The organism is Pseudomonas sp. NPDC089547, assembly GCF_050280665.1.
Classification (GTDB): Bacteria; Pseudomonadota; Gammaproteobacteria; order Pseudomonadales; family Pseudomonadaceae; genus Aquipseudomonas.
Window position 1 is genome coordinate 54,852 of sequence record NZ_JBNNVS010000002.1, and the last position, 57,671, is coordinate 112,522.

Here is a 57,671-nt window from a genome sequence, read left to right on the forward strand (position 1 = left end):
CGAACCACTCCACCTTGATGGTGCCCAGCAGCACGCCGGCAAAGCGGCCGTCGGCATACTCCAGGCGCCTGGAAATGGGGATGATCAGGTCGCCGGTGGAGCGGCTGCGCACCACCGAGCCGATATGGACGTTACGGTCGGCATGGGTGCGGTGGTAAACGAAGTAGTCGCGGTCGGCGTTGTTGGCATTGGGCGGGATGGCCGCCCGGTCTGTAACGATCCAGCGGCCATCCGGGCCATACACGAACAGCCCGTGCAATTGCGGCATGATGCTTTTCTGCTGGGCCAGCAAAGCGTGCAGGCGTGGTCGATCGATGTGCTCAAAGCCATCGCCTTCAAGGCGCTCGGCCAAGGCAGCGGTAATGGCGTCGACCTGGCGGATAGCGTCTTCGGCATGCTGCGCCGTGGCCCGGGCCAGGTTGGTGACCATGTTTTCGGCATTGCTGAAGGCATGCCGATAGTCGCGCCAGATACGCCAGCCCTCGACCAGCACGAAGGCCAGCATCACCACCAGCATGAATGCCAGCACCAGGCGGAACAACGCCACGGCGCGGCCCTCGCCGGTTACCGCGATGAGCCCGTCATCATCCTGTTTCCTGGCTGCACACATTGAAATCCCTGGTCATACCGCATTCACCGCCTTTCACTATAGTTCAGCGCCACCTGCAACTACGGGCAATTGCGCCCTGCATTGTGCCAACGCGTCGTCACGGTTTTTCAGCTGTTCCTCAAGCCGCTGCAACTGGCGAGCTTGTTCGGCGCACAGATCGCGCCGTTGCTCCAGGCTTTGCGCTTGCACATCCAGCTGCCGGCGCATTTCCTCGCTGGCGCCCTGGGCCTGGGCCAGGATCGTACGCAGGCCCTGGATCTGCGCATCGCGTTGTTCCAGCAACTCGTCCTGTGCCCGGCATTCGCTGGCGGCCTGGCGATGCTCACCCAGCAAGCGCTCGTTATCACGGTGCAGGCGGGTCAGTTCGTCCTGTTTGACGATCATGCCCTGCTGCAGTTGGCGCACCTCCACCTGCATCTGCTGCAACTGCGCTTCGTGGCGGCGCTGTTCCTGCTCGCGCTGTTCACGGCTGGCCGTGCGGTAGTGCTCCAGCGCATCGCGAGCATGGCGATGCTTGTCTTCCAGCGACTTGACCTGCTCGTCCTTGTCAGCCAGGCGCACCTGCAATTCACCCAGCGACTGGTTGAGGCTGGCACTGCGAAGCTGTTCGGCCTGCAGGGTGCTTTGCGTGGACAACAGCTTTTCTGTCTCGGCGGCCAATGCCGCTGCATCGATCTTGTGTTGCTGATGCGCAGCAGCCAGTGCCTGTTGTGCGATTTCCAGCTGCGCCTCAAGCGTTTCCCGCTGTTGAGTGAAGGTGCTTTCGGCCTGCTCGATATGCAGGTCAGCCTCATCCTGCAACTGGGTTGCCAATTGCCCGACCAGGCGGCTCAACACATCGCTCAGCGCGGCGCCACCTTCAGAAGCCACTGGCTGCTGGCCGTTCAGCTCTTTCAGGTAGCGGTGAATCGTGGTCTTGGAGCCGGTATTGCCCAGCTCGATACGTATGGCATCGATGCTGGGGTTCTCGCCACGGGCAATCAGCGCCTGACGCGCCTGTTGCACTACAACCTTGTTTATACCGCCCCGGGCCATGCTTGCTCCTACGATTTTGTACTGTGTTATGTACCATGTAATTACGTACCAATTATGGCGATAACAAAATGCACCTGCAAATATTTCCTCACATGGAATAATCACGGCTTATCGCATGTTAAAGCGCATTTTGGCCGGAACAGGCGCTAGGCAGGCGTACCAGTGCTGCTTGCGCCCCGCCTTGTTTAAGCTGCGCTTTGCCGCCACCATGTACGTCCGGCATTCGATCACCGACTGAAAATGACCCTGGAAAACTACAAGGCAATCGCCGACAGCATCGCGCTGCTGCTTTATCCGCACGCTGAAGTCATCGTTCACGAGCTGAGCAGCCAGACAGTGGTGCACATCGCCAACAATTTTTCCCAGCGCAAGCTGGGCGATGATTCGGCTATCGATGAGGAATTGGGGGGGCTGCTCAGCGGCGCCAATCTCGGCCCTTATGAAAAGCTGAACTGGAACGGCCAGAAAATCCGCTCGATCAGTAGTGTGCTGCGTAACCAGGACGGAGAAGCAGAGCACCTGATGTGCATCAACCTGAACGTGTCCGTGCTGGAGCAGGCTCGCGTGGCGCTGGATGCGTTCTTCCAGATGAGCCGCCTGGTGCCACAGCCGGATGCACTGTTCCGTAACGACTGGCAGGAACGTATCAATACCTTCCTGCATGGCTGGCTACAGGCGCACAACCTGTCATTGCAGACGCTGCGGATGAAGGACAAGCGCACCCTTGTGCAGGCTTTGCATGCAGAGGGTGCCTTCGATGGACGGAGTGGCGCCGACTACGTTGCCAATGTGCTCAACATGGGCCGCGCCACTGTCTACAAATACCTGAAGGAGCTCAGGGCCTAGTCAGCCCATGCGCTGCACCTGCGCTGGCGTACGCTGCATCAGTACCTTGCCATTGCGCACCGACACCAGTGCATGCCCCTGGCTGCGCACCATCTCGTAATCGTCCGGCGCCGACAGCAGCAACAGGTTCGCCGGCCGCCCCACTTCGATGCCGTAGCGCTCGCCAAGGTTCAGGGTACGGGCGCTGTTGTCGGTGATCAGGTCCAGGCAACGCTGCAGGTCTTCATAACCGAGCATGTGGCAGATGTGCAGGCCCGCTTCGAGTATGCGCAGGATGTTGCCATTGCCCAGCGGGTACCATGGGTCGACGATGGAGTCCTGGCCAAAGCAGATATTCATCCCTGCGCGATCAATTTCGGCCACGCGGGTCAGCCCGCGGCGCTTGGGATAGCTGTCGAAGCGCCCTTGCAAGTGAATGCTCTCGGTCGGGCACGAGATGAAGTTGATGCCTGACAGCTTGAGCAGGCGGAACAGCTTGTAGCAGTACGCATTGTCGTAGGAGCCCATGGCCGTGGTATGGCTGGCCGTTACCCGGGCGCCCATGCCGCGAACCCGGGCTTCTTCGGCCAGCACCTCCAGAAAGCGCGACTGCGGGTCGTCGGTCTCGTCGCAATGCACGTCCACCAGGCAGCCGGTACGCTCGGCCAGGTCCATCAGGAACTTCACCGATGACACGCCCTGATCGCGGGTGTTCTCGAAGTGTGGAATGCCGCCGACCACATCGGCGCCAATCGCCACCGCTTCAGTCATCAGTGCCCGCCCGTTGGCATAAGACTCGATCCCCTCCTGGGGGAAGGCGACAATCTGCAGGTCGACCAGTGCACGCACTTCGTCGCGCACCTCGACCATTGCCTTTAAAGCGGTGAGGTTCGAGTCGGTTACATCGACATGCGTGCGCACATGCTGGATACCGTGGTCCACCAGCATGCCAATGGTCTTTTTCGCACGTGTCTTGATGTCTTCGTGGGTGGTAATTTCCTTGCGTTCCGCCCAGCGCTCGATGCCTTCGAACAGCGTGCCGCTCATGTTCCATTTCGGCTCGCCAGCCGTCAGGGTGGCGTCAAGGTGGATATGCGGTTCGACAAAAGGCGCCACCACCAGGTTCTGCCCAGCGTCAAGGTCATCGCCAGTGCCGGCTGCCAGCACCTCTGCCTGGGGGGTGATGGCGGCGATGCGCTCGCCGTTCAGTTCGATGCGGAACAGCCCGGGCTTGCCGCGCAGGCGTGCGTTGATGATGTTCATGTTGTTACTCCTTGCCGTGGGCTTCGCTCATGCGCCATACCAGCATGGCGACTGAAGCATTCATGCGAAAAAGCGGGTCATCCAGGGACTGACCGCTCAGTTGTTCGATGCGCTGGATGCGCTGATTGATGGTGTTGCGGTGCAGCCCCAGGCGCTGCGCAGCTTTAAGCCCATTGCCATTTTCCATGAGCAGCGCGTCGAGCGTGTGCACCAGGGCATTTGCCTGCTTGCGCCCGGGGGCGATCAGCGGGCCGAGGGTTCGGCTGACAAAGTCATCGATCAGCGAGCGGTCGACAATACCTTGCAAAAGGCGCAGCACGCCCAGCTCGCTGTAGTTGCAGTATCCGTTGGCCGGGCGCAGGTGCTGCGCCACCTCCAACGCCTGGCGCGCCTCGTTGAGCGCCTGCCGGTAATGCGCGCAATCATCCGCCAGGCACGATAGGCCCATGAACAGGCTCAGCTCACCCATCACAACCTGCAACTGCCGATACAGGGTGGTCAATGCCTCGGGCAGGTCGTGTGCTTCGGCCAGCAGCACCACGAACAGGTCACCCGGCAATTGCGCTGTTACGCTCCCCGGCCGCTGACGGCACCAGGCGTCAAGGTGGTCTTCCAGGGCTTGGCGGGTAAGCTGCCAGCTACGCTCGCCCAGGGCCAGCCCGTGGCGCTCGAACAGTCCATCCACACCCGACAGGCGCAAGGCCAGCAGGCGCCGCGGCTCATCCAGCGTCAATTGCAAATGCGCCGCCCGCTGCCGGGCAATCGCCAGGCTCGGGTAGTCGCCGGTGAACAACTGGCCGAGGATATCGTTGCGTGAGCGTCGCACCTGGCTCATCTGCACCAGCGCCGTGCCGATCAGGTGGGTAACTACCACCATTTTCAATGCATAGGGTTGCTCGATCAGCGGCAGGCCGAGTTGCTCGGCGCGGGCAATCACGGCGGGCGGGATGGCCTGGATGAAACTGCCGCCCGTGAGGATGACCATACCGGCGATGCCCACCGCGTCGCCGTCCTCCACCAGGCCCAGCAGGTTGGCCTCGCCACGCGGGTGGTTGATGCCGGTGACGAACACCAGCTCGCCGCCCATTACCCATTCAGCAATGCCCTCGTTTTCCGCCACATACGGCCAACGCACCCGTCGCTGCAGGTTGCGCGCGCCGGCCCGCACGCGCATTTCGTGCAGGCCGGGCAAATGCAGGATCTCATCCAGCGCCAGGCTCACGGCTCGATGCCCGCCTGGCCCGGCGCCCGGCGCCGCTCGCCCAGCTCAAGCATTACGATGTAGCACAGCGCCGAGGCTCCAATACCCACCAGCGGCGCGACCCAAGGCGAGGCATACGCCAGCAGCGCGCCCACGGCATAGGCAAAAAGCCCGTTCAGGTTGTAGCGTGGCAGGCTTACCGACGCCAGCGCCGGGTACTTGCCCCGGTGGCGATACCAGAAATCGGCCATGATCACCCCGCCCACCGGCGGAATGATCGAGCCCAGCAGCACCAGGAACGGGATCAGCATTTCGTACATGCCGCCGATCGCCAGCACAATGCCGACCCCGGCGGCCACCAGGGTTGCCGTGCGCCTGCGCTCGCTGCGCAACAAGTGGCAGGCGGCGGCCGACACGTTGTAGATGGTCGGCCCCTGAATGGTCCAAAGGTTCAGGCACAGCATCACCACTGCGGCAAACGACAGGCCCTGCAGCATCATCACTTCGACAATATCGGCCTGCTGGTAAACCATCGCGCACCAGGCGCCTGCCACCACCATCAGGCCGTTACCCAGCAAGAACGCCACGACGCTGGCGATTACCGCTACCCGGCCACTGCGCGCCAGCCGTGTCCAGTTGGTAGCCTGGGTAGCACCACTGGCGAAGGTGCCGAAGACCATGGTCACTGCTGCCGAAAAGGTCAGGGTTTCATGCGGCACCACTGCCGCCAGCCCGGCAAATCCACCGACATCGCGGGTGGCGATGTACATCGAAGCCACCAGCAACACGAACATCAACGGCACCGACACGCGAGACAATACATCCAGGCCTTTGAAGCCGATGATGGCGGTGATGCTGAAGCCCAGGCCAAAGAACACCATCAACGGGACACTGAAGCCTTCCGCCAGCCCCAGCAGTTTGACCAGCACGATGGCCACGGTGGCCGTGCCCCAGGCGTACCAGCCAAGCTCGGCAAACCCCAGCAGAAAGTCCGAAAGCCGGCTGCCGGCTTCGCCAAAACAGAAGCGCCCCATCAACACCGTGTTCAGGCCACTGCGCGAGGCGATGAATGCCAGGGCCGCGGCATACAGGGCCAGCAGGCTGTTGCCGATGGTAGCCACCCACAACATGTCGACAAAATTGAAGGCCATGCCCAGCTTGCCGCCGGCGAACATCGTGCCGGTGAAGAAGGTGAAGCTGAACAGGACCATGGCAATCGGCAGCAGGCCCTTGCGGGCAGACTGCGGGGCTTCGCTGAGGGGGAATTCGCTGGGTGAGCTCATTGCACGGGGCTCCGGGTTGTAGTTGGGAGCTGGAAGAGCAATATGCGGGCCGCTTTCTACAGGGCCTGGGAGCACGTCAGGAACAGGCGCATGGCACTGCGCGTCATGTGCACAGTGAACATTAAAGCGCTGAATTGGCGAATTGAAAGTGTGGCCTGTGACTCGATTTGAGGCGCAAGTGCACCAAAGCGGATCCGGATTGGGTAGTTGACACTCAGGGAGCAGAAGAAGTTGTGGGTGCTTGCCACGGCACCTTCAGCGCCTGTGAGATCGAGCGCCGCGCGGGCGGCGCTCGATCTCACAGGCGCTGCATATCTTGTGACCAACACCTGTCGACCCTGATGCGTTCCCAAAGGGACACTGCTCAATCCATCATGTCGGGTTTCATGGGGGCAGCAGATTACGCCCCATCCAACCCCATCTGCCAGAAGTCCGCCTCCAGGCTGGAAGCCTGCCCGAAAATCCCCACCAGCTCGGCGAAACGCTGCTCGGTCATGCTCCGTGCCGCCAACTCGTCCAGGTGCTTGCGCGCAGCCGCCGCCACGCCCTGGTAGCCTTCCCCGGCATACTCGCCAATCCACTCGCGGTAAGGGTGGTTGCTCAAGTCGCCAATCCGTTGCGCCAGTGCCTTGCCGATCTCGGCATAGCCGATCACGCAAGGCGCCAGTGCCACCTGCAACTCCAGCAGGTCGCCGGCTGCACCGCAGTCCAGCACATAGCGGGTATAGGCGACAGTGGCCTGGTGCTCGGGCGCGGCCTCGATATCCGCTTGGGTCAACCCCCAGCGTGCACACAGGCGCAAGTGCAGCTCGGTTTCATCCAGAATCGCCGCCAGCGTGGTCTGAGCGGCACGGATATCAGCCGTGCGACGGCTCTTGTAGGCTGCCAGCGCCCAGGCACGGGCGAACTGGACAAGGAACAGGTAATCCTGCACCAGGTAAGTCCGGAAGGCGTCCTCACTCAGCGTGCCCTCACCCATCTGGCGCACGAAGTCATGGTCGACGTAACTGTTCCACTGTTGCGTGGCAGCGGTCTTCAGGCGCTCGAAGATATCCATGCTCAATTGCCCTCCGGGTAGACGGCGTCGAAGAAGGCCAGCTCCAGCGCGACGGTGCGCTGGTAGAAGTCACTGGCCAGTGCAGCTTGCTGCGGGCCAACGCGGTCCAGTTCGGCTTGAAGGAAGGCGACGAAAGCCTGGAAGGCCGGGTTGTCGTGCAGGGTGATCCACTCGGCATGGACGAAATTGTCCGGCATGGGTTTGGGCGCCTTCAGCGCCCAGTCCAGGTACAGGCCTTCGGCAACATTGAGTACTGCCAGCGCCGCCGCGTAGGAGCGGGTGGCTGCTGCTTCGCGCATGATCGCCTTGAAACCTGCGGTTGGCGCAGTATCAGCCGGCTCACTGCGTTGCAGAGGGCTTACATCCAACGCCTCGAAGGCGCGGAGGAAATAGGTGTTCTCGTCACTGCTGATCATGCCGGCAAAACGCCCAAAGCGCAGGCGCGCCTCGAAGGTGTCGGCCGTAGCAATCGCTGCACCCAGCAAAGTCAGGAAGCTGTCGAGGAAGCGGTGGTCCTGCACCAGGTAGTTGACCATGATCGGGTCCGGCAGGCTGCCGTCGCACAATTGGGTCACGAAGCGGTGGCCAACGGCCGCCGACCAGGTCGGTTCGCTTTGGCGGCGCAGGGACTGGCTGAAACGTTCGGTCATGTTGCTGTCCTTGATGAGGGTGACAGCGAGACCTTGGCAGTTGGCATGAACGGGCCTCGCAGTGAGGCCGGCAAAAAGGCAGGTAACAAGTCCCATCCCTTCGCCGGCATGATCCGGATCAGGTTCGAAGGGTCACCGCGCTGCAGCCCACAGCGGTTTCTCAGCCCGTTGCCGGGCTCCCCTTGGTGGCGCTCAGGTATACCCCAGGGCGCGGGTGCTGTCACTACCCACTGCACCCAATCTGTGGGTAATGGGGGCCCGCATGTGGGGAATCAGCCCCATTTTTGACGCCCCGTTATTTAGCGCGCATCAGGCGCCACAAGGATTTGTTTAACAAAGCATTACTGAAATATCTGTTGGCACAGCCGTTGCTCAAGGCCTTTTACCGGGCAAAACGCCATTGATGGCTTAGCGCCATAACGCCGCGAGCGAGGCATAAGGCAATGAAAACACCTGCCGTGATCCACCCAACCAGGCACGTATTCCAGCTGTCCTCCGTCACTGCGCTGATGCTCAGCCTCGGGCTGATCACGGTCGTGGCCGCCCCCCTCGACGACAACAGCCCGCCGCCGCCCACCGACCCGTCGGCCTATACCGACCAGCCTGCCGACCCAACGCCGGCGCTGCTCAACCTCAATACATTGCCGGAAGCCAACCAGGGCTCGCTGGAGCTGACCAATGGCGTGTACGGTGACCGCAACACGGTGCGCACCGACAACGTGCTGCCGCCGGCCCTGCAAACCTCGGACCGATACCCCACCAATGGCAAGCCCAGCCCGCTGTTCGGTGCGCAGCCTTTTACCCAGCAACTGCTGCTGTTCGAAGAGTTCGGCACAGAAAAGCTAGACCCTACCCTGCCACCGCCCAGCCTGACCTTCCCGGTCCCCACCTTGGGTGCGGCCCCGGCGCAGGACCCCAACGTCGTGGCCCGCAGCGGCCCGAGCGGCAACGCCCTGGAAGCATTCCTCAAGCAACCGGGCCTGTACCCGTTCCCCACCCAGTATTCCAACGTACTGGACCGCAACCCGTGGAAGGCGCAGATCGAGATGTTCCTCAACCGCCAACCTGTCGGTTCCCCGGCTGAAGGCCGCCCACCAGGAAAGGGCTGGTCTCATCAGCGCTGGAACGAGTTTTACCCACAGACCGCGTTCAAGACCGCGCAGGCCGGCGCGCGCATCAACCAGGGCCTGCGCGACCGTAAACAATTGCACAACTATGCGGTCGGTGAATTCGCCCCGGGCGGGCTGTACTACCAGACCTCCGACATCCCAACCACACTGGGCACCACCAAGGGCATCGACACCCGCTTCCACCCGAACATGCCCCTGCAGAACCACAAGTCACTGTGGACCTTCGACGGCACCTTCCCGACGAAGTTGCTGATGGTGCGTTATGGCCAGCCCGTGTTGATGCGGCACTACAACGCCCTGCCAATCGACCCTTCGGCCAATGGCGGCTTTGGCCTGCATACCATCTCGACCCACGAGCACAACGGCCATTCCCCGGCTGAGAGCGATGGCTTTGCCAACGCCTACTTCTTCCCTGGGCAGTACTATGACTACCGTTGGCCGGTACAGCTGGCAGGCTATGACACCATCAACACCCGCGCCCAGGACCCCCGGGCCGCGTTCCCCTGCGCCCCGGGTGAAACCCTGTTCGTCAACGACGGTTCGCCAGGCCTGAAAACCTGCCAGAACGGCAGCATCAAGATCCGCGGTGACTGGCGTGAAACCATGAGTACCCACTGGTTCCACGACCACATGATGGATTTCACGGCGCAGAACGTCTACAAGGGCAACGCCGTGATGATGAACTACTACAGCGCCCTGGACCGCGGCAACGAAGCCCTTCAGGATGGCGTCAACCTGCGCTTCCCCAGCGGTTCGGGTATGCCGTGGGGTAACCGCGACTATGACGTCAACCTGGTGATGGCCGACAAGGCCTGGGATGCCAACGGCCAACTGTGGTTCAACCCGTTCAACACCGATGGCTTCCTTGGCGACCAGATGCTGGTCAACTGGCAGTACCAGCCCAAGCTCAAGGTGCGTGCGCGTAGTTACCGCTTCCGCCTGCTCAACGGCTCGGTATCGCGCTACTTCAAATTTGCAGTCGTGCGTGAAATTGCCGGGACCAGCGGGGAATTCAAGGGGCCATCCGGCTCCAACGTGTCGTATGCGCGGGTGCCGTTCCACATGATTGCCAACGACGGCAACATCATGGAGCACGCCGTGCCATTCGACGGCACCATGGACCTCAACGGTGACGGCAACCTGCAGGACAACAACGGCATCCTGCCGCTGCAAGGCATCGCCGAGCGCTACGACATCATCATCAACTTCGCCAAGAACGGCATCAAGGTGGGCGACAAGCTGTACTTCGTCAACATTGAGGAACACCGCACCGGCAAGGGCCCGGAAGGTGCCATCTCGCTGGCCGACGTGCTGTCGGAAAAGTACAAGGCAGTGATCAAGCAGACCAGCAAAGGCCCGCAATGGGATAATGGCGACCCGCTGGTGGGCAAGTTCCTGCAATTGATCGTGCAGCCCTACAGCGGCCAGGATGTGAGCATGGACCCGGTCGCCTACGAGCCGGCCAAGCCGGGCAAGGCCGCGGGCCTGAAAATGCTGCCGCTGCCCATTGACCGCAACTCGGCCGCCGACCAAGCCAAGATCAAGGATGCCCGCCACCGCGAGTTCATCTTCGGCCGCTCCGACGGCACCGACACCACGCCTTGGACGATCAAGACCGATGGCGGCTTTGGCTACAGCATGGACCCGCGGCGCATCAGTGCGGCGCCGCAACTGGCCAACCAGTCCACCGATGCCGGCTTCAGCGGCGACGGCACCCTGGAAGTATGGAAGATCGTGAACGGTGGCAACGGCTGGAGCCACCCGGTGCATGTGCACTTCGAGGAAGGCGTGATCCTTAGCCGTGACGGCAAGGCGCCGCCAGAGTGGGAAAAATGGGCACGGAAGGACGTGTACCGCATCGGGCCGGATGCCGACTCGTCGGAAGAAGTTGAAATGGCCATCCGCTTCCGCGAGTTCGCCGGTACCTACATGGAGCACTGCCACAACACCCAGCATGAGGACACTTCGATGCTGCTGCGCTGGGACATTGAGCACCCAGGGCAGTTCCAGGTGATGCCGACCCCGCTGCCAGGTTGGGATGGCGTGCAGTACATGGCCTCGGTGGGTTTGCCAACCTTCCGCACCAAAGCCAAGGACGACAACGATGACGCGGCCAACAAGCCTCCGGTGGCGGCCAACGACAGTGCGGCAACCACCGCTGGCAAACCGGTCACCTTGAACGTGCTGGCCAACGACACCGACCCGGAAGGCAACCTGCCGTTGACGGTCGTCGGCTTGACCCAGCCGGACTCTGGCCAGGGTAGCGCCAGCAGCAACGGCACTACGGTGACCTACACCCCACCGGCCACGGTCGCCACGCCGTTCACCGCCAGCTTCAACTACACGGCGCGCGATGCCAAAGGTGCCGAGTCGGTGAACCCGGCCACGGTCAGCATCGCGGTGAGCCAGGCGGCAGCGGTCGACCAGATCCAGGTCACCAGTGCCACGGTACAGGTGCGCAGCGGCAACCGCTTCACCTGGGACATACAGGGGACGACCACGGTGGCCACGGGTAACAGCATCAGTGCGACCGTCGCAACCACCGGTGGCCCGGTAAGCCTGGGTAATGCCACGCTGACCCCTACTACCACCGGAGCCCGCTGGCGGGTGACTGTAACCACCACCGGCTTCGGCCCGGCCACACCGGCGACGGTCACCGTGAAATCGACGCTGGGGCAAACGGTGACAGCGCCAGTCAAATACCAGTGAGCGTAAAGAGGGGGTCGCCTGGCGGCCCCCTCTGCCAATCAACGAGGACTGCATCATGCCCGGCTCATGGCGTTTCCTTCTGGTGCTTGCTCTGTTTGCCGCCAGCATCCCGCTCTGGCCACTCCAGCGGCAACAACCGGTGGCTGAAGAAGCTGAAACACCCTGGGGTGCCGAGTACTTCCCGAACATCCCCCTGCTCACCCAGGACGGCAACAAAGTGCATTTCTTCGACGACCTGATCAAGGACAAGGTGGTCGCCATCAATTTCATCTTCACCGGCTGCACGGACTCCTGCCCAGTGGAAACCGCGCGCCTGCGCCAGGTGCAGAAAATACTTGGCGACCGGATCGGCAAGGACATATTCCTCTACTCCATCAGCATCGACCCCTACAACGACACGCCTGCCACACTGAAGCGTTACGCTGAAAAATTCGGCATCGGCCCAGGCTGGACGCTGCTCACCGGCGAACCTGACGACATCGAACGTTTACGCCGTAGCCTGGGGCTGTGGATCGACGGTCTGGAAAACGGCCGCTCCAAAGATCACAACCTGAGCCTGATCATCGGCAACCAGGCCACCGGCCGCTGGATGAAGGCATCGCCCTTCGAAAGCCCCTATATCCTGGCCGACCGCCTGGGCAACAGCCTGCACAACTGGAAGCAGGCCAGCGCCATGAACAATGACTACGCCCAGGCCCCCGAAGTCCGCCCGCCAAGCAGTGGCGAGCAGATCTTCCGCACCCGCTGCTCATCCTGCCACACCCTGGGCAACATGGAGCCGGGGCAACCCGCCATCGGCCCTGACCTGCTGGGTGTCACCCGCCAGCGTGATGCCAACTGGCTGACCCGTTGGTTGAAGGAACCCGACCGCATGCTGGCAGAAAAAGACCCCTTGGCCATGCTGCTGTACGAGCAATACAACCGCCTGGCCATGCCCAACATGCGCCTGGGCGATGCCGAGGTCAGCGCATTGATGAGCTACATAGAGGAGGAAACCGCGCGCGTGCAAGCCCCCTTGGCGGATACGGGAAATCCTTAAAGGCAATTTGATATCAGTCATCAGCCTGTCATCTGCTTGTCGTATTTTTCGACCATCGCCCAGGGTCGGGAACCAACAGAAGTGATTCGCCGTTCGCTTTCATCCGCCAGCCTACTGCGGCTGCTGATCCTGATGCTGTGTGCAGCCACCCTGGCCTTTCTCTGGGGGCTGCACATTACCCAGAAAAGCGCCGCCCGCCAGGATGCGCTGTCGGCCAAGGCCACCGAGCACCTGAACCTGGCCAGCATCGTCGGTGAAAGCCTGCGCCAACTGGTCGACCGCGCCCAGGCCGTGGGACGCGTTACCCAGGACGACATGAAGGTATTGCGCCAGGGCAACTTCAGCCTGGCGCGGATACTGGCCGAAGACCCAGTGTTCAAGCGCATGAGCCTGTACGACCGGCAAGGCCGGTTGCTGTCGGCCAGCCATTCGGACGAGGCCAAGGTACTGCCCGAAGACTGGCTACACCAGTTGCAAAAGCACGTTGCCCACTACGGTTTCAAGCCCTTTCTGCCCCGTGTGCTACCGCCCGACCAGCCGGCCACCCTGCCCAACTGGCGCCTGCCCTTTCTGCTGCCATTGACCGACCTGCCCGGCCGCGATATCGACAATATCCTCGTGGTGCAGTTGGACATCGGTTACCTGGCGGTGCTGTTCCAGCATATCGACCTGGGCAGCAGCGGACTGGTACGCCTGCTGCAGGATGATGGCCTGGAGCGACTGCGCATAGACACCAGCGGTGTGGTGGTGGCCGGCGATGCATTGCTCCCCGGGCTGCCGGATACCGGCAACGATGCCGGCATACTGACCCAGTACGCAGCCGGTGATGCTTACCAGAGCCTGTACCGCCATGTTCCAGAGCGTGGGTTCAGCGTGGTGGTCAGCCAGCGCCAGGATGAAATCCTCGCGCCCTCGACGCTGGCCTATTCCCGGCAGTTCTGGCTGAACCTGAGCATGACGCTGATGATTCTCGCCAGCCTGGTGTGGACGTTGCGCCTGCTGCGCAAGCGCCAGGAAGCGTTCAGCGCACTGGAGCAGGCCCAGCAGGTAAATCAGCAGCTTATCGGCCGCCTTGAAGACGAGCACCGACGCAGCAGCCATGCCGCCGCCACCGACCACCTCAGTGGGCTGCACAACCGTCGCCAGTTTGTCGAGGTTGCAAGCCAGGCGCTCACCCGCCAGCGGGGCAAGCGCCGGTTGATGGCCATCCTGTTCATCGACATGGACCGCTTCAAGTCAATCAACGACTCGCTCGGGCACAAGATCGGCGACTTGCTGCTGCAGGCCGTGGCTGGGCGCATCCAGCGTTTGCTGGAGCCCGGTGACGAAGCCTCGCGCTTTGGCGGCGACGAGTTCGTCGTGCTGCTGGCCGGCGAGCGCAGCGAAGAACAAATAAACGCCTGGGTGCGGGAGCTGGTGCAGCGGCTGTCCGCCACCTATGCCCTGGACGGCCAGGAGGTCAACACCAGCCCCAGCGTGGGTGTGAGCATCTGCCCACGTGACGGCCAGGACATCGACAGCCTGATACGCAGTGCCGATGCCGCGATGTATTCGGCCAAACAGGCCGGGCGGGCGCAGTACCGCTTTTTCGACCCCTCGCTCAACCTGGCCGACATCCAGGCGTTCACCCTTGAACAGGCTTTTGGCGGCGCGCTGGCCGAGCGCCAGTTCGTGCTGCATTACCAACCGCAGATCCGCCTGGACACCCAGCAGGTGCTGGGCTACGAGGCGCTGGTGCGCTGGGACCACCCCGAATTCGGCCTGCTGTACCCGGACCGCTTCATCGACCTGGCCGAGCGCAGCGGCTTCATTGTCGACCTGGGTTGGGAGGTGCTACGCCTGGCCTGTGAGGCCTTGTCGGGCTGGGATAGCCAAGGCCGGGAAACGCGCTTGGCGGTCAATGTCTCCGCCCTGCAACTACGCCAGGGCGACTTCGCTACCCGCCTGCTGGGTGAACTGCAACGGTATGCAATAGCCCCGCAGCGGCTTGAGCTGGAAATTACCGAAACCACCATCCTCGACCCCGAAGGTACGGCGGTCGAGCACCTGCACACCCTGCGCCGCGCTGGCCTGGGTATCAGCCTGGATGACTTCGGCCGTGGCTACGCGGGCTTTGCGCACCTGCATTCGCTGCCACTGAGCAAGCTGAAGATCGACCGCTCGCTGATCGCGCCGCTGTCCAACAGCCACGACGACAGCCCGATCGTGTCGTCCACCATCATCCTGGCCAAACGCCTGGGCCTGGAAGTGGTCGCCGAAGGGGTGGAAACACGCGAGCAGGTGGTGTGCCTGAAGCTCGCCGGCTGCGATATCGCCCAGGGCTACCACTTCAGCCGGCCGCTGTCGCCCGCACAGCTAAGCGCTTACCCGCCCTTCAACGGCATCGAGGAAAAGTCATGCGTGTATTGAAAACACTGGCATGGCTGCTGCTGGCCAACACGTCGGCCACTGCCGCTCTGGCCGATTGCACACCCCACAGCTTGCGCCTGGCTGTCATACCGATCAAAAGCCCCGAAGACATGGCGCGTGAGCACCAACCTTTGCTGCAACGGCTGAGCCAGGCCGCTGGCGTACCCGTAGAGCTGGTGATTGCCGCATCGTACGAAAGCGTGGTGGATGCGATTGTTTCCGGTGGCGCGGACATCGCTCGCCTTGGCCCGGCCTCGTACGTGCTGGCCCACCGTCGCGCCCCCCGGGTCGAGCCGTTTGCCACCTTCACCTTGAGTGCCGGCCCCTATACCCCGGCTGGCAGCCATTACCAGGCACTGCTGCTGACACGGGGTGACAGCCCTGACAGTATCGAGGCGCTGCGCGGCCGGCGCGTAGCCCTGAGCGATCCGGCAAGCACTTCGGGTAGCCTGGTACCCAATGTCGAATTTGCCGCCAGGGTGGGCATGCCGTTGTCGCAGTTCTTTGGTGCGCTGGTGTATGCCGGGAATCACGACAAGGCACTGGAAGCGCTACTGGAGGGTCGGGTCGATGCTGCATTCGTCGCCAGCGAGCGCACCGATGCCTATCTGGCCCGGCATGCCATCGGGCCGACCCGGCTAAAGGCGCAGTGGCGATCGCAGCCAATCTACTATGACCCGTATGTGTTCAGTGCCAGCCTGTGCCCGGCGCTGAAAAACCGTATTCGCAAAGCCATGCTCGATGAGCCGCAGGCCCTTGCGGCGTTTGTCACTTCGCAGGATGCCAGTGGGCTGGTACCGGTAAGTGCGGCCGAATATGCGCCGTTGAAAAAAATGATGGATGATTCATTACCGGTACGCTAACCCGTAGGAGCGGCCGTGCAGGCATGCATTACCGGTCATTTCGGTTTATCGTGTGCACATCACCCGCCGGCACCCGCACCATGACCGATATCGAGCGCTACCTTCGCGCCGCCACCCGTGACAACACCCGGCGCAGTTACCAGGCCGCCATCGAGCACTTCGAAACCCATTGGGGCGGGTTTCTCCCGGCCACCGCCGAGAGTATTGCCCGCTACCTGGCCGACCACGCAGACCAACACGCCGTCAGCACCTTGCGCCAGCGCCTCGCTGCGCTCAGCCAATGGCACGTTGCCCAAGGCTTCCCTGACCCGACCAAGGCGCCGCTGGTGCGCCAGGTGCTACGGGGTATCCGCACCCTGCACCCGACGCCGCCCAAGCAGGCTGCTCCGCTGTTGTTGCAACACGTGCAAACCGCCGTGGCGTGTTTTGAAGAGGAAGCCCGCCAGGCCCGTGAACATCATGACCTGGCCGCGCTGCGCCGGGCTCGGCGCGACTGTGCGTTGTTATTGCTGGGGTTCTGGCGTGGTTTTCGCGGTGATGAACTGGCGCGCCTGCGCATCGAGCATATCCAGGCTGAAGCCGGTGTTGGCATTACCTTGTTCCTGCCGCGCAGCAAGGGCGACCGTGAAGCCCTGGGGGTGCAACACCGCACCCCTGCCCTCAAGGCCCTGTGCCCGGTCACTGCCTACCTGCAATGGCTCGAAGTTGCCGGTATTGCCCACGGGCCGGTGTTCCGCAAACTCGACCGCTGGGGCAACCTCGGTGACGCGGCACTGAACAGCAACAGCCTGGTCGGCCTGCTGCGGCGCATGCTGGAGCGCGCCAGTGTGCCGGCGGCCTTGTATACCGGTCATTCGCTGCGGCGCGGGTTCGCCACCTGGGCCACGGCCAACGGCTGGGAACTGAAGTCGCTGATGAGCTATGTGGGCTGGAAAGATGCCAAATCTGCCTTGCGCTACATCGACTCGGCTCAGCGTTTTGGCGAGCTGGCGGTGTTGCCCGCCAGCAAGGCCCCGCTGCTCATTCCTTGAAACAGTGCCGTGCGACACCGCCAAATTCCGGGCGTATGGCATACACGTCGCCGGCATCCGGGTAGTGGTGCAGGTCTTCAGCACTCATGCCGAAGCGCGCGGTGCTGATGTACAAGGTGTTCATCCCGGCCCCGCCAAAACAGCAACTGGTGGGGCTGGGTACCGGCATCAGCACCTGATCTGTCAGTTGGCCGTGGCGGTCAAAGCGCAACAGGCAGCTGCCGTTGTACTGGCATACCCACAGCCCGCCCTCGCGATCCAGTGCCAGGCCATCCGGGCGCCCGAGCTCGGCGGGGGTTTCGGCGAACAGCGTGACCGCACCAAGGCGGCCTTCGAGCAGGTACTCGGCACGGTAGATCGAGCGCGCTGCTGAATCCACGAAGTACACCGTGTGCCCATCCTGCGACCAGGCAATGCCGGTGGGTAGCGCCAGGTCGTCATGGATCACCTGGTCGCTCAACTGCCCGTCAAAGCGGAACAGCGCGCCGCTCTTGCCGCTTGGAGTCTCGTCCATCAACCCTGTGACGAAGCGGCCTTGAGGGTCGCAGGCGCCGTCATTGAACCGGTAGGTTGCCCGAGGGTGCACTGATGCCGAGTGCTGGCGTACCTTGCGAGCCTGCGTGTCGAATACGCCCACGCTGGCATCCTCGGTGAAAATCAGGTTGCCCTGGTTGGTCAACGCCAATGCGCCGATCCGCGCAGCGGACTCGTACAGGGTCTGCACTTCGCCGCCAGGCGTCAGGCAGTTGATGCGCCCGCCGGAGATATCGACAAAGTACAGCACACCACTGCGTTCATCCCAGACCAGGCTCTCACCCAGGTCGGCCCGCGTGCTGGCGACTTTGACGGGCACGTAGCTGCATGCCTTCAGGCAGCTCCAGCGTTCGGTCAGCGGCGCGGCATCAGGCAAGCCCAGGCCCTGTGCGGCACCAGCGGTGGCCGCAACGTTGGTGTGGAACGGGTCTGTAACGGGCATTTCAGGCTACCTTCAATTCTCCTTTTTACGATAACAACAAAAATTTCAATGACTTAATATTAAAAGCATGCAACTTTGATATCTCATGGATATCACCGGCGATTGCCGTGCTTAAGGAATGCTGGATGGTCGAGACACGTTTGCTCCGGCAATTCATTGCCGTGGCCGAAGAACTGCACTTTCACAAGGCCGCCGAACGCCTGCACATGGCGCAACCGCCGCTTAGCCAGGCCATCAACCGCCTTGAAGAGAAGCTCGGTTTCAGCTTGTTCCTGCGCAACAAGCGCGGGGTGCGGCTGACGGCGGCAGGCTCGGCCTTTCTCGATACGGCTTACCGCACGCTGGCCGAGCTGGAAAAGGGCATCGAGTACGCGCGCAGTGTGTCCGCAGGCGTCAGCGGCAAGCTGACCATCACGGCGATTTCCATCGCCTACTACGACTCGCTGCTCAACAGCCTGCGGCGCTTTCGCGAGACGTACCCCAACGTGCAGTTGAGCATTCGCGAAATGCCGTCGGCTACCCAGGCCAAGGCGTTACTGGCCGGTGAGGCGGATGTCGGGTTCATGCGCAGGTTACCGCTGCCGGCTGGCACGCTTGAGTCCCGACGGCTGCTTGATGAGCCGATTGTCATGGCCCTGCCTGCCGGGCATGTGAAAGGCAAGCAGGGGGAAGTCGACCTGCGCGACTTTGCCGATGAAGATTTCGTCTTCACGCCGCAAGCATTGGGTGGTGGCTACCATGCGCAATTGATCGCCCTGTGCGAGTCGGCCGGTTTCTACCCCAAAGTGGTCCAGGAAGCCGCGCAGATCCATACCTTGCTGGGCCTGGTGGCCTGCGGTTTTGGCGTGGCCCTGGTGCCGGCTTCGTTTGCCGGTTCCGCCCCGCACGAACGTGTGCAGTTCTGTGCGATCCGGCCGCTGGATGAACAACCGGTGCCTGGCATCGGCTTGTACATGAAATGGAGCGCCCAGAATGCTTCCCCGGCATTGGCCAATTTCATCGCCATGTTTGAAATGGCCCATGATTGACAGGGTTCGGCGATCAACCTGCCGGGATCTGCGCCGCACTGCGCCATAACCGACCAATGTCACACGCCCGAGCCTGCAGCAACTTGGCAGCGTCGGAGCACGCCTGTTCCAGGCTCATCGGCCCGCTGGCCAGTGCAAAGGCGGCGTCAACCCCATGAGCGTACAGTTGCTGGTAACCCTCACCCAAGGTCCCGGCCAGCACCACCACCGGTACCCCATGGCGTTTGGCAACCCGGGCCACGCCCATCGGCGTCTTGCCCCGCAGTGTCTGGGCATCGAAGCGCCCTTCGCCGGTCACCACAAGACCCGCGCCCTGCACCAAGGCATCAAGGCCAGCCAGTTCTGCCACCACTTCCACACCTGGGCGGAACTGCGCGCCCATGAATGCCCGGGCGGCGAAGCCCATTCCACCGGCAGCACCGCTACCCGGGTAGTCGCGCACATCCTCCCCCAGCAGTTGCGCACAATGGTCGGCAAACTGCCCCAGCGCCTGGTCCAGCGCCTGCACCTGCTGTGGGTTGGCCCCCTTCTGCGGGCCAAAGATTGCCGATGCGCCGTTAGCGCCGCACAGCGGGTTGTCGACGTCGGCTGCCACTTCGAACTGCACTTCGGCAAGCCGCGGGTCGAGGTTGCTGGCGTCGATGTGGGCCAGCCTGGCCAGGGCCAGGCCCCCTTCTTCCAGCGCTTGCCCGTCAGCGTCCAGCAGGCGCAGGCCCAGCGCCCGCAACATGCCGCTGCCAGCATCGTTGGTGGCACTGCCGCCAATGGCCAGCACTACCCGCTGCGCGCCGGCAGCCAGGGCAGCGGCAATCAGTTCGCCGGTTCCCCAGGTGCTGCTGCGGCAGGCGTCGCGCTGGCCGGCCGGCACCAGTTGCAGGCCACTGGCCTGGGCCATTTCGATGATTGCCGTGCGACTTTGCGGCAACCAGCCCCAGCCGGCCTCGACACCATGCCCCAGCGGCCCACGTACGGTCTGGCGGCGCAGTTCGCCGTGGCTGGCTGCCAGGATCGCCTCCATGGTGCCTTCGCCACCGTCGGCCATCGGGCACTCCACCAGCTCCGCGTCCGGCCATGCCTCGCCCAGGCCCGCAGCGATGGCGCGTGCGACCCCCGCAGCGTCGAGGCTGTCCTTGAACGAGTCGGGGGCGATGACGATCTTCATGGGGATTCTCCTGTCCTGATGAGCAGCATGCTGACAGTTGTTTGCCAAGGGAGCCTCGGTCAAATGCACAAAACCCTGGGTGGGTTGTTTGGGCGGATGCCTTCGAGGGCCGATGCAATCATCTGTAGGAGCGGCCTTGTGTCGCGATCGGGCCGCAAAGCGGCCCCCGCAGTATTTGCCTTGATGCCGGAAATTGGGGCCGCTCTGCGGCCCGATCGCGACACAAGGCCGCTCCTACAATTACCGCCACAGGCTTCAATCTGCTGGAAGTAGCTGCAACCCCAGGTACAAGCTAAGCATGCCTTCCATACGCAGCGGGTCGACCTCGCCCAGTTCGGCGATCCGCTCCAGCCGGTAGCGCAGGCTGTTACGGTGGATGCCCAAGGCATCGGCACACGCCTGGCTCTGGCCGTCATGGGCACACCACGCACGCAGGGTGGTGAGTAACTGGCCGCTGTTGTCCTTGGCGCGAATGCGCTGCAAGGGCTCCAGCAACTCATCAAGTGCATCATCGTTGCGATGACGCCACAACAGCGCCGGCAGCCGGTAGCGCTGCAGGCTGAGCAAACGTTCGCCAGGCAACACCTCGCGCCCATAGGCCAGCAAGTCACGAACACGGCGGTAGCCACGGCGCAACTGTTCAAGGCTTTGTGCAGCACTGCCCAGGGCCAGCCGCTCCACGTCCCAGCCGTGACGATGCAGGCGTTCCAGCAGGCGTGGCTCGTCCAGCGCCACACTGGCCGGGCGGCACCACAGCAACGACTGGCGGGCCGGGCTGACACACCAGCTGTCCGGGTAGCGGCTCATCAACCACGCCGACAGTGCCTCGGCCGCTGGCCCCGAAGCCAGCTCGAACAAGCACGGTATTCGCGGCAGCTGCGGCTTGAGGCCCAGTTGCCGGGCTTCATCAAGCAGGCGCGGGGAATCGCCGCTGCCACCCAGCAACAGGGCCAGCAGGTCATCACAACGCTGCCGTCGCCATTGCTGGTCAGCCTGCAAATGGCGCTGGGCCAGCAGCATCTCGGCGGTCATGCGTACCAGTTCGCCGTACGTACGCACCTGCTGCGGGTCTCCGGTCAGGCCAAGCACGCCCATCAGCCGGCCATCGAGCATCAGGGGCAGGTTCACCCCGGGCTGCACGCCCTTCAGGCATTTGGCCGCGTCCACGTCCAGCTCGACAATGCGCCCGTTGGCCAGTACCAGTTGCGCGCCCTCGTGGCGGGTGTTGATGCGTTCCGGCTCACCGCTGCCCAGGATCAACCCCTGGCTGTCCATGACGTTGACGTTGCACGGCAAAATGGCCATTGCCCGGTCAACGATATCCTGTGCCAGGTCATGGTCGAGTTCGAACATTGCAGGGTCCTTAGGGTGTTAGGCTATTGGGCCCGAGCACAGCAGCCCGGCCCAGGCACTGTGCAAAAGCACAAAGACAGGCACGCCGCAGTCCCCGAGACTCGTCAGGGCGAGCGCCGGCACAGGCGACGCGGAGACAACCATAACAAAAGAGAACCCGATCATGGCACACAGCCCCGCCCTTGACCAAGGCACGGACACCACCCGCAACGCGCTCTACCGGCGCATTACACTGCGGCTGATTCCGTTCATTTTCATCTGCTACCTGTTCAACTACCTGGACCGCGTCAACGTCGGCTTTGCCAAGCTGCAGATGCTCGACGCCCTCAAATTCAGCGAAACGGTGTACGGCCTGGGTGCCGGCATCTTCTTCATTGGCTACGTACTTTGCGGCCTGCCGAGCAACCTGGCGCTCAACCGCTTTGGCCCGCGTCGCTGGATCGCGCTGATGATGATCGCCTGGGGCAGTTTGTCCACCTGCCTGCTGTTCGTCACCACTCCTACCGAGTTCTACACCCTGCGCCTGCTGACCGGCGCCGCCGAAGCCGGCTTTTTCCCGGGTGTGGTGCTGTACCTTTCGCGCTGGTTCCCGGCCGCCCGTCGCGGGCGCATCATGGCCCTGTTCATGTCGGCGATCCCGGTGTCAGGCCTGCTTGGCGGGCCGTTCTCCGGCTGGATCCTCCAGCACTTCGCTGCCGGGCAGCATGGCCTGGCCGGCTGGCAATGGATGTTCCTGATCCAGGGCCTGCCCACGGTGGCCCTGGGCGTACTGGCGGTGTTCCTGCTGAGCGATGGCTACCAGAAAGCTGCATGGCTGAGCCCGGCGGAACGCCAGGTGATCGCTAGCGACCTTGAAGCCGACGCTGCAAGCAAGCCGAACACCACCGGCGACGGGCTGCTCGCGGTACTGACCAACCCGCTGATCTGGACGTTCGGCTTCGTCTACTTCTGCATCCAGAGCGGCGTGTATGCGATCAACTTCTGGCTGCCGTCGATCATCAAGAACATGGGCTTCGACAACCCGCTGCTGATCGGCTGGCTCAGCGCCATTCCGTACCTGCTGGCCGGTGTGTTCATGATCATCTGCGGCCGCTCGGCCGACCTGCGCAACGAGCGCCGCTGGCACCTTGTAGTGCCGATGCTGATGGGCGCCATCGGCCTGCTGATCGCGGTCAACTTTGCCGGCAACCCTGCCATTGCCATTCTCGGCCTGTCGATTGCAACCATGGGCGCCCTCACCGGCCTGCCGATGTTCTGGCCGATGCCCACCGCACTGCTCAGTGCCGGTGCGGCTGTCGCAGGCCTTGCGATCATCAACTCGGTTGGCCAGATGGCCGGCTTCCTCAGCCCGTACCTGGTCGGGTTCATCAAGGACCAGACCGGTTCGACCGATGCTGCGTTGTACTCGCTGGCGGTGTTGATTGTGTTGGGTAGCCTGGTGGCCTTGCGTGTGACGCGGGCTGCGGCGCTGGGTACTGCACGGGCCAGTTGAGCCCATTTACGGGGCGCCTTTCAATGCGCCCCGGTTGTGTGTAAAACGGGTAGATCAGCCGACTGCAAAAGGACACGCGCATGATCTACCGCCCCCTCGGCCACAGTGGCCTGCAGGTTTCCGCCCTTACCCTGGGCAGCATGATGTTTGGCGAGCAGACCAGCACCGAAGACGCCTTGCGCATCATCGACAAAGCCTGGGACCAAGGCATCAACTTCATCGACACTGCCGACGTGTACAACGCTGGCCGCTCGGAAGAAATCGTCGGTGAAGCGGTGGCCCGCCATCGTCAGGACTGGGTCGTTGCCAGCAAGGTCGGCTTTGGCCCGGCCGATGGGCTGCCCAACCGCAGCGGGTTGTCGCGCAAGCATATCTTCAATGCCCTGGAAGCCACGCTGACACGCATGGGCATGGACTATCTGGACATCTACTACCTTCACCGCGAAGACCACAAGGTGCCGCTGGAGGAGACCGTGCAGGCCATTGGCGACCTGCTGCGCCAAGGTAAGATCCGTTACTGGGGCGTGTCCAACTTCCGCGGCTGGCGCATTGCCCAGGTGTGCCACATTGCCGAGCGCCTGGGCGTGCCCAGGCCGGTGGTAAGCCAGCCGTTGTACAACATCGTCAACCGCCAGGCCGAGCCGGAGCAGCTCACTGCTGCCGCCGCACACGGGCTTGGCGTGGTGCCCTTCAGCCCACTGGCCCGTGGCGTGCTCAGTGGCAAGTATGCGCCGGGGGCCCTGCCCGATGCCGCCAGCCGTGCAGGGCGCCAGGACAAGCGCATCATGGAGGTGGAGTGGCGCCAGGAGTCGTTGGCCATCGCCCGGCAGATCCAGGCCTATGTGGAGGCCAAGGGTGTGGGCATCGTCGAATTTGCCATTGCCTGGGTGCTGAACAACCATCTGGTCACTTCGGCGATCGTTGGGCCGCGGACCGAGGAGCAGTGGGACACCTATGGTGGCGCATTGGCAGTGAAGATCACCGCGGAAGATGAGGCTTTCATCGACTCCTTGGTTACGCCGGGACATGCGTCAACACCAGGGTTCAATGATGTGGCGCACTATGTGAGCGGGCGAGCGGCCCGCAGCTAAGCGTTTCCTGATCCGGCCCTTTCGCGGGCGTGCCCGCGAAAGGGCCGGCACAGGAAACCACCATTGGGGAGCCCGGCGCCGGGCTCCCGGTCCCCCCTTTCCCCAATCATGTCGGTATCGTGCGCACCATTGGTTTTCCACCTCTGGAGCTGCAATGAAACTCTTCCAACCCCTGCAAGTCGGTCCGCTCACCCTGCCCAACCGCGTGTTCATGGCCCCCCTCACCCGTCTGCGCAGCCTGGAGCCGGGCGACGTGCCGACGACGATGATGGCCGAGTACTACCGCCAACGTGCCAGCGCTGGCCTGATCATCACCGAAGCCACGCAGATCTCCTTCCAGGCCAAGGGCTACTCCGGCTCGCCCGGCATTCACAGCCCCGAGCAGATCGCCGCCTGGAAGCACATCAACGAAGGCATCCACGCCGAAGGTGGCCACAGTGCCGTGCAGGTGTGGCACACCGGTCGCGTTTCTCACACCACCTTGCAACCTGGTGGAGACGCACCCGTTGCGCCCTCGGCGCTGCCAGCGGGTGCCCGTACTACCCTGCGTGACGAGGGCGGCAACCTGGTACGTGTAGAAACCTCCACACCACGTGCACTGAGCGAAGCGGAAATCGCCGGTATCGTTGCCGATTTCGGCCAGGCAGCTGTCAACGCCCGTGAAGCCGGTTTCGACTTCATCGAGCTGCACGCCGCCCACGGCTACTTGCTGCACCAGTTCCTGACCCCGAGCGCCAACGTGCGTGAAGACCGCTACGGCGGCAGCATCGAGAACCGGGCGCGCATCGTGCTTGAAGCCGTGGACGCAGCGATTGCCAACTGGAGTGCCGAACGCGTGGGTATCCGTGTATTCCCGTTAGGCGGCTTCAACGGCGTGGATAATGGCGAGGACCAGGAAGCTGCCGGCTTGTACCTGATCCGCGAACTGGCCAAGCGCAACCTGGCCTACCTGCACCTGTCCGAGCCGGACTGGGCCGGTGGCAAGCCGCTGCGTGATGAGTTCCGCGAAGCCATCCGCGCCGCGTATCCGGGTGTGATCATCGCGGCCGGTGCTTACACCGCCGAGAAGGGCGAAGACCTGATCGGGCGTGGGCTGATCGACGCCGTGGCGTTCGGGCGCAGCTTCATTGCCAACCCGGACCTGGTGGAGCGGCTGCGGTTGCAGGCGCCGTTGAACGAGCACCGGGCGCAGTTCGATTATGCCAATGGGCCTGAGGGGTATACGGATTACCCGTTCCTCAAGCGCGCTTGATGCAAAAACGGGAGCTCTGAGGGCTCCCGTTTTTTTATGCCTGTACCACCCGTTCGCCACAGCGGCAGTGCTTACCGCCAGGCATGCGCAATACGTGTGGGAGCGGCTTCAGCCGCGAAGAGGCCAGTAGCGTTAACCCAGTTCAGCCAAGGCCTGCGCCGCATAGGCATGCGACCGCTGCCGCGCCAGCGGGTCATGGATGCGGCAGTCGATCATCAGCTCATCCGCCCCTGTTTGCTCGATCAACGAGCGCAGGCCTTCCCTGACCCGGTGCGGCCCACCCGCAACCGTGCAGGCCATTACCTGTTCAAGCACTGCCCGCTCATGCGATGGGAGGCTGTCCACATAACCTTCCTGCGGCTTTGGCAACAAGCCGAAACGCCCGACATGCAGGTCCAGCATCCACTTGCGATGGGAACTGGCCAGGTAATCCGCCTCGGCATCGCTGGCGGCGGCGAACAGGTTCATGCCCACCATCACGTAAGGCTTGGCCAGTTGCGCCGAAGGCTGGAAATTGGCCCGGTAATGGGCAATGGCCTGCAGCAGGTAACGCGGGGCAAAGTGCGAGGCAAAGGCATAGGGCAGCCCCAGCTTCGCCGCCAGGTCGGCGCCGAACAGGCTGGAACCGAGTATCCACACCGGTACATCGTGCGCGCCCGGCACACCCCGCACTCGACGGTTGCCGTTGTCGGCCAGGTAATCGCGCAGTTCAGCAATGTCCTGGCTGAAGTCGCGCTCCGGGGCAGCCCCTCGCAAGGCACGCACGGTCGGGCCGGAGGTACCGGGTGCACGGCCCAGGCCCAGGTCGATGCGGCCCGGGTGCAGGGTATCGAGGGTACCGAACTGTTCGGCCACCACCAGCGGCGCATGGTTGGGCAGCATGATGCCGCCGGCACCCACGCGGATATGCCGGGTGGCGTTGGCGATTTCGTTGATGACCAGCGCGGTAGCCGCCGAGCCGATGCCCGGCATGTCGTGATGCTCGGCAATCCAGTAGCGGCTGTAGTGCTGTTGCTCGACGTGGCGCGCGAGTTGGCGAGATTCTTCGATCGCGTCGGCGAAGGTCTTGCCTTCACCGATCATGACCAGATCCAGTACGGACAGTGCAGTCATGGGGTCTCCAGAGGGATTATCAGTGGCTGCCAGTTTCCCTGCTGCGCCGCCAGTGATAAACCCGGTTTCAGGCCCGGCATAGGGGCCTGACAGTCCCCAATCAGGATTCCCAGGGCACGCCCGATTCCCAACTGTCCACCAGCAGGTCGATGAACCCACGCACCCGTGGGGACAGGTGGCGTTTGCTCGGGTATACGATGCGGATCGGGTCTGCCGGTGGCCGGTAGGCTTGCAGCACTTCCACCAGGGTGCCGGCGCGCAGGTCGTCACCGGTGATGTAGGTGGGCAGGTGAATCAGCCCGAAACCGGCCCGGGCACCGTCAAGCATGGCCTCGGAACTGTCGATGTTCAGCCGCCCGGGGTCTTCGCACAGGTGCAGGCCGGCTTCGCTGTGAAAGCGCCAGGGCATGGCCTTCTCGCCGGCGAGGAAGGCGATTTTGTCGTGGCCGTAGAGGTCACCTGGTACCTGCGGCACGCCACGCGCTGCGAGGTACGCGGGTGAAGCACAGGTGACGAACTGCTGCCAGGCCACGGTGCGGGTCAGCAGCTGTGAATCCTCTTTGGGTGCACCGATGCGCACGGCAACGTCGACGCCCTCCTCGACCAGGTCGACGAAGCGGTCGGTGAAGCGGATGTCTGCGCGCAGGTCCGGCCACTGCTTGAGGTAGCAGTCCAGGATCGGCAGTACATGGCGCTGGCCGAATGAAAGCGGCGCGGTCAGGCGCAGGGTGCCGGTGGGTTTGCCCCGGCGCTGGGCCATGGTGCTTTCCACCTCGTCCAGGTCATCCAGAATCTGCCGCCAGCGCTCGTAAGCTACCAAACCTTCGTCGGTCAGGCTCAGCTTGCGCGTGGTGCGGTTAAGCAGGCGTACGGCCATGCGCGCTTCCAGGCGGGCGATGCTTTTGCCCACCGCCGAACGCGTCAGGCCCAGGCTGGCGGCGGCAGCAGTGAAACTGCCGGCCTTGACGGCACTGACGAAGGCGGCGATGTCGCCGAAGCGGTTGGGTTCCATGGCTCGGTTCCTGGGTGCAAGGTGACCGCTGTAGATGGGTATGAAATTGGCGATTGCAAGCGGGGCTGCTGTGCAGCCCCATACCAGCCCTGTTGCCTGTTTCAGTGCTGGCGGGCACCCATGTACCGGTCGGTCCAGGCAGCCAGTGGCAAGGGCGGCTGTTGCTCGACGATGCGCCGCCAGATCAACAGCAGGTCATCCCCATTGAACATCGACCCGGGCCCACTCCCTTGCCATCGCGAAGGCACATCGGTAATCCAGTGCCCCTGGCTGTCGCGATGGGCCATGTTGAAACGGAACGTGTAGTTGCCGGGGATGCCCATGCGCAGGTCGGTGACCACCAGCGCATCGCCCACTTGGTCATAGCGCAGCCAGTCATCGGTAAACCAGCGCAGGCGCTGGTGCAAAGGGTCACCTTCCAGCACCTTTGCCAACGCCAGATTACGCGGCAAGCGCTGCATTTCTGGCGCTTGCCGGTCAAAGCCGCTGCTGATGCCTTCGTAGTAATCGCCATCCGGGGTCTTGGCCAATACCCGCCAGACCAGGCTGTTGAACGCAAGCGGCACCGCACGGACCTCGCTGGCGACGATGCCTTGCTGGTCGAGCGCCGCCTGGAACCGTTGCTCCGCCGCCATGCGCCCGGCCAGCCCGAAACCCAGGTAGCAGGTGCTGAACGCCAAGGCCAGGGTCAGCAGCCGCGTAGCCCTGCCAGTTACGCCCTTGATGCTCGTGTAGGCCACCGCTGCAAGCAGCGGCAAGGTGTAGACCGGGTCGATGATGAACACCGCTGCCCAGCTTTGCGGAATGCCCTGCAAAGGCCAGAACAACTGCGTGCCATAGACCGTGAACGCATCGAGCAAAGGGTGGGTAACCAGCACCAGCCAGAACGCCATGAACAGCCTCGGCAAGGTGTAACCCTTGCCAGGCCAGCATTTGTTGACCAACCAGGCCAGCAGCAAGGCCAGCCCGGTGAGCACGAACAGCGAGTGGGAGAACCCGCGATGGTAGGTCATCTGCGACACCGGGTCGGCGTAGCGGATGATCACATCCAGGTCGGGCAACGTGCCCAGTGCCGCGCCATACACCAAGGCGCGACGGCCCTGAATGCGACCAAGCACGGTACCTTGCAGGGCTGCGCCGAGTACGGCCTGAGTGATGGAGTCCAAGGGTGGCATTCCTGAAAATGTGGTTTCCGGAAGCTACCTTCATACGGCCCTGAAGTGCAATTGCTGTGCAAGCGTCAGAACAGCTGCCAGGTGTACACCAGCGTCAAACGGTTCTCGTCGATGTCGCTGCGGTAGTTGGACCTCGCCATCGCATTCCGTACCCGAATCCCCAGTCCCTTCAGCACCCCGCCCTGCACCGCGTAACCAATATCCAGGTCACGTTCCCGGTCGCGCCCTTCGTAACCCAGCCCGGTATCGACATTGTTACCCGTTATGTAGCGCACAGTCGCAGTCAGCCCCGGTACGCCCATGGCGGCGAAGTTGTAGTCGTAACGCACCTGGTACGAGCGCTCGTCGGTGTAGGCGAACTCATAAGTTGGCACCTCGTTGCCGAGCGGCGAGATGTTGGCAAACACCCGCGGGAACGGGCTGTCGCCATAGATGCCCTGGTAGCCGACATGGAAGCTGTGCCCGCCATGACGCGCAGTGAACATCGAGAAGAACGCCTGGTTGTCGATGTTGCCCAGCAACGCATCGCCATCTTCACGCGCGGTGAAATAGCCAAGGTTGGCACTGAGCACCCAGTCACCCAACGGTTTGCTGTGTTTGAAGCCGACAAAGCCCTGCTCGTAGATATCCTCCAACTGCCCGTACCAGAGGCTGACGCTGCTGAGGTTGGCATTGAACGCATAGTCCCCGCCCACATAGTTGAAGGCATCGCTCTCGGCCTGACGCATCGGCACATGGCCGAGCATGGCGTTCATCTTGCCCTCGCCGCCTTCGTTACGCAGGTGGGTACTTTTCAAATGCCCGGCCTGCACGGTCAGCCCGTCAATTTCCGACGAGCTCAGGCTCGCGCCCTGATAGGTCGGCGGCAGCAGGCGGATGTCACTGAAGGTCAGCACCGGCAGGTTCGGTTGCAGCTCACCGACGCGCAGTTCGGTTTTCGAGATCCTGGCTTTGAAGGTGGGCGCCAGGCGGCTGTACTCATCGGCAGCCCGGCCGTCGCCATGCACCGGCAGCAGGCCCGTATTGGCGCGGTCGGGGCTGCTGTCCAGCTTGATCCCCAGCAGGCCCAGGGCATCGACACCAAAGCCGACCGTACCCGGGGTGTAGCCGCTCTTGAAGTCGAGGATGAAACCCTGGGCCCACTCCTCGGCCTTGGACTGCTTGTTAGCCCCGACAATGTCGGAGAAATCGCGGCTGAAGTAGTAGTTGCGGGCACTCAGGGTAGCCTTCGAATCCTCGAAGAAGCCACCTTCGGCGGCCAGTAAAGGTTGGCTGAGCAAAGTCAGCCCCAGGGCGACGCAAGGGGTGTGGTTCATTCCGAAGCTCTCTTGATCTTGTTTTTATGGGTAAAGCGTTGGGAACACGACAGCTCATGGGGTACGGCGCAGCACCTCCCGGGCACGTGGCTGGCGCAGCCTGAGCAACGCATGGGCCAGCAGGCCGAACAACAGCCCCCAGAACGCCGCCGACAGGCCCAGGAAGGCCACCCCCGAAGCGGTGACCAGGAAGGTGAACAGGCCTGCATCACGCTCGGCCGGTTCGGCCAGGCTGCGCGCCAGGGCTTCGCTGATGGCGCCATACAGGGCCAGCCCGGCCAGGGCAGCAACCAGCGCGGCCGGAAACGCCGCGAACAGCGACATCAACGTGGCACCAGCAATCCCCAGCAGCAGGTAAAGCGCGCTGCCAGCCACTGCTGCTACATAGCGCCGCCGTGGGTTTTCATGGGCCTCGGGGCCCGTGCACAGGCTGGCGGTGACTGCCGCCAGGTTCAGCCCGTGGCAGCCAAACGGCGCCAAAAGCGCACCAGCCAGGGCGCTGGCACTGATCAGCGGGCTCGCTGGCGTGGGGTAGCCCGCATTACGCAGCACCGCCATGCCCGGCATGAATTGCCCGGTCAGCGCCACCAGCACCATCGGCAGCGCCAGGCTGAACACCGCCTGCAGGCTGAACTGCGGAGTGACCCACTGTGGTGAAGCCAGTTCCAGCACCGGCTGCACTGGCAGGGCGCGAAACACCTCGATACCGAAGCTGAACAGGATGCCGGCCTGCATGCCGGCAGCGATGGACCCCGGCAAGCGCGCGATAATGCGGTCGAAGGCGCCGCTGATGCCGATCATCAGCAGCAACAGATTGGCCACCAGGTAAGCCCCCACGGCCTGCTCCAGGCCGAGCTGCGGCAAGGCGCTGACCAGCAGCGCGGAACCTGGGATCGACCAGGCGATCACCACAGGCACCCGGTAGCGCAAGCTCAGCAGCGCGCCGAGCACGGCACTGCCCATGGACACGGCCCAGACCCAGGATGACAACTGCTGGTGCGACAAGCCGGCGGCCTCGGCCGCGTGGAAGATGATCACCAGCGGGCCGGCGTAGGAGATCATCGTGGCAATGCAGCCGGCGACGATGGCGGACAGCGAACTGTCCTTGATCAGGGTTTTCATGGCACCTCTGGCAAGGCATTGGCCGGGCTGGGTGCCCGGCTCTGGTTCTTTTCGGGTCAGGCCTGCGCCGCCACGGCCTGGGCTTGCCTACGGCCGCTGGCCAGGTGCACAGCCATGGCCAGCGCAGCAATTGCGCCAGGTATGGCGAAGGCGATGAAGTTGAGTTGCAGCGGCAGGTTGATGCCCATCAGCGCACCGCCCAGCAAGGGGCCGACGATGGCGCCGTTGCGGCCGATACCAGAGGCCCAGCCAAGCCCGGTGGAGCGCACCGACAGCCCGTACAACTGGGCGGCGCCGGCATACAGCAGGATCTGCGTGCCGATGGTGGTAGCCCCGGCGATGAAGATCAGCAGGTACAGCACCGGCATCGGGCTGTTGACGCCCAGCAGGCTGATCGACAACGCGGCAGCGATGAAAAACGCGACCTTGACCTTGACCAGGTTGTAACGGTCGCCCAGCCAGCCGCCGAGAATCGCCCCGGCCATGCCGCCAAAGTTCAACGCAAGCAGGAACGACAGGCTGGAACCCAGGCTGTAGCCAGCATTGGCCATCAATTTCGGCAGCCACGAGCTAAGCGCATAAACCATCAGCAGGCAGCAGAAGAACGCCAGCCACAGCGCCAGTGTGCGAATGGCCAGGCCGTTGCGGAACAGCTCCAGCACCGACGCCCCGCCGCCCTTGCGATCAGTCGCTTGCAACACGTCATCGGCCTGCACATCGCAGCCCGGATCCAGGCGCTTCAGCAGTTTGCGCGCCTCTTCGCTACGGCCTTGGCGCACCAGAAAACCGATGGATTCCGGCAGGTAGTAGAGAATCACCGGCAACAGCAGCAGCGGCACGGCTGCCGCGAAGAACATCGACTCCCAGCCGAAGCGTGGCAGCATGAAGATGCCGACGCCTGCCGACAGCATGCCGCCCAGTGAATAGCCACTGAACATGATCGCCACCAGCGTGCTGCGCAGGCGCTTGGGCGCGTATTCGTTCATCAGCGCCACGGCGTTGGGCATCAGCCCGCCGCAGCCCAGGCCGGCGATGAAGCGGTAGATGCCGAACTCGCTGGGGCTGCTGGCAAAGCCATTGAGAATGGTCGCCCCCGAGAACAAGGCGAAACAGATGGCGATGCCCTTCTTGCGCCCGATACGGTCGGCCAGGCTGCCGAATGCCAGGGCACCGAACATCATGCCGAACAACGCATAGCTGCCCAGCGCACCGGCCTGCAACGGGGTCAGGCCCCACTCTTTCATGATGACCGGCAGTACCACGCCGTAGATGAACAGGTCGTAGCCGTCGAAGATCAACAGCAGGCCGCACCAGGCCATGACCATCCAGTGGAACGAGGTGAAGCGCGCATTATCGATGATCGGGTGTACGTCAAGGGTTCGCATGGCATCTGTCGCTCTTGTTTTTGTTGTGAGTGAAAGCTGTTGCCTTGAGGTTGCTGCTCAGCCGAGGTCGCCGCCCCCTACCGGCAGGGTCACGCCAGTGATGTACGAGGCTTCGTCCGAGGCAAGGAACAGAATCGCGCCCACCTGCTCATCGATGCTGCCGTAGCGGTGCATCAGGCTGCTGTCGAGGGTCTGGTCGACGATCTGCTGGTACCAGTGTTTCTCCTGCTCACTCTGCTCGGCACTGTTGCGCGGTACGCGGCGGGGTGGCGCTTCGGTGCCGCCGGGCGCGGTGGCGTTGACGCGGATGCCACGGCCAGCGGTTTCAAACGCCAGGCAGGCGGTGAGCGCATTCACACCACCTTTGGCCGCACCGTAGGGCACCCGATTCACGCCGCGCGTGGCGATGGACGAAACGTTGACGATGGCACCGCTGCCCCGTTCGAGCATGTACGGCAGCGCGGCGTGGCAGCACCACAGGGTGGGGAACAGCGAGCGGCGCACTTCGGCTTCGATCTGCTCCACTTCGTAGTGCTCGAAGGGTTTGGCCCAGATGGTGCCGCCGACGTTGTTGACCAGGATGTCGAGGCGGCCGAAGGTTTCTACGGCACTGGCCATTACCCGGGCGCAGTCGGCGTGTTGTTCCAGGTCGGCGGTGAGGGTGAGCATGCCCTCGCCTGCCAGTTCGTGAACCAGTTCGGAACGGTCTACCGCCACCACTTGCGCGCCTTCAGCCTTCAGCCGCCAGCACACGCCCCGGCCGATGCCTTGGGCGGCACCGGTGACCAGGGCGACCTTGCCTTGGAATCGGTTGTTCATATCCATCTCTCCGGTTCGCCACAATCCCTGTGGGAGCGGGCATGCCCGCGAATGCGTCCGACCAGACAAAGTTGTTGAAACCTGCTGGCCTCTTCGCGGGCATGCCCGCTCCCACAGGGTCGGCGTAATGCTTGGACTAAAAGGAGGCTGTCAGGCCGCTGCCGCAAACTTCTCGTAGTAGAAGTTGGCCGGGGTAATGCCCTGTTCGCGCACGTACTGGCTCACCGCCTCGACCATCGGCGGCGGCCCGCACAGGTACACATCCACATCGCCGTCGTTGAGGTGGCGTGGCTCGATGTGCTGGGTCACGTAACCCTTCTGCGGATACTCGCTATCCGGGTTGGCCACGCAGGCGCTGTAGGTGAAGTTGGGAATGCGTGCAGCCAGCGCCTGCAGGCGATCCAGTTCAACCAGGTCGAAGTCGTTGGTCACGCCATAGATCAGGTGCAGCGGGTGTTCACTGCCCTGCTCGGCGATCTTTTCCAGCATTGCGGTGAACGGTGCCAGACCGGTACCGCCAGCCAGCAGCAACAGCGGGCGCTGAATCGGCCGCAGGTAGAAGCTGCCCAACGGCCCGGCCAGGCTCATGCTGTCCCCGGCCTTGGCCAGGTTGGTCAGGAAGCTGCTCATTAGCCCGCCCGGCACGTTACGGATCAGGAAGCTGACTTCGCCGTCCTTCTGCAACGAACTGAACGAATAGGCACGGCTCTGCTCGCTGCCCGGTACCTTGAGGTTCACGTACTGCCCCGGCAGGAAGGCCAGGCGGCTGAGGGCTTCGCCCTTGATCGACAGGGCAATGGTGCTGGCAGACAGCTGGCGAACATCGCTGATGGCAGCCTCGAAACTGGCCTGTTCGGTTTTGCACAGCTGCGACGACGCCGGAATGCGGATGACACAGTCGCTTTCGGCGCGCATCTGGCAGGTCAGGACGTAGCCTTCGGCAATTTCGTCTTCGTTCAGGGCGTCTTCGATGAAGTTGTCACCCAGGTCGTAACGCCCGGATTCGGCCTTGCACTTGCAGGTACCGCAGGCGCCATCGCGGCAGTCCAGCGGGATGTTGATGCCTTGGCGATAGGCTGCGTCGGCCACGGTTTCGTGGCCGGTGGCTTCAATGAAGCGGGTAACCCCGTCTTCGAAATTCAGTGCGATCTGGTAGCTCATGTTGCACCTCGCGGGCGAGCCGGCCCACGGCGCGTCGCAGGACGCACCGGGCAATGCTCGCAAAACCCTGTATCAGATGTGGTAGATGTCGATGACCTGGCGCACGTAGTCGTTCTTCAACACCACCTTCTTGGCCTTGATCAGCGGCTGCCCGCCGCGCAGGTCGAGGGTGTAGAAACTGGTGCCGAAGTAGCTGTCGGTGGTCTTGTAGCGAAAGCTCAGGGTGTGCCAGTTGAAGCGCACCTGGCAGCTGCCCTCGCCCTGCTCGACGATCTCGATGTTGCTGATGTTGTGCGAGGTGCGGGTATCCGGCACGGTCGCACTGGAGCGCTCGGTCTTGATGCGGAATATGCGGTCTTCCAGGCCACCACGGTTGCCGTACCAGATCAGCGAGATTTCGCTTTGTGGGTCTTCGGTGAGGGTGTCGTCATCGTCCCAGCTCGGCATCCAGAAGCTGGCGTCGCTGGCGTACAGCTCCAGCCACTGGTCCCACTGGGCATCGTCCAGGTAGCGCGCTTCGCGGTAGAGGAAGTCGCGCACGGTTTCATACAGGCTCATTGCACGGCCTCCACTGGGATCAGTTGCTGCTCGTCCTTGAGAGCCTGGATCATGGTGTCCTGCCAGTACTTGTGCTGCAGCACGAACAGGCCTTCGTCCTCGGTGCGCACGCCAGACAACAGCGGGTGCAGCTCGATCTCTTTGGCCGCTTCATCGGCGCCTTCAACCCAGTGCTTCGCGCCACGGGACATGTCGTTCCAGCCAGTGCCGCCGCCGTAGCCGGTCTGGCACGAGCGGAACTCTTCCAGGTCGTCGGGGGTGGCCATGCCGCTGACGTTGAAGAAGTCTTCATACTGGCGGATGCGCTTGGCGCGGGCATCGGGGCTCTCGCCTTTCGGCGCGATGCAGTAGATGGTGATCTCGGTCTTGTTCACCGAAATCGGCCGGGCAACGCGGATCTGCGAGCTGAACTGGTCCATCAGGTACACGTTCGGGTACAGGCACAGGTTGCGCGAGTTCTCGATCATCCAGTCGGCACGGGCCTGGCCGAAGTCGGCGGCCAGCTGGTCACGGCGCTCGTAGGCCGGGCGGTCTTCGGGGTTGGCCCAGCGGGTCCACAGCAGCAGGTGGCCGTGGTCGAAGGAGTAGAAGCCACCGCCCTGCTTGGCCCAGGAGCCAGCGCTCATGGTCTTGATCTCGTCACCGGCCTCACGCTGTTTGCGCTGGTTCTGGGTGGCGGCGTAGTTCCAGTGCACGGAGCTGACGTGGTAGCCATCGGCACCGTTTTCGGCGGTGAGCTTCCAGTTGCCTTCGTAGATGTACGAGCTGGCACCGCGCAGCACTTCCAGGCCTTCTGGCGACTGGTCGACGATCATGTCGATGATCTTGGCCGACTCGCCCAGGTGCTCGACCAACGGCTTGACGTCGGCGTTCAGGCTGCCGAACAGGAAGCCACGGTACGACTCGAAGCGTGCGACCTTGGTCAGGTCGTGGGAGCCATCGCAATTGAAGCTGTCGGGGTAGCCGGCGTTGCTTGGGTCTTTCACTTTCAGCAGCTTGCCGCTGTTGTTGAAGGTCCAGCCGTGGAACGGGCAGGTGTAGCTGGAGCGGTTGCCGCGCTTGTGCCGGCACAGCATGGCGCCGCGGTGGCTGCAGGCGTTGAGGAAGGCATTGAGTTCACCGTCCTTGTTGCGCGCGATGAAAATCGGCTGGCGCCCCATGGTCAGGGTGAGGAAGTCGTTTTTCTCGGGGATCTGGCTTTCGTGAGCCAGGTAGATCCAGTTGCCCTCGAAGATGTGTTTCATCTCCAGGTCGAACAGGCGTGGGTCGGTGAACATCTCGCGCTTGCAGCGGTAGATGCCCTTTTCACGGTCGTCCTCGAGCATGGCATTGAGGTAGTCGAATCCCAGGGACATGGCCAGGGTCTCCATTGTTATTGTTCAGACCAGGTCAGGTTAGGGATTGGTAGGGGGCGGGAATATCCGGTTTGTGCGGGGTGCTATCCGTTTTGTGCAGGTGGATGTGAAAGGTTCAAGGGCCTCTTCGCGGGCACGCCCGCTCCCACAGGTACTGTGTATCCCTCAAAGGTCAGGAATTCCTGTGGGAGCGGGCGCGCCCGCGAAGAGGCCAGTGCGGTTCAGCGCCGTTTACGCAACGTTTCCGAAGGCAACTCGCCAAACTGCTGCCGATACACCTCGGAGAACCTTCCGAGGTGCAGGAAGCCATAGTCCATCGCCAGCTCGGTCACGCTGCGTACCGAACAACTGGCATCGCTCAGGCAGGCATGCACCTGCTCCAGCTTGCGCTGGCGAACATAGTGCTTCGGCGTGGTCTGCAAGTGCCGATCAAACAACGCATACAACGAACGCAGGCTCATGCACGCCTGCTCTGCCAATGCTTCTGCGGTCAGTTCAACTTTCAGGTTGCGGTCGATGTGGTCGATGATTCGCTCAAGGCTGGCGCCTGGCGAGCCCAGGCTTTCGCGGCGGATATTGGTGCTCATCAGGGTCAGCAACTTGCTGGCCACGATCTGGCTGTAGTGCCCCTGCACCCGCGGCAACGAATCGCTCACTTCCGCTTCGTGGCAAACCATGGCCAGCAGGTTCACGAACCCGTCCAGTTCATCCAGGCGGTAATGGTTGCGCAAGAACCGCACGCCGCCTTCTGGCCGGTGCCAGCGTTGCTCGTCGCAGATCGAATCCAGCAGCCGGGTGGGTACCTTGAGGATGAATTTTTCGCAGTCTTCCGAATACGTCAGGTCAACCGGGTCGTCCGGGTTGATCAGCAACAGCTCGCCCGGCACCAGGTGTTGCTCGCGCTTGTGCCCGCGCCACAGGCAGTTGCCGTTGAGCAGTACTTGCAGGTGGTAGATGGTTTCCAGCGCCGGCGAGGTAACGCGCACGCTGCCGCCATAGCTGATGCGGCACAGATCGAGTTCGGCGAATTTGCGATGGCTGAGGCTGGCCTGGGGGTGGGTGGTGCGGGACAGACCGATGCAATGCTGGCCTACGTGCTGGTTCACATAATCGGACACAGCATAAGGGTCGGCGTGATGAAACACGCTACTGCGCTCGCTCAGCAGGCGGCTTTCCATAGGCAAGGCACTCGGTATCGTTATTGTTCTGGTCGCCGCTTCCTACGGCCTTGGGGCTGTGGTTGCGGTCGTCACGGTCATTTTATCGGGCCGGTTGCGGGTCGCGGGGGCAGGCGACAACCGGTGGATAGGCACACTACAGCAAAAAGGCGGGGGTTGGGCAATGCGGCGATGGGATTGGTTGGGCGGATAGCGGACAGGTCGGGGGCGATCAGTGTTCGGTTATCGAACGGTATATTCCTGTGCCGGCCTCTTCGCGGGTAAACCCGCGAAGAGGCCGGTAAAGGCAGAAAGCCACTCAATGCACCGCCACATCCTGCCGCCCTGCCCACCCTTGGCTCCGCGCCCGGTACTGGCGTGGGGCAATGGCAAATAGCTCGCGAAAGCGCCGGTAGAAGTGCGGGAAACTGACAAATCCGCTGGCCACCGCCACTTCGGTCAGCGACTTGCTGGTGTGCTGCAACAACTGCCGCGCATGGGTCAGGCGCAGCTCCAGGTAATACCGCGGCGGCGTGGCCTGCACATGACGGCGGAACAAGCGCTCCAGGTGCCGACGGGACAAGCCCGCGTGCTCGGCGATTTCATCGATGCCGATCGGGTCTTCGATGTTGGCGTGCATCAGCTCCAGTGCCAGGCGCACGCCCTTGGGCAGGCTGGGGTCTATTTCCGGCGCGCTGGCCGGTGCGTCGCTCATTACCCGCGAACGGTCACAGGCCAGCATCTGTTCCACCGCCCGGCGCAGCGGTGCGCCGCCGCAGTGTTCAAGCAAGGCCAGCATCATGTCCAGTGCGCTGCTAGCCCCCGCGCAGCTCATGCGGCGGCGGTCCAGCACATGAGCCTGGCGGCTGATGCGCACCTTGGGGAACAATTCGTTCATCATCGCCCGGCCATCGGGGTGGAAGGCGCAGTCGTGGTCGTTGAGCAAGCCGGCTTCGGCAAGGAAGTAGGCACCGTTCCACAAACCGCCCAGCTGGCTACCGTGCTGGTCCGCCTGGCGCAGCTTGGCGCGCAGTTGCGGCGCAGTCTCCAGACGTACCCGAAAGCCGCCGCACACCAGCAGGCAGTCCAGACCTTGAATTTCGAGGTCGGCGAGTTGGGTATTGACCGGCAAGGCGATGCCAAGGTCGCTCATCACCTGCTCGCCCTCGCCTACCACCTGAATCTGGAACAGCGGCGTGGCGCTCATCAGGTTGGCGGTAACCAGGCTATCCATGGCGGCGGTGAAGGCCATCATCGAGAAATGCTCGCGCAGGACGAAGGCCACGCGTTGGCAGGGCATTGACAGTGTGGTGCGGATGGCGGGGTCCAGGTGGGCCAGGTTGGTGTTCTTGAGGATGCTTTCGAAGTGGCTCATGGCGTTAACTCAACAGCGGAAATCGCGTTGGCTGCTTCGCGGGCTTGCCCGCTCCCACAGGTACTGCACAGTTTTCAGAACCTGTGGACCTGTGGGAGCGGGCGAGCCCGCGAAGATACCAACGCTGATGGATCAGGTTACTTACCGGCCTGGGCCGCCGCATCGCGCGAGGCTTGCAGCCACTGGTCAAACTGCTGGCGGTGCGCTGCTACCCATTCCTTGGCATGGCGGGTGATGTCGGCAGGCTTCTTCTCACCCTGCTGCATCTTCAGGTTCTGGTTGCTCTCGTCGTCAGTGCTGATCTGCACCAGCGACAGGAACTTCAGCGCCGCCGGGTTCTCCTCGGCAAAGTCCTTGTTCAGCACGGCCACCACCTTGTCGATGGCAAAGCCAAGGTTCTTGCCGTGGTACATGGTATCGACGTCGTTCTTGCCGTCTGGCAGGTCGGTCTTCGGCACTTCCAGCCAGACCACATCCTTGCCTTCAACCAGCACGCTGGCGATCCACTGCGGCACCCAGGTGAAGTAGAAGATCGGCTTGCCTTCCTTGTAGCGGGCAATGGTGTCGGCCATCAGCGCGAAGTACGAGCCCTGGTTGACGGTGATGGTCTTGTCCAGGTCGTAGGCCTTCATGTGGTGGGCGATGACCAGTTCGCAGCCCCAGCCCGGGTTGCAACCGGTCATGTCGGCCTTGCCATCGCCATCGGTGTCGAACAGTTTGGCGATTTCCGGCTTTTTCAGGTCGGTGATGTACTTGATGTTGTACTGGTCGGCGGTTTTCTTGTCGATCAGGTAACCCTGGGCCACGCCCGGCAGAATGTCGCCGGTCTTGACCATCACATCGTCGCCGCCGGCCTGCTGGTAGAACTGGTTGTGCAGTTTGTCCCACAGGTGCACGGTGAAGTCGGCGTCACCGTTGGCCAGCGCCACCATCATTACGCCGTACTCGGTCTCCTTCGGCTCCTGAACCTTGTAGCCCAGTTCGCGCAGCCCTTCCATGGCCACTTCGCCACGGAAGCGCTCTTCAGCGATGGACGGGAAGATCGGCGTTACCTTTACGCCGTCACCGGGCTTTTCAGCCGAGGCGTGGGCCCCCAGCGCTGCGGCCACCAGGGTCAGCGCCGTGGCGCATTTGAGGATGCTGCGGGTGAACTTGGATTCGTGCATCGTCGCTTACCTTTTTCTGATTTTTATCTTTAAGTGCGGCAGATCGAACGTCTCAAAAGTCTTGCTGTGCTCAGGCGGTCTTGCGCCGCCCTTGCGGTTGTGCGGCACCACAAAGGCGCAGCACCACGCCTACAGGGCCGGTGTGGTACCAGCGCAGGCTCGGGTCGGCACTGGTGCGCGCGCCCATCGCCTGGGTCAGGCGGTCGAGGAAGATCGCCAGCAGCACCAGCCCTACACCACCGACCGTGGCCAGGCCCATGTCCAGGCGGCCGATACCGCGCAGCACCATCTGGCCCAGGCCGCCGACCGAAATCATCGAGGCGATCACCACCATCGACAGCGACAGCATCAGGGTCTGGTTGAGGCCGGCCATGATGGTCGAAGTGGCCAGCGGCAGTTGCACGCGGGTCAGCATCTGCCGTGGGGTGCAGCCAAAGGCGCGGGCAGCTTCGATCTTGTCTTCCGGCACCTGGCGGATGCCCAGGTTGGTGAGGCGTACCAGCGGCGGCAAGGCGAACACAATGGTCACCAGCACCCCAGGCACGTTGCCGATGCCGAACAACATCACCACCGGCACCAGGTAAACGAAGGCCGGCAGGGTCTGCATGGCATCGAGCAAGGGGCGAATGATGCTTTCCAGGCGGTTGCTGCGGGCACAGAGAATGCCCAGTGGAATGCCGATGACCGCGCAGAAGAACACCGAGGTCAACACCAGCGCCAGGGTGGTCATCGACTCTGACCACACGCCGATCAGGCCGAGCAATGTCAGCGTGACGAAGCACAGCAACGCCATGCGCTTGCCTGCCAGCTGCCAGCCCAGCAACGACGACAAGATGATGCCAATGGTGGGCGGAATGCTTTGCAGGGTGAACTCGATGCCGTTGAGTACCTGGTCGATCGGCCAGCGGATGGCGCGGAATACCTCGCGGAAATTGTGCACCAGGAAGTTCAGGGTAGCGGTGACCCAGTCACCCAAGGGGATGGTGGCCGCCTGGAACGGGTCAAGAAGGCTGAATTCTGACATGAGGGCTTACCTCTTCTAGTAAACGCTACGGGCGCTTCTTGTTTTTAGTGACGGCTCAGGGTCTGCAGCAGCTCGTTCTTCGACAGCGTGCCCTTGAAGGCGCCCTGGCGGTCGAGTACCGGTACCGGGTACGGCAAGTCGGCCGCAATACCCAGCACCTCGTGCAGCGGCGTATCGGTGTACACCGGGCACTGCTCATGCAGGCTGTAGCGGTCACTGGCAGTGGCACCGCTGGCGTCGGTGTCGACCACGCCCAGCAACTGACCACGGTCATCGACCAGGTAACCGAATGGCACGCCCGCCTGGAAGCTCGGCGCCTTGCCGTTGACCTTGCACACCACCGCAGGGTCGAACCTGGCCACATCGCCGGCCTTGAGCACCCGCGAGCTGTCGAAGCTCTTGAAGAAGGTACGCACGTAATCATTGGCCGGCTGGTTGATCAGCTCTTGCGGGGTGCCGATCTGCACCACGCGGCCGCCTTCCATGATCGCGATGCGGTGCCCGATGCGAATGGCCTCTTCGATGTCGTGGGAGATGAAGATGATGGTGCGCTGCTGCTCAGCCTGCAGGCGGATCAGCTCACCCTGCATTTCGCTGCGGATCAGCGGGTCCAGGGCGGAGAACGCCTCGTCCATCAACAGGATCGCCGGGTCGTTGGCCAGCGCCCGGGCCAGGCCCACACGCTGCTGCATGCCACCGGAGAGCTGATGCGGGTAGCTGTGTTCATGGCCGGCCAGGCCCACCTGGCTCAACGCCTCACGGGCACGGCTGTGGCGTTCGCCTTCCGGTACGCCGGCGATTTCCAGGCCGAATGCGGTATTTTCCAGCACGCTCATGTGCGGCATCAGGGCAAACGACTGGAACACCATGCCCATTTCCTTGCGGCGCACGTCCAGCAGGGCCTTGTCGGAAAGCCCGGTAATTTCCTTGCCGTTGAGGTGAATGCTGCCGGAGGTAGGTTCGATCAGGCGGTTGAACAACCGCACCATGGTCGATTTGCCCGAGCCCGAAAGGCCCATGATGACGAAGATCTCGCCACGCTTGACGGAAAAGCTTGCATCGAACACGCCGACGACGTGGCCGGTCTTGCTGAAGATTTCGTTCTTGTCGGCGCCCTTGCGGAGCATCTCCATGGCCATGTTCGGGTTGGGACCGAACACCTTGAAGATATTTTTTACCGAAAGAATCTCATCGGCATGGCTCATACGACCCTCTTTATTATGCTTATTAACCAATCTTTCAACATCGCACTTTCAATAAGGCGGGTAGAGATCAGTGCGAGTACGCTTGGCAGTCCGTTCAAATTCGAACGTGAGTCAAAACCGGCACGCAGAAAATCCTGCTTCAAAAAATTGTTCGACCTCGATGTCTCGAATGTCGCGCCGTGGGTTTAACGTTAGGCCTTGATCCAGAGAGGGTCCAACGACATTTGTTTCACGCAAACCATTACCTGAAGTTATCAATCGGCGCCCAGGCCCTGCCGCAGAGCCCCTGCGCACTTACCAGCCGGCGTGGAACAGGCTAGAGTGAGCCGATTGGCTAGACGAAGGACCTCGCCCCCGCCCCATGGTCAGACACTCCGAACCCGATCAGACGCTGATCAAGATGCCCTCGCTGCGCGCGGTCAAGGTCTTCGTGGCCGCCGCCAGGTACCAGAACTTCACCCGCGCTGCCGAGGCGCTGTGCGTGACGCAGGCCGCCGTCAGCCGGCAGATCCGTGAGCTGGAGACCTACCTGGGCGCCGAGTTGTTCACCCGGGTGGGGCGGGCGGTGGAGCTGACCGTGGCCGGCTCGATCTTTTTCGATGCGGTGCAGTTGTCGTTCGTCAACATTTCCCAGGCGGCCGAGCGCATCCGCAGCAACACCAACACCAAGCACGTGGTCACGCTGTGCTGTTCGCCGGCGTTCGCGGCGTTGTGGATGGGCCCGCGCATGCCCAGGTTCTTCGACGAGAACCCGGATATCGACATCAACCTGGTCACCACGCAGAACTTCCTGTCGATGGAGCCGGGGGTACGCCCGGACATCTACATCACCAAGCTGGGCAAGGTGCAGGCAGGCTACAGCTCGCACCCGCTCAACCATGATGTGATCTACCCGGTGTGCACGCCGCAGTATCTGGCGCAGCACCCGGAAGTGCGCACCCTGCAAGGGCTGCGCGATGGCACCTTGTTGAACCTGAGCCCCTACGGCCGCTCGCAGGTGGCCGAACACGTGGACTGGAACGTTTGGCTGGCCTTCCATGACGTCGACCTGAAAAGCCGCGCTAATACCGCGCCGCATTTTTTCAATGCCAACGACTATAACCTGCTGGTGCAGCTGGCCCTGGGTAACCAGGGCGTGGCGCTGGGCTGGCACCACCTGGTGGCGCCGCTGGTTGCGCAGGGGTTGCTGGTGAGGCCGGTGGAAGAGGAACTGGTGCTCAAGGACACCTTCCATTTCCTGGCCTTCAATGAGGACAAAGAGCACGAGTCCAGCTGCCGGCGCTTGCGTGACTGGTTGCTGGATGAGTTCAGGCCGTTGCTGGAGTCGTCGGGCGGCCGGTGATTTGCGGTTTCCTGTGCGGCCCTCTTCGCGGGTAAACCCGCTCCCACAGGTCCTGCACAGTTTTCAGAACCTGTGATGTAGCTGTGGGAGCGGGTTCACCCGCGAAGAGGCCCGCACAGGCCACCCATAACCCCCAGAAACAACTTGTTATCAAACCACCCCCGCCATTCGGCCACTTTCCCACATCAACCTGCCTGCATCTGCTAAAAAAGCCCACATGCCCACCCTCCTCCTCACCCACCTGCGCCGCCGCTGGCTCGCCTGGCTGTGCGCCACCCTGCTGGTCATCGGCCTGCCCACCAGCTGCGCGGTCCTCCAGTATAAGGAGCGCGAGCTGGTGTTCCGCGTAGAACCCGGCCAGGCCAGCTGGTTCCGCGGCCTGCCCGGCGATGTACAAGAACTCGAGCTGCGCCCGCGCAGCTTCAGTGCCAACCAGAGCCTGCACGCGTGGTGGTGGCCGGCCAAACGTGCCGATGCCCCGGCCATTCTCTACCTGCATGGCGTGCGCTGGAACCTGACCGGGCAGCTGTTCCGCATCGAGCAACTGCATGCCATGGGCTACTCGGTACTGGCTGTGGATTACCGCGGCTTTGGCGAGAGCCGCGGCGGCCTGCCCTCGGAGGCCACCGTCTATGAGGATGCGCGCATAGCCTGGGAGCGCTTTGCACAGCTGCAGCCCGATGCTGGCAAGCGCTTGATCTTTGGCCATTCGCTGGGCGGTGCCGTGGCGGTGGAGCTGGCCAGTGAGCTGGCCGCCGAGGCCCGCAACAACGGAACGGCAGCACCGGCACGTGGGCTGATACTGGAATCGACGTTCACCTCGTTGGGCGATGTCGCAGCAGCGGTGGCCGACACTTCGTTGCCGGTGCGCTGGTTGATGTCGCAGAAGTTCGACTCGCTGGGCAAGATCAAGGATGTCAGCTTGCCCGTGCTGCTGGTGCATGGGCTGGATGACCGCTTTGTGCCGCCGCGTTTCAGCCAGCAACTGTACGACGCTGCCCGGCAGCCCAAGACCTTGCTGCTGGTGCCCGGGGCGAGCCATAACAACAGCATGAGCCTGGCCGGGCAGCGTTATCGACAGGCAATACAGGCGCTGCTCTGAAAGCGTTACTGACCCCCTTTGTAGGAGCGGCCTTGCGTCGCGACAGGGCTGCGCAGCAGCCCCGGCAATGTGTCGTATGGCTACGACCCGGGGGCCGCTACGCGCCCCTTTCGCGACACAAGGCCGCTCCTACAGGGGGCCAATGCAACATCCAAAGTCACTGCACCGGCAGAAAATTCATCAGCAACAGGCTTTGCGCATAATTAAGGCCGATCCGCCGATACCGCTCATCCAGCAACTCTGCCAACAAATCCAGGCGCGCCACGATCTTGCCGAACTCCACGGCAAAGCTCAGGTTGCTGCCCTCTTCCGAAATTTCGTTGGAAAACAGCAGTAGAACCCCGTTGGCATCCTGCCGCTGACTGAGCATCCAGGTGGCCTTTTCGATATTGCGCGCCGCGTTGTTGATGAACAGCGGGTCGATCGTATCGGTCATGTAGAACTCTGTGCGGCCGCCGTGCGCGGTAATCAGCATGCTGCCGATGGCATAGATGAAGGCCCCTACCCGGTCACCGCGGAATTCCGGGCTTAGCGCATAGCTCAAAGCGGCCAGGTCGCGGCGGTTGCCCAGTTGCGGCAGCGATTGGCGCTGTTCGATGGCAATGCGGATCTGCCGCTCGGCGGTGGCAGCATCGACATAGCCGGACATCTTCCACTGGTTGGGGTTGCGCAGGTACAGCTTGTTCATCAGCAAATACAGGCTTTGCAGGTTGTCGCGCATCGACAACGTAGCCAGGCGGTCGACGCTGGTCTGGAACAGCTCGCCGGGCTTGCCGTTGCCGAACTGGTCGAGCATGTCGCGCCCCTGCTCCTGGGTGCAGGCGCACAGGCATGTGAGGGCGCCTGCCAGCAGCAGGCGGGGGATGAAATGGGGGTAGCTTGCAACCATCGGCACCGGGTCGATATTCGGCGGCTGCGCTGGGAGTCAGTGCAGCCTGGCCAAGCATAGAGCCCGGAAAATGAAAAAAGTGCGGTGGTTGGAGTTTCTGGATACCAGTGCCGGCCTCTTCGCGGGCTCGCCCGCTCCCACAGAGACCGCGCAGTAATCACCATCTGTGGGAGCCGGCAAGCACAGGCAACACAAGATCACATGGCGTGACGCAGCATCTCCACCACCTGCGCATGCAGCGCCGGGTCACCACAGGCCACCACACAGCCGCCATTCTGCGCACTGCTGCCATCCCATGCAGTAATCACCCCGCCCGCCCCTTCGATGATCGGCATCAGCGCCTGCACGTCATACGGCTGCAGGCTTGCCTCGACGATCACGTCGACAAACCCCGATGCCAGCATGCAATAGGCATAGCAATCACCGCCATAACGCATCAAGCGCGCCTGGCCAGCAACGGCCTCGAACGCAGCCTTGCGCTCGGCAGTGTCGAACATGTCAGGCGTGGTGCACATCAGCGTGGCTGAAGCCAGGTTTGCGCAGGCCCGGGTTTTCAGCGGCGTACCGCTGCGCCAGGCGCCTTCAGGGGTGCCTACAAAGCGCTCACCGGTGAACGGCTGGTTCATCACGCCAACCACCGGACGTTCGCCGTCGTTCAGGGCAATCAGCGTGCCCCACAGCGGCAGGCCGGTGATGAAGGCACGGGTGCCGTCGATCGGGTCAAGCACCCAGGTAAGCGGGCTGCTACCGACGGCCACACCCGCTTCCTCACCGAGAATGCCGTGCTCGGGGTAACGGGCCTGGATCAGTTCGCGCATTGCGTCTTCAGCCGCCTTGTCGGCCACGGTCACCGGGTCGTACAGGCGCCCGCCCTTGTCCTCGACATCCAGGCTGGCACGGAAGTACGGTTTGATCGCCACGGCGGCAGCATCGGCCAGCTGCTCGGCGAAGGTGCGGAATTCGCCGATCTGTTCAACACTCAGGGACATTGCAACAAGCCTCGTGACAAAGATGGAGGGCGGCATCATACCCGACAAGCCGCACTGCGCCAGCCGTGCGCGCAAAGTGCCACTACAATGCCATTATCGCCACTTCATTTAACCGTCACTCATTCGTTGTACTAGGATACCAAGCACTTTCCGTCGCAAGCCCAGGATGCGGCTGGCGTAACCGCGGCGGAATCACCATTACTGGCCTTCATGGACGATATGATGAACTCGAACCAGCTTTACCCGCAGATTGGCAAAGTCATTGCCAGCACCGGCAGCCGCCAGTTCCCCCGCATGCTGCACGACCTGATCCAGGCCCACCTTTCCATCGACGCCACGCAGATCCGCCAGTTGCCAGGCATGCCCTGCGAATCGTCGCTGCTCGATGAAACGGTGTTTTCCTCGTACGCACAGCCTGAAGGCGACTTCAGCGACCCTTCGCGCCTGCACCGGATCTGCCACAAAGGCAATGCACGCCTGGAAATCCAGGTAATACGTGCCGACTCCACCTATGGTTTTTCAAATTTCGAACGTAGCCGCCTGGATGCGATTTCACCCCTGCTTTTGCCAATGCTGGAGAAACACATCGATGCCTTGCAGCCTGGGCCGGAGCGGCACACCAAGGAAAACCTCGAGCAGCGCTTTGTCGAGCGGCTGGCGCAGTCAGGGCTGAAGCTTTCCGCACGCGAGCGCCAGGTGTGCCTGGGGTTGCTGGCCGGGCATACCGCGCCGGAGCAGGCTGAGCGGCTGGCGCTCAAGGTGAACACCGTTGAAAGCTACCTGCGTCGGGCGGCGATCAAGCTGGGCATCAGTGGCCGGCATTCGTTGATGCGCTGGATGTATGCCGAGGGCTGACTGGCGTTTTCCTGTGCCGGCCTCTTCGCGGGCTTGCCCGCTCCCACAGGTTCTGCACAGTTTTCAGCACCTGTGATACACCTGTGGGAGCGGGCGAGCCCGCGAAGAGGCCGGCACAGGTCTGCCTCAATCCCGGGCCAACGCCTCGATCGGGTCCAGCCGCGCCGCGTTCCTTGCCGGCACAAACCCGAATACCACGCCGATCAGCGTCGAACAGGCAAACGCCATCACGATCGACGCTGGTGAAAACACCATCTCCCACTGTTTGACGAACAACTCGAACAGATACCCCACCCCATACGACAAGCCGATCCCCACCAGCCCGCCAAACAGGCACACCATCACCGCCTCCACCAGGAACTGCTGGCGAATGTCCGATTGCCGCGCCCCCACCGCCATGCGAATGCCGATTTCGCGGGTGCGCTCGGTCACCGACACCAGCATGATGTTCATCACCCCAATGCCACCCACCACCAGCGAAATCACCGCAATCAGCGACAGCAACAGTGTCAGCGAGCGGCTGGTCTTCTGCACGGTCTGCATGATGCTGTCGAGGTTGTTGGTGAAAAAATCCTTCGTGCCATGGCGTTGCAGCATCACCCGGGTCACCTCTTCCTCCACCCGTTTGCTCGGCACACCGTCCTTGATGCGTACGCTGATGCTGTCCAGGTGCCGTTGCCCCAGCACCCGCCCGGCTGCGGTTTCGTAGGGCACCCAGATGTTCAGCTGGTTGCCGGCGACGAACAGATTCTTGTTTTCCGCCGTTACCCCAATCACCGTGCACGGCAGGTTGCCAACCAGGATCACCTGCCCCAACGGGTCGATGCTCGGGCTGAAGAGGCGCTTGCGCGTGTTGTGGTCGATCACCACCACCTGCGCCTGGCGGCGCGCGTCGTCGGCGCTGAACACGATGCCAGCTGCCAGCGGGATGTTACGGACTTGGAAGTAATGCTCGCTGACGCCGTTGAGCTGAACGTCCACATCCAGGTTGCGGTAACGCACCAGCGTACTCTGGCCGATCACCGGGGTGGCGCTGTCGACGTAGTACAACTCGTTCAGTGCCGCGACATCGGCAGGTACCAGGGTTTCGATGGTCTTGGCCCGGCTGTCACCGAAGTTGCTGCCGGAATAGATGTCGATGGTATTGCTACCAATGGCCTGGATGTCCTTGAGCACATAGCCCTTGGCACCTTCGCCTATCGCCGAGATGGACACCACCGAAGTGATGCCAATGACGATCCCGAGCATGGTCAGCAAGGTGCGCATGCGATGCGAAATCAGCGCGATCCAGGCCATCTTGAACGCCTCGCGGAACATGCCCAGGCTAACCAGCACGCGGCGCGTAGCTTGAGCCTGGGGCGCCGCTTGCGGCGTCGCGGCAGGCGCGGGCAGTGCGGCATTGCGCCGATCGCTGACGATCTGCCCGTCACTGACCTCGATGATGCGTTCGGCATGCGCGGCCACCTTGGGGTCGTGGGTCACCAGGATCACCGTGTGCCCGGCCGCGTGCAGTTCCAGCAGGATGTTCATCACCTCCTTGCCGCTGGCGGTGTCGAGGGCACCGGTCGGTTCATCGGCAAGGATCACCTGGCCACCGTTCATCAATGCCCGGCAGATGCTCACCCGCTGCTGCTGGCCGCCCGACAGTTGGCTGGGGCGGTGCTCCAGGTGGCTTTGCAGGCCTAGCCGGGTCAGCAACTCGCGCGCGCGCACATGGCGCTGGCCCTGGGGCGTACCGGCATACACCGCCGGGATCTCGACGTTGTGCAGGGCATCCAGGTGCGGCAGCAGGTGGTAGCGCTGGAAAATGAAGCCGAAGTGGTCGCGGCGCAACGCCGCCAGGGCGTCATCGTCCAGTTCGCAGGTTTCCTGGCCACCGACCTGGTAGCTGCCGCTGCTGGCGTTGTCCAGGCAGCCAAGGATGTTCATCAGGGTCGACTTGCCCGACCCGGAAGCGCCGATGATCGCCACCAGTTCGCCGCTGTCGATCTGCAGGTCGATGCCTTTCAATGCCAGGAATTCGCGGTCACCGGCCTGAAAGCTGCGTGTCACCCCCTGCAAGCGCAGCAATGGCTCGTTACGCACGCCGGTAACCGCCATGTCTGCGCTTGGCTGCACATTCATGTTCATGCTCACGCCCCCGTTTCGCCAGACACCGGCTCACCAATCACCACCCGGTCGCCTTCGGCCAGGCCGTCCTTGATCTGCACCTTGACGTTGTTGTTGATGCCCGCCTGCACGTTGCGCACCTGGGCGAAGCCCTTCGCATCCAGCACACGCACCGGGAAACTGCCATCGCCATTGCGCGCCCCCAGCGCGGCAACCGGCACGGTGAGTACGGCCTGGGCGGTGTCGAGCACGATATGCACCTGGGCAGTCATTGAAATACGCAGGCGGTGGTCGGGGTTTGGCACTTCGAACAAGGCGTTGTAGAACACCGCGCCGCTGGGCTTGCCGCTGCTGGCTTCGTTCTTGTCGCTGCTTTGCGCGTAGTTCTGCGGTGCGGGCTCGGTACCGCGCAGCTTGGCGTAGTAACGCTTGTCTTCGCCAAGGATGGTGAAATACACCGCCTGGCCAGGGGTGATGTGGATCACATCCGCTTCCGACACCTGCGCCTTCACCGTCATCGTGTCGAGGTTGGCCAGCTTGAGCAGCACCGGTGCCAGCTGGTTGGCGATCACGGTCTGCCCTTCCTGGGTGACGATGCCCACCACATGGCCGGTGATCGGCGCGTTGATGCGGGTATAGCCCAGGTTGACCTTGGCGGTATCGATTTCTACCCGGGCGCTCTGGATCTGCGCATCCAGCGAGCGCACGGCAGCCTGCTGCACTTCGTATTCCGACTCGGCATTCTCGAAGTCCTGGCGCGACACCGATTCATCCGCCTGCAGCTCGCGGTAGCGTTCATACACGCGCCGGGCCTGCTTGAGCTGGGCCATGGTCGAACGCCGCTCGGCCTGCAGTTTTTCCTCATCGACCTCGGCCTGACGCAGGGTATTGCGCAGCACCAAAGGGTCGATCTCAGCCAGCCACTGGCCCTGGCTGACCTTGTCGCCAAGCTTGACCTTCAGCGACTTCAGCTGGCCAGACACCTGGGCACCGACATCCACCTGCTTGATGCCTTCGAGCATGCCGCTGGCCAGCACCGCGTTCTCGATATCGCCACGCTCGACGGTGGCGGTGATGTATTGCGGTGGCTTGGCCGGCGCCTGGATGGCGTACAGGCTGATGCCGGCGACCAGGGCCACGGCCAGGCCGAGGCTGTACTTGCGGAATCTGGACTTGTCCATGAACACTCACTTTCCTCTGTAATTCGGATGCATCGGCACCTGTGGGAGCGGGCTTGCCCCGCGAACACCGGCACTGCCGGTGCCAGCCACCGCGTTGCCTGCTTCGCGGGCATGCCCGCTCCCACAATGACCGCTGTTATCTGCACGATCGGTGCTGGCTCATAGTCATTGGCTAACCTTTCCGTGCTGCACTGCCTGGCTGTCATGCCACCAGGCTGCCAGGCTGAATACATCCGGCACTTTCAAAATGCTGAAGTGGTCGCCCGGACCCTGCCACAGCGCCAGTTGCGGCATCAGTTGCTGCCAGCCCTCCTGCATCGCCGCATGCTCGCGGGCATTGCCCAGGGCATCCAGTTGCGGGTCATCCACCAATACCAGGCCCACCGGCCCGGTGTAGGTCAGTGTCGGCCGGTAAACCGTGCGCAGTGCCGTGGCAAAGGTGCGCACGGTGCCATCCAGCACCCGTGGCGTGGAGCGTGCGGGCAACAGCCCGTTGCGCACCATGCCCGCGTGCAGTTGCTGCAACTGTTGGTCATCTGTCGCCAGGGCGAAAGCGGCCGGGTCGATACCCAAGGCCTTGCCCGTGGCCAGTTGCAGCGCGTCGACCAGCCGCAGCAAGGCCTCGCCGAAGGTGTACGGCTGGCCACAGGTGCTGCCGGTACCCGGTGCCTCGCTGTCGATCAGGGTCAACGAACGTACCAGCCGGCCCTTGGCTTCGAACCTGGCGGCAATGGCATGCGCCACCCAGCCACCAAACGAATGCCCGACCAGGTTCAGCGGGCCGTGCGGGTACAGCGCTTCGATCGCCTGCACATGGCAGTCGGCTGCGGCTTCCACCGTGCCGTGTGGCACGCTGCCACCGTCCAGGCCGCGGGCTTGCAGGCCATGCAACGGCCATTCCGGCCCCAGCGCTTCGGCAAGGCCAATGAAGCTGGTGACGCTGTCCCCTGCCCCCGGTACACAGAACAGCGGCGCATGGCCGTGTTGCCCGGTCTGGATGGCAACGTGCCCGGCATAGCCCGGCGTTGCCGCAACCGGGCACCTGGCAAGCGCCTGGGTCAAGGCCTGCGCCAAGGTTGCCACGTGCGGCGCCTGCATCAGGCTGCGGTGGTCACCCGGCACGCCCACGATCAGCAGCGGCTGGGTCGGCAGTGCCTCGCGCCAACCAAGCGTCGACAGGCTGTCACTGCCCTGCTCGGCGCGGAACAGGTGCACCGGTATGTTCAAGCTGGCCGGGCGGTAATGCGCCAGGGCATGGCCGTGGGCCAGTTCACGGCTGAAGTAATGCAGCAGTTGCGCATCGCTCATGTTCGCCCACAAGCCATAGAGCAGACCGTGCTCGCGGCAGCTGGCCAGCAAACCGGCAAAGTCCCCCTGCGCAGCTTCCAGCTGCTGCAAGTGCGCGACTTTGCCGGCAGCCTCCGGCCCCTGCGTGCGCCAGAACGTCGTGCAGTTGAGCAACAGTTGTCGTTCCAGCGCATGGGGCCCCGACCAGCGCGCCTTGCCCTGGTCGGCCAGGCGGGGCACATAGCTGTCGATCAGCCCGAGGAATTCGACCGCCTCGTCCGCCCCCAACAACTGGTTGGCCATTTCGAACGCCACGACCCCGCCGAATGACCAGCCTGCCAGGCGGTATGGTCCCTGCGGCTGGACCTTGCGCATCTGCTCGACCTGATAGCGTGCCAGGCACTCCAGGGTGCGCGGCTGCGGCTGGCCGGCCGGTACACCGGGCAACCCGTAGATGGCGAAGTCGCCGCCCATTTGCTGGCCCAGCACCGGGAAGTAGAAATCCAGCCCGGTGAACTCGTGCACCAGGAACAGCGGCGTCTGTGCCGAACCCGGGCGTACCGTGACCACCCCCTGCGCTTCCCGGGTGCTATCGGCAAGCCGGGCTGCCAGCCGCGCAACGCTGGGCTGCTGGAACACGTCGTTGAGCGCTGCCTGCAAGCCTGCCTTGTTGAGCCGGTCGACCAGGCGAATGGCCGCCAGGGAATGGCCACCGAGCTCGAAGAAGTTGTCATGGCGCCCTACCCGCTCAACGTCCAGCAGTTCCGTCCAGATGGCTGCGAGCAGGCCTTCGGTAGCGCCCTGCGGCGCTTCGAACGGTCGGTCGTGTAGCGCACCGGGTTCTGGCAGCGCCTTGCGGTCGAGCTTGCCGTTCGGGCTCAACGGCAGCGTGTCCAGGTGTACGAACAACGCAGGCACCATGAACGCGGGCAAGTGGCTCAGCAACGCTGCGCGCAACGCCTCCAGCGTATGCTGCTGGCCGGTGTAGTAGGCCAGCAATTGCTGTTCGCGGGCGATCACCACCGCCTCGTTGACCCCTGCGATGCCGGTGAGGCACGCCTGGATCTCGCCCAGTTCGATGCGCAGGCCGTGGAGCTTGACCTGGTCGTCGTTGCGGCCGAGGTACTCGATGTTGCCGTCGGCCAGGTGGCGGGCCAGGTCGCCGGTGCGGTACAGGCGTGCGCCGGGTACGAACGGGTCGTCGATGAAGCGCTCGGCGGTGAGCTCGGCGCGGTTCAGGTAGCCGCGGGCGACCTGCACGCCGCCGATGTACAGCTCGCCGGCAACGCCCTGCGGGACCGGTTGTTGCTGGTTGTCGAGGATGTACAGGGTGGTGTTGGCGATGGGTTTGCCGATGGGGGTGCTGTCGGGGGCGGTTGTGCAGTGCCAGGCGCTGACGTCGACGGCGGCTTCGGTTGGGCCGTAGAGGTTGTGCAGTTCGACGGTTGGCAACTGGTCGTGGAAGCGCCGTACCAGATTCCCCGGCAACGCTTCGCCTGAACAGATCACGCGGACCATTTTCGCAAACGGTACATTTTCCGGTGTGTACGCCGTCCCTGTGGGAGCGGGCGAGCCCGCGAAGAACCCAACACGGTGTATGGCACCGGCTTCGCCGGTGTTCGCGGGCGCGCCCGCTCCCACAGGGATCGCGGTGGGGCCGGAGGAGAGGAATACATCCAGCATTGACGGGACGAAATGCAGGGTGGTGATGTGTTCGCGGGCAATCACTTCGCGCAGGTACTCGGGGTCGCGGTGCCCGCCTGGGCGCGCCATGACCAGCCTGGCGCCAGTCTGCAATGGCCAGAGGAACTCCCACACCGACACGTCAAAGCTGAACGGGGTCTTTTGCAGCACCACATCATCGGCACCCAAGCCGTAGGCGTCCTGCATCCACAGCAAGCGGTTGACCACCCCGGCATGCTCGTTCATCACGCCTTTGGGCAAGCCGGTGGACCCTGAGGTGTAGATCACGTAGGCCAGATGCCGCGGGCTCAACCCCGCCACAAGCGGATTGCTGCCTGGCAGATCGCCCCAGACCGGTTGGTCCAGATCAACCAGCAGGCCGGCTTCCGGCACATGCCGGGTAGCCATATGCACCAGCACCGCGACTGGCGCGCTGTCGCTCAGCATGTGCCGTACACGTTCCGCCGGGTAATCCGGGTCGACCGGCACATAAGCGCCTCCGGCCTTGAGGATGGCCAACAACCCAACCACCATCGACAGCCCGCGTTCGACGCAGATCGCTACCCGATCATCCGGTTTAACGCCCAAGCCGATCAGATGATGCGCCAGGCGGTTGGCCTGTTCGTTGAGCTGACGGTAACTCAGTTCGCCCTCTTCAGCCCGCACCGCCACGGCATCCGGCGTGCGCACAACCTGCGCTTCAATCATGCCGTGCAGCGTCTGCTCAAGGTTGTAGTCAACCGCCGTATCGTTGAAATCGAGCAGCAAGCGCTTGCGTTCATGCGCATCGGGCAGCGCGGTATGCGCCGGAACAGCCCGGTCGCCGCTCGCAAAAGCCCACAGTACTTGCTCGAAGTAGCCGGCAAAGCGCTCGATGGTCGCCCGTTCGAACAGCGCTGTGGCATAGACGATGCCACCGGCAAAACCCTCGTCGCGCTCGCCCAGGCTCAGGCTCAGGTCGAACTTGGCGATGTTGGCCGGGCCGCCCAGTGCAGTCACCGCCAGGTCCGCCAGTTGCAGCGCCTGGTGCCCAGGGTTGCCGTCCCAGTCCAGCGACACCTGGTACAGCGGTGTATGCGCCAGGCTGCGCCGTGGGCGCAGCAGCTCGACCACCTGCTCGAACGGCAGGTCCTGGTGGGCCTGCCCCGCCAGCACCACCGCCTTGGCCCGGGCCAGCAACGTTGCCACATCCGGTGCACCCGACACATCCAGGCGCAGTGCCAGGGAGTTGACGAACATGCCGATCAGCCCGTCTACCTCGACCTGCTGGCGGTTGGCGACCGGTGAGCCGATGACCACCTCGTCCTGGCCGGCCAAGCGAGCCAGCAGCACCGCCCAGGCAGCCATGAACAGCATGTACGGGGTAGCGCCATGGCGCCGGCACACCGCCTTGAGTTCGCCGCTCAAGCGGGGGTCCAGGCGCAGTGCGACACTGTCGCCTGCGTACTGCTGGCGCTCCGGCCGCGGCCGGTCCCAGGGCAGGCTCAGCAGTGCCGGTGCGTCGCGCAGTTGTGCGGCCCAGTAGTCAGCCTGCTGTTGCAAGGCCGCGCCACTCAACCAGCGCCGTTGCCACAGGGCGTAGTCGAGGTACTGCACCGGCAAGGCGGGCAGCGGGTCAGGCTGGTGGGTGCTGAAGGCCTGGTAGAGTTCACCCAGCTCCCTGACCAGCACGCCCAGCGACCAACCGTCGGCAACCAGGTGGTGCAAGGTCAGCAACAGCATGTGGTGGTCCTCGGCCAGTTGCAGCACCCGCCCGCGTATCGGCAGGTCGCGGGCCAAGGCAAAGGCCTGGCCGGCTTCTTCACGCAGCAATGCGTCCAGCGCCGGCTGCTCCAGCCCCGGGCAGCCCTGCCAAGCCAGGCTGAACCCGCGGCTGTCAGGTGCCAGTTGCACATGCGGCTCGCCGTCCTGCTCGACAAACTGGCTGCGCAGGCTTTCGTGCCGTTCGATCAGCCGGCGTAGCGCCTGCTCCAGCGCCGCACGTTGCAGCGGGCCTTGCAGGCGCAAGGCGATGGGGATGTGATAGGCCGCGCTGGCCTCCTGCAACTGGGCCAGGAACCATAAGCGTTGCTGGGCGAACGACAGCGGCAGCCGGCCTTCGCGTGGCATGGGCGTGATGGCTGGCAACGCCTGGCCCTCGCGCACCAGGCAAGCGGCGACGGCGGCCAGGGTGTCGTCGGCGAACAGGTCGGTCAGGGCCAGCTCATGGCCCAGGCGTTGGCGCACCTGCGCCAGCATGCGCATGGCCAGCAGCGAATGGCCGCCCAGTTCGAAGAAGCGGTCGTGGCGGCCGATCGGCTGTACGTCGAGCAACTCCGCCCACAGCGCCGCCAAGGCCTGCTCGCGCTCGCCTTCGGGGGCCTCGAACGCGGCCACGGCAAAGTCCTGCGCGCTTGGTGCCGGCAGGGCCTGGCGATCGATCTTGCCGTTGGGGTTCAGCGGCATCCGTGCCAGCGCAACGAAGGCCGATGGCACCATGTACTCCGGCAACCGGCCGCGCAGGTAGCTGCGCAGCTGCAAGGCATCCAGCGTAGCGTCCTGGCGGGTGTACCAGGCCACCAGGCGCAAGGGCCCAGTTTCATCGGCAACGGCCATCACCAGCACTTCGCCAATACCCGGAGCCTGGGCAAGTTGCTGCTCGATCTCGCCCAGTTCCATGCGGAAGCCGCGGATCTTCACCTGGTCGTCATTGCGCCCCAGGCACTCCAGCTGGCCATCGCCGCGCCAGCGCACCAGGTCGCCCGTGCGGTACAGCCGAGCACCGGGCTGGTTGCTGAAGGGGTCGTCGATGAAGCGCTGAGCCGTCAGTTCGGCACGGTTCAGGTAGCCCAGGGCCACGCCATCGCCGCCAATGTACAGTTCCCCGACCACACCCTGCGGTACCAGCCGTTGCCAGGCATCCAGCACATACACCTGGGTATTGCCGATAGGCCGGCCAATGGGTACCTGGGCGGCGTCGTCTGCCAGGTCGCGCACCTCGCAGGTAACCGCGAAGGTGGTGGTTTCGGTTGGCCCGTAGCCGTTCAGCAAACGCAACCCCGGTGCCTGTTGCAGCAAGGCCCGGAAGGCTGCCGGTTCGGCACGCTCGCCACCGCTGATCAGCACGCGCAGCGTGGCCAGTGCTTCGGGTACCAGTTGCACGTACTGGTTGAACAGCGCGGTGGTCAGGAACAGCACGCTGAGCCCCTCCTCCACCAGCGCCGCGGCAAAGCGCGGTGGATCGATCAGCGTGGCGTGGTCGATCACGCGCACCTGGCCACCGTTGAGCAGTGCGCCCCAGACTTCGAAGGTACTGGCGTCGAATGCAGGGTTGGAAACAAACCCGACCCGGTCGCTGTCCAGCAGCTCGGCATAGCCGTTGTTCAACACCAGGCGCGCGATTCCCCGGTGCGGCACGCACACGCCCTTGGGCTTGCCGGTCGTACCGGAGGTGTACATCACATAGGCGGCGCTGGCGGCATCCTGCGCCAATGCCGGGTTGTGCCCGGGTTGGCGGTCGAGCGCCAGGCCATCGAGCTCGATGCGCTGCGCCGGCAGGTCAGCCGCAACCTCGCTGGAGGTCAGCAACAGCGCCGCTTGGCAGTCCTCGAGCATGAACGCCTGGCGCTCGGCGGGGGCATGGATATCCAGCGGCACATAGGTGGCGGCGCACTTCAGCACGGCCAGTTGCGCCACCAGCAGCGTTAGCGACCGTGGCAGCAGGATGGCCACGTTGGCGCCCGGCAGTACGCCGTTGGCGATCAGGTAATGAGCCAGGCGGTTGGCGCGCTCGTTCAGCTCGCCATAGCACAGTGCCTGCTCGCCCTGCACCGCCGCCAGGGCCAACGGGTGA

At 63.3% G+C, this 57,671-nt stretch carries 43 protein-coding genes and 1 riboswitch (2 of these 44 cut by a window edge); of the genes, 13 read left to right on the plus strand and 30 right to left on the minus strand.

The window, feature by feature from the left end:
* A protein-coding gene (locus ACQKPZ_RS02020) for a sensor domain-containing diguanylate cyclase (protein WP_427535237.1) crosses the window boundary here: on the minus strand, positions 1 to 610 show its 5' end (the start). It extends 959 nt beyond the left edge of the window; the window shows 610 of its 1,569 coding nt (coding positions 1-610); it begins with the start codon at positions 608 to 610; its stop codon lies beyond the left edge, outside the window.
* A 36-nt stretch (positions 611 to 646) separates the two neighbouring features.
* A complete protein-coding gene (locus ACQKPZ_RS02025; RefSeq protein ID WP_427535238.1) occupies positions 647 to 1,645 on the minus strand; it encodes a DNA-binding protein in 999 nt (332 codons plus the stop codon).
* Between the two features lie 240 nt (positions 1,646 to 1,885).
* Here ACQKPZ_RS02025 and ACQKPZ_RS02030 point away from each other — a divergent pair, with 240 nt between their 5' ends.
* Positions 1,886 to 2,491: a helix-turn-helix transcriptional regulator gene (locus ACQKPZ_RS02030; RefSeq protein ID WP_427535240.1), complete on the plus strand. Its 606-nt coding sequence runs from the start codon at positions 1,886 to 1,888 to the stop codon at positions 2,489 to 2,491.
* Here ACQKPZ_RS02030 and codA read toward each other — a convergent pair whose 3' ends face one another.
* The 5 genes from codA to ACQKPZ_RS02055 all read right to left on the minus strand — a co-directional run bounded on the left by codA (position 2,492) and on the right by ACQKPZ_RS02055 (position 7,924).
* Positions 2,492 to 3,733 (minus strand): cytosine deaminase, encoded by a 1,242-nt coding sequence (codA, locus tag ACQKPZ_RS02035; protein WP_427535242.1) that lies wholly within the window; start codon positions 3,731 to 3,733, stop codon positions 2,492 to 2,494.
* Between the two features lie 4 nt (positions 3,734 to 3,737).
* Positions 3,738 to 4,955 carry a PucR family transcriptional regulator gene (locus tag ACQKPZ_RS02040; RefSeq protein ID WP_427535244.1) on the minus strand — a complete coding sequence of 406 codons (1,218 nt, stop codon included), beginning with the start codon at positions 4,953 to 4,955 and terminating at the stop codon, positions 3,738 to 3,740.
* Positions 4,952 to 6,217: a cytosine permease gene (codB, locus tag ACQKPZ_RS02045; RefSeq protein ID WP_427535245.1), complete on the minus strand. Its 1,266-nt coding sequence runs from the start codon at positions 6,215 to 6,217 to the stop codon at positions 4,952 to 4,954. The genes ACQKPZ_RS02040 and codB overlap by 4 nt, the downstream gene beginning before the upstream one ends.
* Positions 6,218 to 6,617: 400 nt before the next feature.
* Entirely contained in the window at positions 6,618 to 7,274 is a 657-nt protein-coding gene (gene tenA / locus ACQKPZ_RS02050; protein WP_427535247.1) for a thiaminase II, read from the minus strand.
* Positions 7,275 to 7,276: 2 nt separating this feature from the next.
* Positions 7,277 to 7,924, minus strand: coding sequence for a TenA family protein (locus ACQKPZ_RS02055; RefSeq protein WP_427535248.1), 648 nt, complete (start codon positions 7,922 to 7,924; stop codon positions 7,277 to 7,279).
* 78 nt (positions 7,925 to 8,002) lie between these two features.
* Positions 8,003 to 8,117, minus strand: a riboswitch (TPP riboswitch).
* 250 nt (positions 8,118 to 8,367) lie between these two features.
* Here ACQKPZ_RS02055 and ACQKPZ_RS02060 point away from each other — a divergent pair.
* The 5 genes from ACQKPZ_RS02060 to ACQKPZ_RS02080 all read left to right on the plus strand — a co-directional run bounded on the left by ACQKPZ_RS02060 (position 8,368) and on the right by ACQKPZ_RS02080 (position 17,105).
* The gene (locus ACQKPZ_RS02060; RefSeq protein ID WP_427535250.1) at positions 8,368 to 11,763 is read left to right on the plus strand and encodes an Ig-like domain-containing protein; all 3,396 of its coding nucleotides are present in this window, start codon (positions 8,368 to 8,370) and stop codon (positions 11,761 to 11,763) included.
* Positions 11,764 to 11,818: 55 nt separating this feature from the next.
* Entirely contained in the window at positions 11,819 to 12,802 is a 984-nt protein-coding gene (locus ACQKPZ_RS02065) for an SCO family protein (protein ID WP_427535252.1), read from the plus strand.
* 81 nt (positions 12,803 to 12,883) lie between these two features.
* Positions 12,884 to 15,211: a putative bifunctional diguanylate cyclase/phosphodiesterase gene (locus tag ACQKPZ_RS02070; RefSeq protein ID WP_427535254.1), complete on the plus strand. Its 2,328-nt coding sequence runs from the start codon at positions 12,884 to 12,886 to the stop codon at positions 15,209 to 15,211.
* Entirely contained in the window at positions 15,199 to 16,074 is an 876-nt protein-coding gene (locus ACQKPZ_RS02075; protein WP_427535255.1) for a phosphate/phosphite/phosphonate ABC transporter substrate-binding protein, read from the plus strand. Before ACQKPZ_RS02070 ends, ACQKPZ_RS02075 begins: the two co-directional genes overlap by 13 nt.
* Before the next feature lie 80 nt (positions 16,075 to 16,154).
* Positions 16,155 to 17,105: a site-specific integrase gene (locus ACQKPZ_RS02080; RefSeq protein WP_427535257.1), complete on the plus strand. Its 951-nt coding sequence runs from the start codon at positions 16,155 to 16,157 to the stop codon at positions 17,103 to 17,105.
* On the opposite strand, the gene ACQKPZ_RS02085 is transcribed toward ACQKPZ_RS02080, so the two are convergent.
* Complete coding sequence (locus ACQKPZ_RS02085) at positions 17,095 to 18,081, minus strand: SMP-30/gluconolactonase/LRE family protein (protein ID WP_427535258.1); 987 nt, start codon at positions 18,079 to 18,081, stop codon at positions 17,095 to 17,097. The two genes, ACQKPZ_RS02080 and ACQKPZ_RS02085, sit on opposite strands and share 11 nt — an antisense overlap.
* Before the next feature lie 125 nt (positions 18,082 to 18,206).
* Between ACQKPZ_RS02085 and ACQKPZ_RS02090 the strand changes: the two genes are divergently transcribed.
* Positions 18,207 to 19,109, plus strand: a complete 903-nt coding sequence (locus tag ACQKPZ_RS02090; protein ID WP_427535260.1) for a LysR family transcriptional regulator — start codon at positions 18,207 to 18,209, stop codon at positions 19,107 to 19,109.
* Between the two features lie 13 nt (positions 19,110 to 19,122).
* On the opposite strand, the gene ACQKPZ_RS02095 is transcribed toward ACQKPZ_RS02090, so the two are convergent.
* Positions 19,123 to 20,271, minus strand: a complete 1,149-nt coding sequence (locus tag ACQKPZ_RS02095) for a glycerate kinase (RefSeq protein ID WP_427535261.1) — start codon at positions 20,269 to 20,271, stop codon at positions 19,123 to 19,125.
* 255 nt (positions 20,272 to 20,526) lie between these two features.
* Positions 20,527 to 21,624 carry a sugar diacid recognition domain-containing protein gene (locus ACQKPZ_RS02100; RefSeq protein ID WP_427535263.1) on the minus strand — a complete coding sequence of 366 codons (1,098 nt, stop codon included), beginning with the start codon at positions 21,622 to 21,624 and terminating at the stop codon, positions 20,527 to 20,529.
* 163 nt (positions 21,625 to 21,787) lie between these two features.
* Here ACQKPZ_RS02100 and ACQKPZ_RS02105 point away from each other — a divergent pair, with 163 nt between their 5' ends.
* From ACQKPZ_RS02105 to ACQKPZ_RS02115, 3 genes are all read left to right on the plus strand, one after another.
* Complete coding sequence (locus tag ACQKPZ_RS02105) at positions 21,788 to 23,116, plus strand: MFS transporter (protein ID WP_427535264.1); 1,329 nt, start codon at positions 21,788 to 21,790, stop codon at positions 23,114 to 23,116.
* 80 nt (positions 23,117 to 23,196) lie between these two features.
* Positions 23,197 to 24,207: an aldo/keto reductase gene (locus ACQKPZ_RS02110; protein ID WP_427535265.1), complete on the plus strand. Its 1,011-nt coding sequence runs from the start codon at positions 23,197 to 23,199 to the stop codon at positions 24,205 to 24,207.
* A 154-nt stretch (positions 24,208 to 24,361) separates the two neighbouring features.
* Positions 24,362 to 25,459, plus strand: coding sequence for an alkene reductase (locus ACQKPZ_RS02115; protein WP_427535267.1), 1,098 nt, complete (start codon positions 24,362 to 24,364; stop codon positions 25,457 to 25,459).
* 132 nt (positions 25,460 to 25,591) lie between these two features.
* Here the strand turns inward: ACQKPZ_RS02115 and ACQKPZ_RS02120 are convergent, their stop codons facing one another.
* The 15 genes from ACQKPZ_RS02120 to ACQKPZ_RS02190 form a co-directional block, all read right to left on the minus strand.
* The gene (locus tag ACQKPZ_RS02120) at positions 25,592 to 26,572 is read right to left on the minus strand and encodes an LLM class flavin-dependent oxidoreductase (RefSeq protein ID WP_427535268.1); all 981 of its coding nucleotides are present in this window, start codon (positions 26,570 to 26,572) and stop codon (positions 25,592 to 25,594) included.
* A gap of 100 nt (positions 26,573 to 26,672) precedes the next feature.
* Positions 26,673 to 27,584, minus strand: coding sequence for a LysR substrate-binding domain-containing protein (locus ACQKPZ_RS02125; protein WP_427535269.1), 912 nt, complete (start codon positions 27,582 to 27,584; stop codon positions 26,673 to 26,675).
* A 101-nt stretch (positions 27,585 to 27,685) separates the two neighbouring features.
* Entirely contained in the window at positions 27,686 to 28,750 is a 1,065-nt protein-coding gene (locus ACQKPZ_RS02130; RefSeq protein WP_427535270.1) for a metal-dependent hydrolase, read from the minus strand.
* 74 nt (positions 28,751 to 28,824) lie between these two features.
* Positions 28,825 to 30,075: an OprD family porin gene (locus ACQKPZ_RS02135; RefSeq protein WP_427535272.1), complete on the minus strand. Its 1,251-nt coding sequence runs from the start codon at positions 30,073 to 30,075 to the stop codon at positions 28,825 to 28,827.
* A gap of 54 nt (positions 30,076 to 30,129) precedes the next feature.
* Positions 30,130 to 31,197 carry a benzoate/H(+) symporter BenE family transporter gene (locus ACQKPZ_RS02140; RefSeq protein WP_427535273.1) on the minus strand — a complete coding sequence of 356 codons (1,068 nt, stop codon included), beginning with the start codon at positions 31,195 to 31,197 and terminating at the stop codon, positions 30,130 to 30,132.
* Positions 31,198 to 31,253: 56 nt separating this feature from the next.
* Positions 31,254 to 32,582, minus strand: a complete 1,329-nt coding sequence (locus ACQKPZ_RS02145) for an MFS transporter (RefSeq protein WP_427535275.1) — start codon at positions 32,580 to 32,582, stop codon at positions 31,254 to 31,256.
* Positions 32,583 to 32,639: 57 nt separating this feature from the next.
* A complete protein-coding gene (locus ACQKPZ_RS02150) occupies positions 32,640 to 33,401 on the minus strand; it encodes a 1,6-dihydroxycyclohexa-2,4-diene-1-carboxylate dehydrogenase (protein ID WP_019096256.1) in 762 nt (253 codons plus the stop codon).
* A gap of 150 nt (positions 33,402 to 33,551) precedes the next feature.
* Positions 33,552 to 34,562 (minus strand): benzoate 1,2-dioxygenase electron transfer component BenC, encoded by a 1,011-nt coding sequence (gene benC, locus ACQKPZ_RS02155; protein ID WP_427535277.1) that lies wholly within the window; start codon positions 34,560 to 34,562, stop codon positions 33,552 to 33,554.
* A 72-nt stretch (positions 34,563 to 34,634) separates the two neighbouring features.
* Positions 34,635 to 35,120: a benzoate 1,2-dioxygenase small subunit gene (gene benB, locus ACQKPZ_RS02160; RefSeq protein ID WP_391125744.1), complete on the minus strand. Its 486-nt coding sequence runs from the start codon at positions 35,118 to 35,120 to the stop codon at positions 34,635 to 34,637.
* Positions 35,117 to 36,475, minus strand: a complete 1,359-nt coding sequence (gene benA / locus ACQKPZ_RS02165; RefSeq protein WP_391125747.1) for a benzoate 1,2-dioxygenase large subunit — start codon at positions 36,473 to 36,475, stop codon at positions 35,117 to 35,119. The genes benB and benA overlap by 4 nt, the downstream gene beginning before the upstream one ends.
* Before the next feature lie 221 nt (positions 36,476 to 36,696).
* Positions 36,697 to 37,653 (minus strand): helix-turn-helix transcriptional regulator, encoded by a 957-nt coding sequence (locus ACQKPZ_RS02170; RefSeq protein ID WP_391125750.1) that lies wholly within the window; start codon positions 37,651 to 37,653, stop codon positions 36,697 to 36,699.
* A 298-nt stretch (positions 37,654 to 37,951) separates the two neighbouring features.
* Complete coding sequence (locus ACQKPZ_RS02175; protein WP_427535278.1) at positions 37,952 to 39,007, minus strand: GlxA family transcriptional regulator; 1,056 nt, start codon at positions 39,005 to 39,007, stop codon at positions 37,952 to 37,954.
* Positions 39,008 to 39,144: 137 nt separating this feature from the next.
* Positions 39,145 to 40,173 (minus strand): glycine betaine/L-proline ABC transporter substrate-binding protein ProX, encoded by a 1,029-nt coding sequence (gene proX, locus ACQKPZ_RS02180; protein WP_391125756.1) that lies wholly within the window; start codon positions 40,171 to 40,173, stop codon positions 39,145 to 39,147.
* Between the two features lie 70 nt (positions 40,174 to 40,243).
* A complete protein-coding gene (proW, locus tag ACQKPZ_RS02185; RefSeq protein ID WP_403201837.1) occupies positions 40,244 to 41,197 on the minus strand; it encodes a glycine betaine/L-proline ABC transporter permease ProW in 954 nt (317 codons plus the stop codon).
* A gap of 44 nt (positions 41,198 to 41,241) precedes the next feature.
* Positions 41,242 to 42,402 (minus strand): quaternary amine ABC transporter ATP-binding protein, encoded by a 1,161-nt coding sequence (locus ACQKPZ_RS02190; protein WP_391125762.1) that lies wholly within the window; start codon positions 42,400 to 42,402, stop codon positions 41,242 to 41,244.
* A gap of 361 nt (positions 42,403 to 42,763) precedes the next feature.
* On the opposite strand from ACQKPZ_RS02190, the gene ACQKPZ_RS02195 reads away from it, so the two are divergent.
* Together ACQKPZ_RS02195 and ACQKPZ_RS02200 are read left to right on the plus strand one after the other, a co-directional pair.
* Positions 42,764 to 43,744, plus strand: coding sequence for a LysR family transcriptional regulator (locus ACQKPZ_RS02195; protein ID WP_427535279.1), 981 nt, complete (start codon positions 42,764 to 42,766; stop codon positions 43,742 to 43,744).
* A gap of 217 nt (positions 43,745 to 43,961) precedes the next feature.
* Positions 43,962 to 44,846 (plus strand): alpha/beta hydrolase, encoded by an 885-nt coding sequence (locus ACQKPZ_RS02200; RefSeq protein ID WP_427535280.1) that lies wholly within the window; start codon positions 43,962 to 43,964, stop codon positions 44,844 to 44,846.
* A 157-nt stretch (positions 44,847 to 45,003) separates the two neighbouring features.
* Here ACQKPZ_RS02200 and ACQKPZ_RS02205 read toward each other — a convergent pair whose 3' ends face one another.
* Both ACQKPZ_RS02205 and hisN read right to left on the minus strand, forming a co-directional pair.
* Positions 45,004 to 45,735, minus strand: a complete 732-nt coding sequence (locus ACQKPZ_RS02205) for a hypothetical protein (RefSeq protein ID WP_427535281.1) — start codon at positions 45,733 to 45,735, stop codon at positions 45,004 to 45,006.
* A 197-nt stretch (positions 45,736 to 45,932) separates the two neighbouring features.
* On the minus strand, positions 45,933 to 46,724 hold the full coding sequence (gene hisN / locus ACQKPZ_RS02210; RefSeq protein WP_427535282.1) for a histidinol-phosphatase: 792 nt from the start codon (positions 46,722 to 46,724) through the stop codon (positions 45,933 to 45,935).
* A gap of 222 nt (positions 46,725 to 46,946) precedes the next feature.
* Between hisN and ACQKPZ_RS02215 the strand changes: the two genes are divergently transcribed.
* Positions 46,947 to 47,579 (plus strand): helix-turn-helix transcriptional regulator, encoded by a 633-nt coding sequence (locus tag ACQKPZ_RS02215; RefSeq protein WP_427535283.1) that lies wholly within the window; start codon positions 46,947 to 46,949, stop codon positions 47,577 to 47,579.
* A gap of 126 nt (positions 47,580 to 47,705) precedes the next feature.
* Here ACQKPZ_RS02215 and ACQKPZ_RS02220 read toward each other — a convergent pair whose 3' ends face one another.
* The 3 genes from ACQKPZ_RS02220 to ACQKPZ_RS02230 form a co-directional block, all read right to left on the minus strand.
* A complete protein-coding gene (locus tag ACQKPZ_RS02220) occupies positions 47,706 to 49,703 on the minus strand; it encodes a MacB family efflux pump subunit (protein ID WP_427535430.1) in 1,998 nt (665 codons plus the stop codon).
* 8 nt (positions 49,704 to 49,711) lie between these two features.
* Positions 49,712 to 50,869 carry a macrolide transporter subunit MacA gene (gene macA, locus ACQKPZ_RS02225; protein ID WP_403201822.1) on the minus strand — a complete coding sequence of 386 codons (1,158 nt, stop codon included), beginning with the start codon at positions 50,867 to 50,869 and terminating at the stop codon, positions 49,712 to 49,714.
* A gap of 165 nt (positions 50,870 to 51,034) precedes the next feature.
* Positions 51,035 to 57,671, minus strand: the 3' portion of a protein-coding gene (locus ACQKPZ_RS02230; protein WP_427535284.1) for an amino acid adenylation domain-containing protein. It continues 4,787 nt past the right edge of the window; only the last 6,637 of its 11,424 coding nucleotides appear in the window; the start codon falls outside the window, past its right edge — the gene reads right to left on this strand; it ends in the stop codon at positions 51,035 to 51,037.

Coding starts and splice junctions, on each gene's coding strand:
- ACQKPZ_RS02075 (WP_427535255.1), top strand. CDS start 15,199: ATGCGTGTATTGAAAACACTGGCATGGCTGCTGCTGGCCAACACGTCG.
- ACQKPZ_RS02105 (WP_427535264.1), top strand. CDS start 21,788: ATGGCACACAGCCCCGCCCTTGACCAAGGCACGGACACCACCCGCAAC.
- ACQKPZ_RS02175 (WP_427535278.1), bottom strand. CDS start 39,007: ATGAGCCACTTCGAAAGCATCCTCAAGAACACCAACCTGGCCCACCTG.
- hisN (WP_427535282.1), bottom strand. CDS start 46,724: ATGTCCCTGAGTGTTGAACAGATCGGCGAATTCCGCACCTTCGCCGAG.
- benB (WP_391125744.1), bottom strand. CDS start 35,120: ATGAGCCTGTATGAAACCGTGCGCGACTTCCTCTACCGCGAAGCGCGC.
- ACQKPZ_RS02060 (WP_427535250.1), top strand. CDS start 8,368: ATGAAAACACCTGCCGTGATCCACCCAACCAGGCACGTATTCCAGCTG.
- ACQKPZ_RS02200 (WP_427535280.1), top strand. CDS start 43,962: ATGCCCACCCTCCTCCTCACCCACCTGCGCCGCCGCTGGCTCGCCTGG.
- ACQKPZ_RS02150 (WP_019096256.1), bottom strand. CDS start 33,401: ATGAACAACCGATTCCAAGGCAAGGTCGCCCTGGTCACCGGTGCCGCC.
- ACQKPZ_RS02030 (WP_427535240.1), top strand. CDS start 1,886: ATGACCCTGGAAAACTACAAGGCAATCGCCGACAGCATCGCGCTGCTG.
- codA (WP_427535242.1), bottom strand. CDS start 3,733: ATGAACATCATCAACGCACGCCTGCGCGGCAAGCCCGGGCTGTTCCGC.
- ACQKPZ_RS02145 (WP_427535275.1), bottom strand. CDS start 32,582: ATGCGAACCCTTGACGTACACCCGATCATCGATAATGCGCGCTTCACC.
- ACQKPZ_RS02085 (WP_427535258.1), bottom strand. CDS start 18,081: ATGCCCGTTACAGACCCGTTCCACACCAACGTTGCGGCCACCGCTGGT.
- ACQKPZ_RS02115 (WP_427535267.1), top strand. CDS start 24,362: ATGAAACTCTTCCAACCCCTGCAAGTCGGTCCGCTCACCCTGCCCAAC.
- ACQKPZ_RS02170 (WP_391125750.1), bottom strand. CDS start 37,653: ATGGAAAGCCGCCTGCTGAGCGAGCGCAGTAGCGTGTTTCATCACGCC.
- benA (WP_391125747.1), bottom strand. CDS start 36,475: ATGTCCCTGGGATTCGACTACCTCAATGCCATGCTCGAGGACGACCGT.
- ACQKPZ_RS02090 (WP_427535260.1), top strand. CDS start 18,207: ATGGTCGAGACACGTTTGCTCCGGCAATTCATTGCCGTGGCCGAAGAA.
- ACQKPZ_RS02100 (WP_427535263.1), bottom strand. CDS start 21,624: ATGTTCGAACTCGACCATGACCTGGCACAGGATATCGTTGACCGGGCA.
- codB (WP_427535245.1), bottom strand. CDS start 6,217: ATGAGCTCACCCAGCGAATTCCCCCTCAGCGAAGCCCCGCAGTCTGCC.
- proX (WP_391125756.1), bottom strand. CDS start 40,173: ATGCACGAATCCAAGTTCACCCGCAGCATCCTCAAATGCGCCACGGCG.
- ACQKPZ_RS02065 (WP_427535252.1), top strand. CDS start 11,819: ATGCCCGGCTCATGGCGTTTCCTTCTGGTGCTTGCTCTGTTTGCCGCC.
- macA (WP_403201822.1), bottom strand. CDS start 50,869: ATGGACAAGTCCAGATTCCGCAAGTACAGCCTCGGCCTGGCCGTGGCC.
- ACQKPZ_RS02125 (WP_427535269.1), bottom strand. CDS start 27,584: ATGGAACCCAACCGCTTCGGCGACATCGCCGCCTTCGTCAGTGCCGTC.
- proW (WP_403201837.1), bottom strand. CDS start 41,197: ATGTCAGAATTCAGCCTTCTTGACCCGTTCCAGGCGGCCACCATCCCC.
- ACQKPZ_RS02120 (WP_427535268.1), bottom strand. CDS start 26,572: ATGACTGCACTGTCCGTACTGGATCTGGTCATGATCGGTGAAGGCAAG.
- tenA (WP_427535247.1), bottom strand. CDS start 7,274: ATGGATATCTTCGAGCGCCTGAAGACCGCTGCCACGCAACAGTGGAAC.
- ACQKPZ_RS02190 (WP_391125762.1), bottom strand. CDS start 42,402: ATGAGCCATGCCGATGAGATTCTTTCGGTAAAAAATATCTTCAAGGTG.
- ACQKPZ_RS02025 (WP_427535238.1), bottom strand. CDS start 1,645: ATGGCCCGGGGCGGTATAAACAAGGTTGTAGTGCAACAGGCGCGTCAG.
- ACQKPZ_RS02135 (WP_427535272.1), bottom strand. CDS start 30,075: ATGAACCACACCCCTTGCGTCGCCCTGGGGCTGACTTTGCTCAGCCAA.
- ACQKPZ_RS02215 (WP_427535283.1), top strand. CDS start 46,947: ATGAACTCGAACCAGCTTTACCCGCAGATTGGCAAAGTCATTGCCAGC.
- ACQKPZ_RS02195 (WP_427535279.1), top strand. CDS start 42,764: ATGGTCAGACACTCCGAACCCGATCAGACGCTGATCAAGATGCCCTCG.
- ACQKPZ_RS02140 (WP_427535273.1), bottom strand. CDS start 31,197: ATGAAAACCCTGATCAAGGACAGTTCGCTGTCCGCCATCGTCGCCGGC.
- benC (WP_427535277.1), bottom strand. CDS start 34,562: ATGAGCTACCAGATCGCACTGAATTTCGAAGACGGGGTTACCCGCTTC.
- ACQKPZ_RS02205 (WP_427535281.1), bottom strand. CDS start 45,735: ATGGTTGCAAGCTACCCCCATTTCATCCCCCGCCTGCTGCTGGCAGGC.
- ACQKPZ_RS02055 (WP_427535248.1), bottom strand. CDS start 7,924: ATGACCGAACGTTTCAGCCAGTCCCTGCGCCGCCAAAGCGAACCGACC.
- ACQKPZ_RS02080 (WP_427535257.1), top strand. CDS start 16,155: ATGACCGATATCGAGCGCTACCTTCGCGCCGCCACCCGTGACAACACC.
- ACQKPZ_RS02095 (WP_427535261.1), bottom strand. CDS start 20,271: ATGAAGATCGTCATCGCCCCCGACTCGTTCAAGGACAGCCTCGACGCT.
- ACQKPZ_RS02220 (WP_427535430.1), bottom strand. CDS start 49,703: ATGAATGTGCAGCCAAGCGCAGACATGGCGGTTACCGGCGTGCGTAAC.
- ACQKPZ_RS02110 (WP_427535265.1), top strand. CDS start 23,197: ATGATCTACCGCCCCCTCGGCCACAGTGGCCTGCAGGTTTCCGCCCTT.